The sequence below is a fragment of the Thermus sp. LT1-2-5 genome (genome assembly GCF_040363165.1).
Taxonomy (GTDB): Bacteria; Deinococcota; Deinococci; order Deinococcales; family Thermaceae; genus Thermus.
The window spans coordinates 1-40,963 of sequence record NZ_BSRG01000016.1; the positions used below are offsets into that span (position 1 = coordinate 1).

At 67.0% G+C, this 40,963-nt stretch carries 43 protein-coding genes and 1 rRNA gene; 26 read left to right on the forward strand and 18 right to left on the reverse strand.

The genetic code is table 11. The annotated features are described in order from the left end of the window. Positions 1 to 115 precede the first annotated feature (115 nt). Genes ABXG85_RS11015 through ABXG85_RS11025 form a run of 3 tightly spaced genes read left to right on the forward strand, consistent with a single transcriptional unit; the run spans position 116 to position 2,728 of the window. Entirely contained in the window at positions 116 to 1,078 is a 963-nt protein-coding gene (locus ABXG85_RS11015; RefSeq protein WP_353513680.1) for a M28 family metallopeptidase, read from the forward strand. A gap of 5 nt (positions 1,079 to 1,083) precedes the next feature. Next, positions 1,084 to 1,578 (forward strand): MogA/MoaB family molybdenum cofactor biosynthesis protein, encoded by a 495-nt coding sequence (locus tag ABXG85_RS11020; protein ID WP_353513681.1) that lies wholly within the window; start codon positions 1,084 to 1,086, stop codon positions 1,576 to 1,578. Beyond that, positions 1,571 to 2,728, forward strand: a complete 1,158-nt coding sequence (locus ABXG85_RS11025) for an aminotransferase class I/II-fold pyridoxal phosphate-dependent enzyme (protein WP_353513682.1) — start codon at positions 1,571 to 1,573, stop codon at positions 2,726 to 2,728. The genes ABXG85_RS11020 and ABXG85_RS11025 overlap by 8 nt, the downstream gene beginning before the upstream one ends. Here the strand turns inward: ABXG85_RS11025 and ABXG85_RS11030 are convergent. The 5 genes from ABXG85_RS11030 to aceE are packed head-to-tail and all read right to left on the reverse strand — an operon-like array spanning position 2,694 to position 9,293. Continuing rightward, positions 2,694 to 3,932: a bifunctional folylpolyglutamate synthase/dihydrofolate synthase gene (locus tag ABXG85_RS11030; protein ID WP_353513683.1), complete on the reverse strand. Its 1,239-nt coding sequence runs from the start codon at positions 3,930 to 3,932 to the stop codon at positions 2,694 to 2,696. The two genes, ABXG85_RS11025 and ABXG85_RS11030, sit on opposite strands and share 35 nt — an antisense overlap. Next, complete coding sequence (gene perR, locus ABXG85_RS11035; RefSeq protein ID WP_353513684.1) at positions 3,933 to 4,328, reverse strand: manganese-dependent transcriptional regulator PerR; 396 nt, start codon at positions 4,326 to 4,328, stop codon at positions 3,933 to 3,935. Between the two features lie 25 nt (positions 4,329 to 4,353). Then, positions 4,354 to 5,265 carry a hydroxymethylbilane synthase gene (hemC, locus tag ABXG85_RS11040; RefSeq protein ID WP_353513685.1) on the reverse strand — a complete coding sequence of 304 codons (912 nt, stop codon included), beginning with the start codon at positions 5,263 to 5,265 and terminating at the stop codon, positions 4,354 to 4,356. A gap of 25 nt (positions 5,266 to 5,290) precedes the next feature. Further along, positions 5,291 to 6,565: a 2-oxo acid dehydrogenase subunit E2 gene (locus tag ABXG85_RS11045; protein ID WP_353513686.1), complete on the reverse strand. Its 1,275-nt coding sequence runs from the start codon at positions 6,563 to 6,565 to the stop codon at positions 5,291 to 5,293. Positions 6,566 to 6,575: 10 nt separating this feature from the next. Next, complete coding sequence (gene aceE / locus ABXG85_RS11050) at positions 6,576 to 9,293, reverse strand: pyruvate dehydrogenase (acetyl-transferring), homodimeric type (RefSeq protein WP_353513687.1); 2,718 nt, start codon at positions 9,291 to 9,293, stop codon at positions 6,576 to 6,578. Between the two features lie 113 nt (positions 9,294 to 9,406). On the opposite strand from aceE, the gene ABXG85_RS11055 reads away from it, so the two are divergent. After that, positions 9,407 to 10,264, forward strand: coding sequence for a LysR family transcriptional regulator (locus tag ABXG85_RS11055; protein ID WP_353513688.1), 858 nt, complete (start codon positions 9,407 to 9,409; stop codon positions 10,262 to 10,264). Here ABXG85_RS11055 and ABXG85_RS11060 read toward each other — a convergent pair. Together ABXG85_RS11060 and ABXG85_RS11065 are read right to left on the reverse strand one after the other, a co-directional pair. Next, entirely contained in the window at positions 10,261 to 10,518 is a 258-nt protein-coding gene (locus tag ABXG85_RS11060) for a hypothetical protein (RefSeq protein WP_353513689.1), read from the reverse strand. The genes ABXG85_RS11055 and ABXG85_RS11060 overlap by 4 nt on opposite strands. Beyond that, a complete protein-coding gene (locus ABXG85_RS11065) occupies positions 10,515 to 10,778 on the reverse strand; it encodes a septum formation initiator family protein (RefSeq protein ID WP_353513690.1) in 264 nt (87 codons plus the stop codon). The genes ABXG85_RS11060 and ABXG85_RS11065 overlap by 4 nt, the downstream gene beginning before the upstream one ends. A gap of 192 nt (positions 10,779 to 10,970) precedes the next feature. Here ABXG85_RS11065 and ABXG85_RS11070 point away from each other — a divergent pair, with 192 nt between their 5' ends. After that, the gene (locus ABXG85_RS11070; protein WP_353513691.1) at positions 10,971 to 11,414 is read left to right on the forward strand and encodes a Fur family transcriptional regulator; all 444 of its coding nucleotides are present in this window, start codon (positions 10,971 to 10,973) and stop codon (positions 11,412 to 11,414) included. 42 nt (positions 11,415 to 11,456) lie between these two features. Here the strand turns inward: ABXG85_RS11070 and ABXG85_RS11075 are convergent, their stop codons facing one another. Then, positions 11,457 to 12,857 (reverse strand): leucyl aminopeptidase, encoded by a 1,401-nt coding sequence (locus tag ABXG85_RS11075; RefSeq protein WP_353513692.1) that lies wholly within the window; start codon positions 12,855 to 12,857, stop codon positions 11,457 to 11,459. A 41-nt stretch (positions 12,858 to 12,898) separates the two neighbouring features. Between ABXG85_RS11075 and ABXG85_RS11080 the strand changes: the two genes are divergently transcribed. Genes ABXG85_RS11080 through ABXG85_RS11120 form a run of 9 tightly spaced genes read left to right on the forward strand, consistent with a single transcriptional unit; the run spans position 12,899 to position 21,813 of the window. Then, a complete protein-coding gene (locus ABXG85_RS11080; protein WP_353513693.1) occupies positions 12,899 to 13,780 on the forward strand; it encodes a DUF1385 domain-containing protein in 882 nt (293 codons plus the stop codon). Further along, entirely contained in the window at positions 13,777 to 14,883 is a 1,107-nt protein-coding gene (gene mnmA, locus ABXG85_RS11085) for a tRNA 2-thiouridine(34) synthase MnmA (RefSeq protein ID WP_353513694.1), read from the forward strand. The genes ABXG85_RS11080 and mnmA overlap by 4 nt, the downstream gene beginning before the upstream one ends. A 34-nt stretch (positions 14,884 to 14,917) precedes the next feature. Next, entirely contained in the window at positions 14,918 to 15,889 is a 972-nt protein-coding gene (locus ABXG85_RS11090) for a PstS family phosphate ABC transporter substrate-binding protein (protein ID WP_353513695.1), read from the forward strand. A gap of 57 nt (positions 15,890 to 15,946) precedes the next feature. Then, positions 15,947 to 16,849, forward strand: coding sequence for a phosphate ABC transporter permease subunit PstC (gene pstC / locus ABXG85_RS11095; RefSeq protein WP_353513696.1), 903 nt, complete (start codon positions 15,947 to 15,949; stop codon positions 16,847 to 16,849). Beyond that, positions 16,842 to 18,044 carry a phosphate ABC transporter permease PstA gene (gene pstA, locus ABXG85_RS11100; protein ID WP_353513697.1) on the forward strand — a complete coding sequence of 401 codons (1,203 nt, stop codon included), beginning with the start codon at positions 16,842 to 16,844 and terminating at the stop codon, positions 18,042 to 18,044. The genes pstC and pstA overlap by 8 nt, the downstream gene beginning before the upstream one ends. After that, complete coding sequence (gene pstB / locus ABXG85_RS11105; protein ID WP_353513698.1) at positions 18,044 to 18,859, forward strand: phosphate ABC transporter ATP-binding protein PstB; 816 nt, start codon at positions 18,044 to 18,046, stop codon at positions 18,857 to 18,859. Before pstA ends, pstB begins: the two co-directional genes overlap by 1 nt. 10 nt (positions 18,860 to 18,869) lie before the next feature. Beyond that, entirely contained in the window at positions 18,870 to 20,042 is a 1,173-nt protein-coding gene (locus tag ABXG85_RS11110; protein WP_353513699.1) for an MFS transporter, read from the forward strand. Next, entirely contained in the window at positions 20,042 to 21,073 is a 1,032-nt protein-coding gene (gene recF / locus ABXG85_RS11115; RefSeq protein ID WP_353513700.1) for a DNA replication/repair protein RecF, read from the forward strand. The genes ABXG85_RS11110 and recF overlap by 1 nt, the downstream gene beginning before the upstream one ends. Next, positions 21,058 to 21,813, forward strand: a complete 756-nt coding sequence (locus ABXG85_RS11120) for a DciA family protein (RefSeq protein ID WP_353513701.1) — start codon at positions 21,058 to 21,060, stop codon at positions 21,811 to 21,813. Before recF ends, ABXG85_RS11120 begins: the two co-directional genes overlap by 16 nt. On the opposite strand, the gene ABXG85_RS11125 is transcribed toward ABXG85_RS11120, so the two are convergent. Then, positions 21,799 to 22,779, reverse strand: a complete 981-nt coding sequence (locus ABXG85_RS11125) for an asparaginase (RefSeq protein ID WP_353513702.1) — start codon at positions 22,777 to 22,779, stop codon at positions 21,799 to 21,801. The genes ABXG85_RS11120 and ABXG85_RS11125 overlap by 15 nt on opposite strands. Next, positions 22,776 to 23,057 carry a DUF309 domain-containing protein gene (locus ABXG85_RS11130; protein ID WP_353513703.1) on the reverse strand — a complete coding sequence of 94 codons (282 nt, stop codon included), beginning with the start codon at positions 23,055 to 23,057 and terminating at the stop codon, positions 22,776 to 22,778. Before ABXG85_RS11130 ends, ABXG85_RS11125 begins: the two co-directional genes overlap by 4 nt. Before the next feature lie 23 nt (positions 23,058 to 23,080). On the opposite strand from ABXG85_RS11130, the gene ABXG85_RS11135 reads away from it, so the two are divergent. The 3 genes from ABXG85_RS11135 to ABXG85_RS11145 are packed head-to-tail and all read left to right on the forward strand — an operon-like array spanning position 23,081 to position 25,174. Continuing rightward, positions 23,081 to 23,878, forward strand: coding sequence for an ABC transporter substrate-binding protein (locus ABXG85_RS11135; RefSeq protein ID WP_353513704.1), 798 nt, complete (start codon positions 23,081 to 23,083; stop codon positions 23,876 to 23,878). Continuing rightward, the gene (locus ABXG85_RS11140; protein ID WP_353513705.1) at positions 23,865 to 24,500 is read left to right on the forward strand and encodes an ABC transporter permease; all 636 of its coding nucleotides are present in this window, start codon (positions 23,865 to 23,867) and stop codon (positions 24,498 to 24,500) included. Before ABXG85_RS11135 ends, ABXG85_RS11140 begins: the two co-directional genes overlap by 14 nt. Next, on the forward strand, positions 24,497 to 25,174 hold the full coding sequence (locus ABXG85_RS11145; RefSeq protein ID WP_353513706.1) for an ATP-binding cassette domain-containing protein: 678 nt from the start codon (positions 24,497 to 24,499) through the stop codon (positions 25,172 to 25,174). The genes ABXG85_RS11140 and ABXG85_RS11145 overlap by 4 nt, the downstream gene beginning before the upstream one ends. Here ABXG85_RS11145 and ABXG85_RS11150 read toward each other — a convergent pair. After that, complete coding sequence (locus ABXG85_RS11150) at positions 25,171 to 25,620, reverse strand: tRNA (cytidine(34)-2'-O)-methyltransferase (protein WP_353513707.1); 450 nt, start codon at positions 25,618 to 25,620, stop codon at positions 25,171 to 25,173. The two genes, ABXG85_RS11145 and ABXG85_RS11150, sit on opposite strands and share 4 nt — an antisense overlap. Further along, a complete protein-coding gene (locus ABXG85_RS11155; RefSeq protein WP_353513708.1) occupies positions 25,620 to 27,155 on the reverse strand; it encodes an ATP-binding protein in 1,536 nt (511 codons plus the stop codon). Before ABXG85_RS11155 ends, ABXG85_RS11150 begins: the two co-directional genes overlap by 1 nt. 210 nt (positions 27,156 to 27,365) lie before the next feature. Between ABXG85_RS11155 and ABXG85_RS11160 the strand changes: the two genes are divergently transcribed. The 7 genes from ABXG85_RS11160 to rlmN are packed head-to-tail and all read left to right on the forward strand — an operon-like array spanning position 27,366 to position 32,438. Further along, entirely contained in the window at positions 27,366 to 28,703 is a 1,338-nt protein-coding gene (locus ABXG85_RS11160) for an ammonium transporter (protein ID WP_353513709.1), read from the forward strand. Continuing rightward, positions 28,700 to 29,050 (forward strand): P-II family nitrogen regulator, encoded by a 351-nt coding sequence (locus ABXG85_RS11165; protein WP_353513710.1) that lies wholly within the window; start codon positions 28,700 to 28,702, stop codon positions 29,048 to 29,050. The genes ABXG85_RS11160 and ABXG85_RS11165 overlap by 4 nt, the downstream gene beginning before the upstream one ends. 4 nt (positions 29,051 to 29,054) lie before the next feature. Next, on the forward strand, positions 29,055 to 29,957 hold the full coding sequence (locus tag ABXG85_RS11170; RefSeq protein WP_353513711.1) for an HrcA family transcriptional regulator: 903 nt from the start codon (positions 29,055 to 29,057) through the stop codon (positions 29,955 to 29,957). Continuing rightward, positions 29,947 to 30,618, forward strand: coding sequence for a molybdenum cofactor biosynthesis protein (locus ABXG85_RS11175; protein WP_353513712.1), 672 nt, complete (start codon positions 29,947 to 29,949; stop codon positions 30,616 to 30,618). The genes ABXG85_RS11170 and ABXG85_RS11175 overlap by 11 nt, the downstream gene beginning before the upstream one ends. Further along, positions 30,615 to 30,839: a hypothetical protein gene (locus tag ABXG85_RS11180; RefSeq protein WP_353513713.1), complete on the forward strand. Its 225-nt coding sequence runs from the start codon at positions 30,615 to 30,617 to the stop codon at positions 30,837 to 30,839. Before ABXG85_RS11175 ends, ABXG85_RS11180 begins: the two co-directional genes overlap by 4 nt. Before the next feature lie 13 nt (positions 30,840 to 30,852). Next, positions 30,853 to 31,392: a Uma2 family endonuclease gene (locus tag ABXG85_RS11185; protein ID WP_353513714.1), complete on the forward strand. Its 540-nt coding sequence runs from the start codon at positions 30,853 to 30,855 to the stop codon at positions 31,390 to 31,392. Further along, a complete protein-coding gene (gene rlmN, locus ABXG85_RS11190; RefSeq protein WP_353513715.1) occupies positions 31,389 to 32,438 on the forward strand; it encodes a dual-specificity RNA methyltransferase RlmN in 1,050 nt (349 codons plus the stop codon). Before ABXG85_RS11185 ends, rlmN begins: the two co-directional genes overlap by 4 nt. Here rlmN and ABXG85_RS11195 read toward each other — a convergent pair. After that, positions 32,407 to 33,570, reverse strand: a complete 1,164-nt coding sequence (locus ABXG85_RS11195) for an acyl-CoA dehydrogenase family protein (protein WP_353513716.1) — start codon at positions 33,568 to 33,570, stop codon at positions 32,407 to 32,409. The two genes, rlmN and ABXG85_RS11195, sit on opposite strands and share 32 nt — an antisense overlap. Before the next feature lie 76 nt (positions 33,571 to 33,646). Between ABXG85_RS11195 and ABXG85_RS11200 the strand changes: the two genes are divergently transcribed. After that, positions 33,647 to 34,348, forward strand: a complete 702-nt coding sequence (locus ABXG85_RS11200) for a Clp1/GlmU family protein (RefSeq protein ID WP_353513717.1) — start codon at positions 33,647 to 33,649, stop codon at positions 34,346 to 34,348. Here ABXG85_RS11200 and leuS read toward each other — a convergent pair. From leuS to ABXG85_RS11225, 5 genes are all read right to left on the reverse strand, one after another. Further along, positions 34,329 to 36,962, reverse strand: coding sequence for a leucine--tRNA ligase (gene leuS / locus ABXG85_RS11205; protein ID WP_353513718.1), 2,634 nt, complete (start codon positions 36,960 to 36,962; stop codon positions 34,329 to 34,331). The two genes, ABXG85_RS11200 and leuS, sit on opposite strands and share 20 nt — an antisense overlap. Before the next feature lie 129 nt (positions 36,963 to 37,091). Then, on the reverse strand, positions 37,092 to 37,874 hold the full coding sequence (locus ABXG85_RS11210) for a YhjD/YihY/BrkB family envelope integrity protein (protein ID WP_353513719.1): 783 nt from the start codon (positions 37,872 to 37,874) through the stop codon (positions 37,092 to 37,094). Between the two features lie 6 nt (positions 37,875 to 37,880). Further along, on the reverse strand, positions 37,881 to 39,122 hold the full coding sequence (locus ABXG85_RS11215; protein WP_353513720.1) for a glutamate-5-semialdehyde dehydrogenase: 1,242 nt from the start codon (positions 39,120 to 39,122) through the stop codon (positions 37,881 to 37,883). After that, the gene (gene proB / locus ABXG85_RS11220) at positions 39,119 to 40,222 is read right to left on the reverse strand and encodes a glutamate 5-kinase (RefSeq protein ID WP_353513721.1); all 1,104 of its coding nucleotides are present in this window, start codon (positions 40,220 to 40,222) and stop codon (positions 39,119 to 39,121) included. Before proB ends, ABXG85_RS11215 begins: the two co-directional genes overlap by 4 nt. A 59-nt stretch (positions 40,223 to 40,281) precedes the next feature. After that, positions 40,282 to 40,476, reverse strand: coding sequence for a hypothetical protein (locus tag ABXG85_RS11225; protein WP_353513722.1), 195 nt, complete (start codon positions 40,474 to 40,476; stop codon positions 40,282 to 40,284). Positions 40,477 to 40,844: 368 nt separating this feature from the next. Here ABXG85_RS11225 and ABXG85_RS11230 point away from each other — a divergent pair. Next, positions 40,845 to 40,963 (forward strand): 16S ribosomal RNA (locus tag ABXG85_RS11230); the annotation flags it as partial.

Genomic DNA, 40,963 nt, shown 5'->3' on the forward strand with positions numbered 1-40,963 from the left:
AGTCCTATCTGATCCAGGATGCTGGCCACCAGGCCCAGGTGGCCCAGGTCGTACACCTGTAGGTTGGGTGTGGTTTCCATCCCAAAATCCTAAGGCCAAGGGAGAGGGGTGCGGAATGTCGGTAAAGGCCTTCTTGGCGGAGAAGGGCATCCCTGCGGAAACCCTCCCCTTCCGCGGGGTGAGGAGCTATGGCCCGGAACTCCTCACCCTCAGCCTCCTCCTTGCCCTAAGCCCCCTCTCCCCCATCCTCCCCCTCCTGGGAGCCCTGGGTTTTTTCCTCTACTTCAGCGGCCAACGCCCCTGGGGCTTCCTCCTGGACCGCTATCCCTCGCAGAACCTTTTGGCCTGGAAGGGACAAGGGGAAAAGGCCCTGGTCCTCATGGCCCACGTGGACACCGCCAAGACCTTTTTCCTCTACCACCCGAGGCGGGTGCGGGCCTTTCGGGCAAACTTCCTCCTCAACGCCGCCTTGGCCTTCCTAAGCCCCCTCCTCGCCCTTACCCCTTTGAAGTGGCCCCTGGGCCTTTACTTCCTGGTCCAGGCGGGGCTTCTCCTGTACCGGGAGCTCGAGGCCCCTTACGTGGAGGGCGCCAACGACAACGCCAGCGGCGTGGCGGTGGCCACGGCCCTCTTCCTCACCACCGACCCCCCCAAAGGGTGGCGGCTTGGCCTTGCCCTCACCGGGTGCGAGGAGGTGGGGGCCTTGGGGGCCAAGGCCCTGGCCCGCCACCTGCCCCACGGGGCCCTTGTCCTCAACCTGGACAACGTGGGCCGGGGAGCGCTCTTCTACGTGGAGGGTGAGGGCATGCTCCGCTACGTTCCCTACCGGGGGCCCCTGCTAGAGGCCGCCCGCAACACCCCAGGGGCCCAACCCCTCCGCTACCGCCTGGCCTACTTCGACGCCTTGCCCCTGGCCCAGAAAGGCTTTCCCACCCTCACCCTCATCCGGTTGGAGGGGGGCGTACCCCCCGACTGGCACTGGCCCACGGACACCTTCGCCCGCCTGGACGAAAGGGCCCTAGAGGAAACCCTTGCCTACGCACGGGCCCTCCTCCAGGAGGCCTTTAGGGTAGGATAGGCCTAATGTTCCGCGTGGGCATCCTCACGGTTTCCGACAAGGGCTTCCGGGGCGAGCGGGAGGACACCACCCATCTGGCCCTGCGGGAAGCCCTAAAGGGAGGGCCCTACGAGGTGGTGGCCTACGAGGTGGTGCCCGACGAACCCCCCATGATCAAGAAGGTGCTCCGGCTTTGGGCGGACCGGGAAAGCGTGGACCTTATCCTCACCAATGGGGGCACGGGCCTTTCCCCCCGGGACAGGACCCCCGAGGCCACCCGGGAGGTCTTGGAAAGGGAGGTGCCGGGCCTACCCGAGCTCATGCGCCTCAAGGGCCTGGAGAAGACCCCCATGGCCGCCCTCTCCCGGGGGGTGGCGGGGGTGAGGGGAAAAACCCTCATCCTCAACCTCCCCGGAAGCCCCAAAGGGGCCAGGGAGTCCTTGGAGGCCGTCCTCCCCGTGCTTCCCCACGCCCTAAGCCTGGTCACGGGCAAGGCCTGGAAGGAGGGGCACCATGAGTAGGGTGCCGGAGCCTTCCGTCTTCCTGGTGGTGGACGAGGCCAAGCGAAGGGCCCGGGAAAGGGGCCTTGAACTTATAGACCTCTCCATCGGCTCCACGGACCTCTTGCCCCCCGAGGCCCCCCTAAAGGCCCTCCGGGAGGCCCTCTCGGACCCCAAAACCTACGGCTACTGCCTTAAAAGCTGCACCCTGCCCTTTTTGGAGGCCGCCACCGCCTGGTACCAAGGGCGCTATGGGGTCGCCCTAGACCCCAAGCGGGAGGCCCTTGCCCTCATCGGGAGCCAAGAGGGCCTCGCCCACCACCTTTTCGCCCTCACAGAGCCGGGCGACCTCCTCCTCCTCCCCGAGGTGGCCTATCCCAGCTACTTCGGCGCAGCCCAGGTGGCCTCCTTGCAGACTTTCCTCATCCCCTTGCGCCAAGACGGCCTGGCGGATCTCGCCAAGGTGCCGGAGGAGGTATGGCAGAAGGCCAAAATCCTCCTCCTCAACTACCCCAACAACCCCACGGGGGCGGTGGCGGGCTGGGATTACTTTGAAGAAGCCCTAGCCTTGGCGCGAAAACACGGCCTCTGGCTCATCCACGACAACCCCTACGTGGACCAGGTCTACGAGGGGGAGGCCCCTTCCCCCCTGGCCCTCCCCGGGGCCAAGGAGCGGGTAGTGGAGCTCTTCTCCCTCTCCAAGAGCTACAACCTGGCGGGCTTCCGCTTGGGCTTCGCCCTGGGAAGCGAGGAGGCCATGGCAAGGCTAGAGCGGGTGAAGGGGGTCATAGACTTCAACCCCTACGCCGGCATCCTGCGCATGGGGGTGGAGGCCCTCAAGACCCCCAGGGAACTGACCCAAGGCTTCGCCCAGGTGTACCGGGAAAGGGCCTTGGGGATGGCCAGGGCCCTAGGGGGCGTCCTGGAGCTCCTCCCGCCCAAGGCCACCATGTACCTTTGGGGGAGGCTCCCGGAAGGGCAGGACGACCTGGACTTCGCCCTCCGTCTGGTGGAGCAGGGCGTGGCCGTGGCCCCGGGCCGAGGCTTCGGCCCTGGGGGGAGGGGTTTTATCCGCATCGCCCTGGTGCGGCCCCTACCGGAGCTCCTCCGGGCGGCGGAGAGGATCCGGGAGTTCGTCACTGAAGGCGCTCCTCGGGGGGCAGGCCGCTAAGGCGCCGCTTTACCTCCCCCACCAGGTAGAGGCTTCCCGCCACCACCACCCGGCCCTCCCAGGCCCAGGCCCGCTCCAAGGCCCGCAAGGGGTCCTCCTCCACCACCGCTTCGGGGAAGAGGGGGAGGAGGGCCTTGGGGTCCTCCGCGCGGGGGGAGGCGTAGCGGGTGAGGACCACGGGGCCCAGGCCCCTAAGGGCCTCCGCCATGGGGGCGTGGGCCTTGCCCCTGGTGAAGGCGAGGACGAAGGCGGCGGGCAGGAGGCCGTGGAAGCGGAGGGCCTCCCGCAAGGCCAGGGCGCCCTCGGGGTTGTGGGCCCCGTCTAGAACGAGCTCTTTCCCCCCCAGGAAAAGCCTCTCCAGGCGGCCCGGGTTTTCCGTGCGGGCAAGGCCCCTCCCTATGGCCTCCCATCCCGCCCCCAAAAGCTTCCCCGCCACCGCTGCCAGGGCCAGGTTCTCCGCCTGGTGAGGGCCCAGGAGGGGGGCCTGGAGGGGATGCGCCTCCCCCCTCAGGACCACGGTGAAGGCGAGGCCCGTGGGGGTGGGGGCCACCCCTTCCAGGTGAAAGTCCTCCCCCAGGACCCAAAGGGGCGTGCCCCGGGCCTGCGCCTGGGCCTTGAGCTCCTCCAGGCCCTCCCCCCGGGCGGCGGTGAGGGCGGGGATGCCCGGGCGGAAAATCCCCGCCTTCTCCCGGGCCACGTCCTTTAAGGTGGGGCCCAGGACCTCCAGGTGGTCGTGCCCGATGTTGGTGACGAGGGAGAGGACGGGCTCGGCGGCGTTGGTGGCGTCCAGGCGCCCCCCAAGGCCCACCTCGAGGACGGCGAACCCCACCCCCTCCCGGGCGAAGTGGAGGAGGGCCAAGGCGGTGGCCGCCTCGAAGAAGCTCGCCCCCACGGCCTCGGCGTGGGGGCGGACCTCCTCCAGGAGGGCGTGGAGGCGGTCTTGGGCAATGGGCTTTCCCTGGAGGGCGATGCGCTCCCGGAAGTCCACCAGGTGGGGGCTGGTGTAAAGCCCCACCCTAAAGCCCGCCTCCTCCAGGATGGCCGCCAGAGCCCGGGCTGCGGTGCCCTTCCCGTTCGTTCCCCCCACCAGGGCCACGGGGTAGGCCTCCTGGGGGTGGCCCAGGCGGGCGAGGAGGGCCCGGATCCGCTCCAGGCCCAGGGTCACCACCCCCTGGCGGGCGTAGAGCCAGGCCAAAGGGTCCATCTAGCCCTTGGGGGCCGCCTTGCAGGTGGGGCAAAGCCCTCTGAAGGTGACCTCGGCCTCCCGCACCTCCACCCCGGGGTGGGCCTCCCGGGCCAAGGCCACCAGGTCGGGAAGGTCCACCTCCAGGTCCACGATGGCCCCGCAGGCCTCGCAGATGAGGTGCAGGTGGGGGTGGAGGTTGGCGTCGTACCGGGTGGCCTCCCCCGCCTTGGTGATGGGCACCAGGTAGCCCTCCGCCACCAGGGCCTCGAGGGTGCGGTAAATGGTGCCCAAGCTCACCTTGGGCACCACCTTACGCACCTCCTGGTAGATCCAGGCGGCGTCGGGGTGGTGGTGGGCTTGCCGCACCACCTCCAGAATGGCCTTGCGCTGGCGGGTCAAACGCTTCAGCGCCATCAGCCCCACTATACCCCAAACCCCACTAAACCGCTCGGGTTTGGGCGAGGATCTCCCGGCCCCCCTGCTCCAAAACGTCCTGGGCTAGCTCCAGGCCGAGCTCCTCCGCCTCGGAGGCATCCCCCTCGATCTCCGCCCGGATGAAGCTCTTGCCGTCGGGGGAGAAAAGCCCCCCCTCGAGGACCAAGGTGCCGTCCTCCGCTACCTGGGCCAAGGCCCCCACAGGGGCCAGGCAACCCGCCCCCAGGCCCCGCAAAAAGGCCCGCTCCGCCCGCACCCGGTCGTGGGAGGGGTGGTGGTGGAGGGCGTAGCAAAGCTCCTCCGCCAAATCGTCCCCCTGCCGCACCTCTAGGGCCAAGGCCCCTTGGCCGGGGGCGGGGAGCATCACCTCGGGCTCCAGAAACTGGTCGATGCGGTTCCTAAGGTCCAGGCGCAAAAGCCCCGCCGCCGCCAGGATGATGCCGTCATACTCCCCGTTACCCAAGGCGGCCAGGCGGGTGTCCACGTTGCCCCTTAGGTCCTTCACCACCAAATCGGGCCGATGGGCCAAAAGCTGGGCCTTGCGGCGCACGGAGCTGGTGCCCACCACCGCCCCCTTGGGCAGGTCCTCCAGGCGCTTGTAGGTCTTGCCCAAAAAGACGTCCCGGGGGTCCTGCCGCCGAGGGATGGCGGCGAGCTTGAGGCCGGGGGGTTCCTCCGTGGGCAGGTCCTTGAGCGAGTGCACGGCGATGTCGATCTCCCGGGAGAGCAGGGCCTCCTGGAGCTCCTTGACGAAGATGGCCTGCTCCTTGGGGTCCGCCCCCTGGTCCCCCCGGGTCTTCACCGTCTTGACCTTAAACTCCGCCTCGGGCCAGCTCTCCTTGAGGCGCTCCACCACCCACCGGGTCTGGGCCAGGGCGAGGGCGCTGCCCCGGGTTCCCACCACGATGACGCGCATACTTTCCCATACTACACGAGAACCCTCACTCCAGGGCCAGGCCCAAGGGGTCCTCCAAAAGCCCCGCCAGGTGGCGGCAGAAACGGGCGGCCTCCGCCCCGTCGATAAGACGGTGGTCGTAGGTTAGGCCGTAGGGCATGACGAGCCGCGGCACAAAGGCCTCTTGTTCCGCATCCCAAACCGGCTTCATCTGGGAGCGGGAAACCCCAAGGATGGCCACCTCGGGCCAGTTGACGATGGGGGTGAAGCCCACCCCGCCAATCCCCCCCAGGTTGGAGAGGCTGAAGGTCCCCCCCTGCATCTCCTCGGGGGCAAGCTTCCGTTCCCTCGCCCGTTCGGAAACCTCCTGGAGCTCCTGGGCCAGGCGCAGGACCCCCTTCTGGTCCACGTTCCGGATCACCGGGACCAGAAGCCCGTGGGGCGTGTCCACCGCCACGCCGATGTGGACGTAGTCCTTGTAGATGATCTCGGCCTTTTCCGCATCTATGGAGGCGTTGAACTTGGGGAAGGCCTTGAGGGTGAGGGCCAGGGCCTTGAGGAGGAAGGCGGTGAGGGTGAGGCGGAAGCCCCTTTCCTCCGCCTTCTTGGCGTAGCGCTTGCGCAAGGCCTCCAGCTCGGTGATGTCCGCCTCGTCGAAGTGGGTGACCATGGGCACCTGGGCCCAGGCCTGGGCCATGGCCCGTAAGGTGGCCTTGCGCACCCCGCTCATGGGCTCGGTGCGCACCGGGCCCCACTTGGCGAAGTCGGGGAGCCTGGGGGCAGGGACGGCCACCTCCTTGGGCCCCTCCAGAAGCCCCGCCGCCCGGCGCACGTCCTCCTCGGTGATGCGCCCGGCGAGGCCCGTGCCCCGCACCCCCGTGAGGTCCACCCCGAGCTCCCGGGCAAGCCGCCGGATGGAGGGGGCGGCGGGGATGAGGCGGCGCTCCTCGGGAGGAGAAGCCTTTTGCGGCTCGGGCCTCGGCGCCCCTGGGGAAGGGGCCTCGAGGGCTTGCGGCTCCGCCTTCGCAGAAGGGGCGGGCGGCGCCGCCTCGGAGAGCGCCTCCGCCGCCCTGGCGGGGGCCTCCCCCGTTTCCTTCGCCAGCTCCAAGAAGGGCTGGCCCGGGCGCACCTCGTCCCCCACCTTCACCAGCACCCGCTGCACCACCCCGCCCGCCTCCGCGGGCACCTCCATCACCGCCTTGTCCGTTTCCAACTCCAAAACCGGCTGGCCGGGGGTTATGCGGTCGCCCTCCTTGACCAGAACCCCCACCACCGTGGCTGCGCTCACGTTGTCGCCCAGTTCGGGAAGCTTGAGTTCCATGCCTGGCCTCCTAGCGCCGGTGGGGCGGCACTTCCTCTAGCTTAAGGCCGAGCTCCGCCCGCGCCTTCGCCAAGACCTCAGCCCCCACCTTGCCCTCCTCGTGGAGCAGGGCCAAGGCGGCGTAGGCGATGTGCCGGGCGTCCACCTCAAAGAAGTCCCGGAGGGCCTCCCGGGTATCCGAGCGGCCAAAGCCGTCGGTGCCCAGGGCGCAGAAGGGGCGGCCCACGTAGTCCCGCACCAGGTTGGGCAGGGCCTTGAGGTAGTCCGTGGCCGCCACCACCGGACCCTCGTGCCCTTCCAAGGCCGCCTGCACGTAGGGCTTCCGCGCCTGGCCCAGAAGCCTCCTTTCCCGTTCCGCCTCGATGGCGTCGTAGTAAAGGGCCTTGTAGCTGGTGGCGCTCCAGACATCCGCCACCACGCCATAGCGGGCCAAAAGCTCTTGGGCCTGGATGGCCTGGGGCAGGATGGGCCCTGCGCCCCACAGCTGCACCCTGGGGCCTTTCCCCTCCCCCTTTTGGAAGAGGTAGAGCCCCTTGAGGATGCCCTCCTTTACCCTATCCCGGGGCTCGGGCATGGGGGGGTGGACGTAGTTCTCGTTTTCTATGGTGATGTAGTAGAAGACGTCCTCCCCCTTCCCGTACATGCGCCTTAGGCCGTCCTCCAGGATCACGGCGAACTCGTAGGCGAAGGCGGGGTCGTAGGCCAGGAGGTTGGGGGCGGCCAGGGCATAGAGGTGGCTTTGGCCGTCTTGGTGCTGCAGCCCTTCGCCCAGAAGCGTGGTGCGCCCGGCGGTGGCCCCAAGGAGGAAGCCCCGCGTGCGCTGGTCGGCGGCGGCCCAGACCAGGTCCCCCACCCGTTGCAGGCCGAACATGGAGTAGGTGATGAGGAAGGGGATGGTGGGGATGCCCCAGTGGGCGTAGGCGGTGCCGGCGGCGATGAAGTCCGCCATGGCCCCGGCCTCAGTGATCCCCTCCTCCAGGATCTGCCCCTCCCGGCTCTCCTTGTAGGCGGTGAGGGTGCCGGCGTCCACGGGGATGTAGAGCTGCCCCTGGGGGGAGTAGACGCCCACCTGGGCGATCAGGGCCTCCATGCCGAAGGTGCGGGCCTCGTCGGGGACGATGGGCACGATGAGCTTGCCGATGGAAGGGTGGCGGAGGAGCTTGGCCAGGATGCGCACGAAGGCCATGGTGGTGGAGATCTCCCGCCCGCCCGAGCCCTCGTAGAACTCCTGGAAGAAGTCCTCCCCCGGCACCTCGAGGCCCCCCTTGAAGCGCACCCGACGCTCGGGGAGGAAGCCGCCCAAGGCCTTGCGCCTTTCCTTGAGGTAGCGCACCTCGGGGGCGTCCTCCCCGGGGTGGTAGTAGGGAAGGTCCTTGAGCTTCTCCTCGGGGATGGGGATGCCCAAAAAGGCCCGCGCCTCCTTGAGGTCCTCCTCCGTGAGCTTCTTCACCTGGTGGGCCACGTTCTTGGCCATGGCCGTGGGCCCCATGCCGTACCCCTTGATGGTGCGGGCCAGGATGACCACGGGGCTTCCCTTGTGCTCCACCGCCATCTTGTAAGCGGCGTGGATCTTCTTGAGGTCGTGCCCCCCCCGGCTCCGGGTAAGCTCGGTGAGCTCCTCGTCCGTCATCCCCTCGATGAGCCGCTTGAGCTCTGGGGTGTTGAAGAAGCGCTCCCTAAGCTCTTTCCCCCCAAAGGCGGCGTAGCGCTGGCTCTCCCCGTCCACCAAGGCCTCGAAGCGGCGGAGGAGGTGGCCTTCCTTATCCTTGGCGATGAGCTCGTCCCAGGCGGAGCCCCAGACGATCTTGATCACCCGCCAGCCCGCCCCCCGGTACAGCCTTTCCAGCTCCTGGATGATCTTGGAGTTGCCCCGCACGGGCCCGTCCAAGCGCTGGAGGTTGCAGTTCACCACGAAGACCAGGTTGTCCAGGTTCTCCCGGGCAGCGAGGTGCAAGGCCCCCACGGTTTCGGGCTCGTCGTGCTCCCCGTCCCCCAGGAAAGCCCAGACCTTGGCGGAGCTTTTGGGCTTTAGGCCGCGGTCCTCCAGGTAGCGCATGAAGCGGGCTTGGTAGATGGCCTGGATGGGACCGAGACCCATGGAAACCGTGGGGAACTCCCAGAAATCCGGCATGAGCCAGGGGTGGGGGTAGCTGGAAAGCCCCCGCCCCTCCGGTACCGGAGGGTGTACCTCCCGGCGGAAGTTCTCCAGGTCCGCCTCTTTAAGCCGCCCTTCCAAGAAGGCCCGGGCGTAGATGCCGGGCGAGGCGTGCCCCTGGAAGAAAACCAAGTCCCGGTCCAGCCCCGCCTCCGGCCCCCGGAAGAAGTGGTTGAACCCCACCTCAAAAAGCTCGGCGATGGAGGCGTAGGTGGAGATGTGCCCCCCGATGCCGTCCGCCTTCTGGTTGGCCCGGGCCACCATCATGGCAGTATTCCAGCGCAGGATGTTGACGATGCGCCGTTCCAGCTCCAGATCCCCCGGGTAAGGCGGTTCCTTCTCCTTGGGGATGGTGTTCAGGTAGGGGGTGGAGAGGCGGTTTTGCGGGAAGTACCCCTGCAGGTAAAGGTACTCGTCCAAAAGGCGCAAAAGCTCCTCCACCCGCTCAAAGCCCTCCACCCGGAGGACGTACTCCAAGGACTCCAGCCACTCCCGGTTTTCCACCTCCAGGAAGCGGGCCCGTTCCTCCTCGGATAGGGCCATCCAGGCTTCCCTCAGCGCGCGCTCCGTCATGCTTCCCCCTTTTGGCGGCCAACTACACTACACCGACTCATTCCCCAGTCTGGGGCAAAGGAGGCGGCTTGTCCAATAGAAAGGCGGGATATGAGTGATAGGATTTTCTTATCATGAACCTGCGCCGGTTACGGCTCTTCCTCGTGCTGGCGGAGGAGGGAAACTTCCACCGGGCGGCGGAGCGGGCTTACCTCTCCCAGCCTGCCCTTTCTCAGCAGATAAAAGCCCTGGAACAGGAGCTTGGGGTGCGGCTATTGGACAGGAAGCCCTTCCGCCTCACCCCGGCGGGGGAGGTGCTCAAGGAGGAGGGAAGCCGCCTCCTCCAAGAGGTGGAGGCGCTCAAGGAACGGGTGCGCCGGGCGGGCTGGCAGGCCCTCCGCTTCGGGGTACCGGAAAACCTGCTTCCCGACCTCATGCCCCTTTTGGACCACCTGCGCCGGGGGCTAGGCCAGGCGGTGGAGGTCCTGGAGATGCACACCCCGGAGCAGGTGAAGGCCCTGCGGGAAGGAAGGCTGGACTACGGCCTCGCTGGGCTCAGGGTGGCCGACCCTGCCATCGGAGAGGAGCCCCTCCTCAAGGTGCCCTTGGTGGTCCTCCTCCCGGAAAGCCACCCCCTGGCCCGGGAAGAGCGGGTGCCCCTCGCCGCCCTGAGGGACGAGCCCTTCCTGCTCCTGCCCAAAGAGGCCCTGCCCCCTTTGCACGAGGCCTTCATGGAGGTCTTCCGCCGGGCGGGGTTTACCCCCAAGGTGGCCCGGGAGGTGGTCCGCTTCCCCCAGGCGGTGAGCTTGGTGGCCGCCGGGGTGGGGGTCCACCTCACCCTGGCCCCCTATCGGGTCTTCCCCCACCCGGGCACGGTGCTCAAGCCCCTGGCCGAGGAGGCGGCCTTGCAGGTGTCCCTCATCTACCGCCAAAGCCCGCCCCCGCCCCGCCTCGAGGAGGTGCGGGAGCTCCTCAAAGCCCTGGTCCTTTAGGCCTGGAGGCCCGGAGGTTCCGCCTCCCCCCAGCTCAGTTCCACCAGGCCGATGAGCTCCTCCACGGGCACGCCGTAGTCCCGGGAAAGGCGAGTGATCTCGTGGCCCAGCCGCCTCAGGTGGGCGAGCTGGGCAGGACTCGCCTCGTGGGCCAGGTCCAAAAGCCAAGAGAGGAGGGTTTCCGCCTCCTCGTCGGTGAGGCCGTCGGTCAGGGCCTCGTCTTCCAAGAGCAGGTGGGCCGGGTCTTCCCTCATCGCCGTTTCAGCGTCTCCTCGGGGCGCACCAGGCCGAGCCTGCGGGCCAGGGCCTCGAGGTGGGCGGGGTCCTGGGTTGCGGTAAGCTCCGTCTTGAGCGCGGCCACCCGGGCCTCGGCCCGGGAAAGGGCCTCCTCTAGCCTAGCCCTTTCCTGGGCCAAGCGGTAGGCCCGCACCCCCTCCTGCCCCAAAAGGAACAGGGCATGGGCCACCCCCAGGGCAAAAACCAGGTGCAGAACGCGGTAGATGGGCCGCTCCACGGTAGCCCCATTATACCCCGGTTCGAGCTTGCGGCCGCAGCTCACCTTTCTCAAACTAATAGAAAAAGCCCCGGCTCGGCCCTCCAGCAGAAAGCTACGGGACATAAACGCCAAGTTTACACCCTTGACTTCTCTCAAGTGTTGCATTTGCACATGCCCTATGTATACTGGAATTGTGAGGAAGGAGGAGCCATGCCAAGGACCAAGGAAAAGGAAAACTACCGGGCGCGGCTAAAGGCGGTTGGACTACGACATACCCTCCCCAGGGAACGGATTCTGAGCTTTCTGGACCGCAAGAACGTCCACCCCACCCCAGAGGAACTGTACCAGGGCCTGAAGAAGCGGGGCTACGACATCGGCCTCTCCACGGTCTACCTAAACCTGAACATGTTGCGCAACCATGGCCTTATCCACGAGTTCAAGGACCCTAGGGGCTACACCCGCTACGACGGCTACAACGAGCCCCACGTGCACCTGGTCTGCACCTCTTGCGGTAAGGTGGAAGACCTCCTTTTGAAGAATCTTCCCGAGCTGGACCTCGAGCCCGCCCTCAAGGCGGCGGCCGAACGCACGGGCTGGGCCCTGGAAGGCTTCCGCCTGGAATTTAGGGGGAAATGCCCCGACTGCCAGGGCTAAGGGGGATTACCTAAGGGCCCGGGGGTTCCCCCGGGCCCCTTTTTACCCTTGGGCCAAGGACTCGGCCAGGCGCAGAATGGTGCGCACGCCAAAACCTGTTCCCCCTTCCGGCCCCAGGGCGTGGGCCCTGCGGGCAAAGGCCGGCCCTGCGATGTCCAGGTGCACCAGGGGCACGGTGACGAACTCCGCCAGGAAGAGGGCGGCGGTGATGGCGCCCCCGTTGCGGTCCCCCACGTTCTTCAGGTCGGCCACGGCGCTTTTGAGCTTCTCGCGGTAGGACCGTTCCAAGGGCATGGGCCAGACCTTTTCCCCAGCCTCCTCCGCCGCCCGGCGCACCTTTTCCCCAAAGCCCTCCTCCGTGGCGAAAAACGCCGCCACCTCCTCCCCCAAAGCCACCACCGCCGAGCCCGTGAGGGTGGAAAGCTCCAGGATGCGCTCGGCCCCTTGGCGCTCGGCGAAGGCCAAGGCGTCCGCCAGGGTGAGGCGGCCCTCGGCGTCGGTGTTCATCACCTCCACGGTCTTGCCGGAAAGGGTCTTGAGCACGTCCCCCACCCGGTAAGCCCGGCCCGAGATCAGGTTCTCGCAGGCGGCGATGTAGCCCCGAAGCTCCAGGGGAAGACCCAAAAGAGCGGCCCCCTTAAAGGCCCCGAGCACCGCCGCCGCCCCCGCCATGTCCGACTTCATGGTGGCCATGCTCTCCGTGGGCTTTAAGGAGTAGCCCCCGGAGTCGAAGGTGAGGCCCTTCCCCACCAGGTCCAGCCTCTCCTTGGCCCCTTCCGGGCGGTAGCGGAGGTGGAGGAAGCGGGGCGGGTTCTCCGAACCCTGCGCCACCGCCAAGAAGGCCCCCATACCCAAGGCCCGGATGGCCTCTTCCTCCAACACCTCCACCTCCACCCCGAGCGCCTTCAGGGAAAGGGCCGCCTCCGCCAGGGCCTCGGGGGTGAGGAGGTTCGGGGGCTCGTTCACCAGGTCGCGGGCGAAGTAGACCCCCTCCGCCACCTTCCTCGCCCGCTCCAAATCCTCAGGCCGGGCACCGGAAAGCTCTAGGGTAAGGGGCTTTTCCTCTTTTTGCGTCTTGTGGCGGGTGTAGCGGTAGGCCCCCAGGTAAAGCCCCTCCGCCAAGGGGTAGGCCTCCCCCACCCCCTCCACCAAAACAAGGGGGAAGGAAAGCCGGGCCAGGGCCTGGGCCAGCCGGCCCCCGGTGGCCCTACGGTCCTCCTCCAGGGCGAAGAGGAGGACGTGCCCTTCGGGCGTGGCCAGGAGGAGGTGGTCCCCCGCCTCCCCCTTAAGCCCCGCCCCCTCCCAGGCCCGGCGCAAAAGCCCGCCCAAGCGGGCGTCCAGGGCTTCCCCCTGGGGCAGGAGGGCTCCTTTTTGCACGAAAGCCACCTTCAAGGGAGCTGCCGCTTCCGAAAGCGTAGCCTGGCTAGCGCTTAGGGTAATCACGCCTAGGGTTATACCACGCCGCCCGTGGCAGAATGGGAAGGATGCGCTTCTTGCTTTTGGCCAAGCAGGCGGCTTTGGGGGGGGCTGCGGCCCTCGAGGGCGTGATGATGAAGGCCCCGTGGGCCTGGGCCCTGGCGGTGCGGCTCAAGAACGGAGAAATCCACGTGGAGCGGCACGAGGAGCCCGCCCTCACCGAGCGCTACCCCTTCGCCCGCCTCCCCCTCCTCCGGGGGGTGGTGGCCCTCTTCGACGCCCTTTCCGTGAGCTACCGCGCCCTGGCCCGGAGCGCCGAGCTCGCCGGGGAGGAGGAGGTGCCCAAGGGGGCCCTTTGGGGCACCGTGGCCTTCAGCCTCCTTTTGGGCATCGCCCTGTTCATCGTCCTGCCCGGCTTCCTTGCGGGGCTTTTCCTGGACCCAAGCCGCCACCCCGTGCTCTACAACGGCCTGGCGGGCCTCCTCAAGGTGGGGATCCTTCTGGGCTACCTCCGCCTCATCGGCCGCATGCCGGAAATCCAGCGCTTCTTCATGTACCACGGGGCGGAGCACAAGGCCATCCACGCCTACGAGAAGGGCCTTCCCCTCACGGTGGAAAACGTCCTGGCCCAGCCCCGCTTCCATCCCCGGTGCGGCACCACGTTTATCGCCTTTGTGATCGTGGTGTCGGTCCTGGTTTACAGCTTCATTCCAGCCCCAGAGGTCCTCTGGTGGCGGCTTTTGGCCCGGGTCCTCTTCCTGCCGGTGGTGGCGGCCTTGGCCTTTGAGCTCCTTTACTTTTCCGCCCGGCACAACGATCCCCTTTCCCGCCTTCTGAGGGAGCTTGGCTTCCGCTTCCAGGCCCTCACCGTGGCGGAGCCCACCCCGGAGATGGTGGAGGTGGCCATCCGGAGCACCGAGGCGGCCCTAGGGGAAAAGGTGGTGGCATGAAGCGGGTCCTGGTGGCCATGTCCGGGGGGGTGGACTCCTCCGTGGCCGCCCTTCTCCTGAAGGAGGCGGGCTACGAGGTGGTGGGGGCCATGATGCGCTTCTGGCCCGACCTGCCCCCCGTGCGCCTGGAGGGGGGAACGCCCAGGGCCTGGGAGAGCTGCTGCACCCCCGACGCCGCCTACGAGGCCAGGCGGGTGGCGGAGCTCCTTGGCATCCCCTTCTACCTCCTGGACTACCGCGAGGTCTTTGAGGAGGAAATCATCCAGCCCTTCCTCCAGGACTACGCCCAGGGGCGCACCCCCAACCCCTGCGCCCGCTGCAACACCCACGTGAAGTTCGGGGCCCTCCTCCAACAGGCAAGGAGGCTCGGCCTGGACTACGTGGCCACGGGGCACTACGTGCGCAAGGAGGGGGAAGCCGTCCTCCGGGGCCTGGACCCCAGGAAGGACCAGACCTACTTCCTCTGGGGCACCCCCAAGGAGGCCATTCCCCACCTTCTCTTCCCCGTGGGGCACCTCACCAAGCCCGAGGTGCGGGCCTTGGCGGAACGGGCGGGCCTGCCCACAGCCAAGAAGCCGGAAAGCCAGAACCTTTGCTTCGTGGCGGGGGACCTAAGGGAGTTCCTGCAAAGCCGGCTCAAGACCCGCCCCGGACCCGTGGTGGACGCCCTCACGGGGGAGGTGGTGGGGGAGCACCAGGGGGCAAGCCTCTACACCCTGGGGCAGCGGAAGGGGCTCGGCCTCTTCAAGCCCCACCTGGAGCGGTACGTGGTGGGGCTGGATCCCCAGGCTAACCTCGTCTACGTGGGGCCTAAGGAGGCCACCTTGTGGCAGGGCCTGGAAGGGGAAAGCCTGAACCTCCTGGCCGAGCTTCCCGAGGAGGTGGAGGTGCAGGTGCGCTACCGCACGCCCCCCGTGCGGGCCCGGGTGGAGTCCCTAAACCCCTTGCGCCTCCGCTTCCAGGAACCCGTCTTCGCCGTCACCCCGGGGCAAAGCGCTGTCTTCTATCAGGGGGAAAGGCTTCTGGGCGGGGCGGTGATCCGCCGGGGGCTTTACAACCTGGCGGGGCTTGACCTGGAAGCCCCCGCCCTGACCTTCTCCTGACAAAGGCCTGGCAGAGTGCGGGAGGGAGGTTAGGATGCGGAAAGCAATCGGTCTTGTGGTGTTGGCCCTGGCGAGTGCGGCCCTAGCGCAGCAGGTGGTGCGGTCGGACGGCTCCTCCACCGTATACCCCATCACCCAGGCAGTGGCGGAGGAGTTCACCGCCCGAAACCCCGGGGTGAAGGTGGTGGTGGCCTTCTCCGGTACCGGGGGTGGGTTCAAGAAGTTCTGCCGGGGGGAAACGGACATCCAAAACGCCAGCCGCCCCATCACGCCCGAGGAGCTTAAGGTCTGCCAGGAAAACGGCATCGCCTTCATCGAAATCCCCGTGGCCTACGACGCCCTCACCGTGATCGTGAACCCCAAGAACACCTGGGCCACCTGCCTGAAGACCTCCGAGCTCAAGGCCATCTGGGAGCCGGGCTCCAAGATCACCCGCTGGAACCAGATCCGGCCCAACTGGCCCAACCAACCCCTAAGGCTCTTCGGGGCGGGGGCAGACTCCGGCACCTTCGACTACTTCACCGAGGCCATCGTCGGCAAGGCCAAGGCCATCCGCACGGACTACCAACCCACGGAGGACGACAACGTCACCATCCGGGGCGTGGCTGGGGACCCCTACGCCATGGGCTTCCTGGGGGTAGCCTACTACGAGGAGAACAAGGACAAGGTGAAGGCGGTGGCGATAGACCACGGCAAGGGGTGCGTGGAACCTGGCCGTGAAAGCGTCCTCAACGGCACCTACCAACCCCTGGCCCGGCCCCTCTTCATCTACGTGAACGTCAAGAGCCTGGACCGGAAGGAGGTGCGCGACTTTGTGGACTTCTACCTCTCCCCGGCTGCCCGGAGGGCTATCCGCTCCACGGGGTACATCGAGCTTCCCACCGAGGCTTACCAGATCGGCCAGGAGCTGGTGAAGCGGAAGAAGACGGGTACCTTCTTCATGGACTTGCCCGCGGGCACGCCCCTTTCCAAGTTCGTGGAGGACCTGAAGAAGGAGCTCAAGTAGAACCCTAGGAAAACCGGGGGTGGGGCTAGCCCCCACCCCCTTTAGAATGGGGAAGGCATGGAGATCCTGAAGCAGAGGCCCTCGAGGCACCCCGCAGAGGTACTTACCTTCGTCCTTCTCCTCCTCCTTTCCTCCGTGACCCTCCTCACCACCTTGGGGGTCATCCTGAGCCTCCTCGGCGACGTGGTGGAGTTTTTCCGCCGGGTGCCCCTTACGGAGTTCCTCCTCGCCCCCGAGTGGACCCCCCTCTTCGCTAACCCCCGCTACGGCATCGCCCCGCTTTTGGCGGGCACCTTCCTCGTCACCACCATCGCCCTCCTGGTGGCGGTGCCCCTGGGGCTCATGCTCGCCATCTACCTCTCGGAATACGCAGAGTCGGCAACCCGGGCCCGGGTCAAGGGCGTCCTGGAGCTCTTCGAAGGCATCCCCACCGTGGTCTTCGGCTACTTCGCCCTTTTGGTGGTCACACCCCTCCTGCAACGGGTGATCCCCGGGCTGAGCATCTTCAATCCCCTCTCCGCCGGCCTGGTTATGGGCTTCGCCATCATCCCCTACATTTCTAATGTGGCTTCAGACGCCATGGAGTCGGTGCCCCGTTCCATCCGCGAAGCGGCCTACGCCCTGGGCGCAAGACCCTACGAGGTGGCCCTAAGGGTGGTCTTCCCCGCCGCCATCTCCGGCATCATCGCCGCCATCATCCTGGCCACCAGCCGGGCTGTGGGCGAGACCATGATCGTGGCCATCGCCGCCGGACAACGCCCCGCCCTCACCCTAGACCCCCGGGAAACCATCGCCACCATGACCAGCTACATCGTCCAGGCGGCCACCGGCGACCAGCCCACGGGCTCCACCGCCTACTACGCCCTCTTCGCCGTGGGCTTTACCCTCTTTGCCCTCACCCTGGCCCTCAACATCCTGGCCCAGTGGGTGGTGGAGCGGTACCGGGAGCGGTATGAATAAGGCGCATACGGAAGCTTTCGGCGTGGACCCCTGGAAAGCCCGCATCGACCGGGTCTTCGCCCGCGCCCTCGTCCTTCCCCTCCTCCTGGCCTTAGGCCTTTTGGCCCTCCTCTTGGGCGACACCCTCTACCGGAGCTTCTCCGTCCAAGTGGTGCGGGCGGACGAGGGCCCGGGCAAGACCTACCCCTTTGGCCTTTCCGCCACGGAAACCCTGCGGCAAGACCTCCTGGCCCGGGGCTATACCGAGGAGGAGGTGGCGTTTTCCCTGCAAGACCCCAAGGAGCGGCAGGTTCTCTTCCTGCAAAACCGGGTAGAGCTCATGTGGAACACCCAGGACGGGCCCTTCCGCTACGTGGTCACCGGGGTCTACGATGAGCGGGTGGCGGACTTTTCCTTGGCCGAGGGCCTAAGGCGTTGGAACGAGCTCAAGGCCAACCTAAAGGAGGGGGAACGCCTAGTCCTTAACCCTTGGCTGGACCAGACCTTCCTTACCCGCACCCCTTCCCGCTCCCCCCTCACAGCGGGGATCGGGGTGGCCATCTGGGGCACGGTCTGGGTCCTTTCCTTGGCCCTGCTCCTTGCCATCCCCGTAGGCATCGGCACCGCCATCCTCCTGGAGGAGTACCTAAGGGAAGGAAGGTTTTCCCGGGTGCTGGAGGTGAACCTGCGCAACCTGGCGGGGGTGCCCTCCATCGTCTACGGGCTTTTGGGCCTGGCCCTCTTCGTGCGGGGCATGGGGCTTGGCCCCACCATCTTGGCCGCCGCCCTCACCCTGGGGCTTTTGGGCGTTCCCGTGATCGTGGTCACCGCCCGGGAAGCGCTGAGGGCGGTGCCCGAGTCCCTGCGCCTGGCCGCCTTCGCCCTAGGGGCCACGAAGCGGCAGGTGGTCTTCCGGGTGGTGGTGCCTGCAGCCTTGCCGGGCATGGTCACCGGGGTGATCCTCTCCGCCGCCCGCCTCATCGGCGAGGCCGCTCCCCTCCTCCTGGTGGGGGCAGCGGCCTACGTGCCCTTCATGCCCACAAGCCCCCTATCCCAGTACACGGTCATCCCGGTGCAGATCTACCTTTGGATCAGCCAGAACCAGCCGGAGTTCGCCCGGGTGGCGGCGGCGGGAATTTTGGTAATGCTCATGGTCCTCTCCGTCCTCTATCTCCTGGCGCTCTACCTGCGCAACCACTTTAGGAGGGAATGGTAATGGCAAGCCTCGAGATGCTCAAGGGCCACGAGACGGTGCGCACGGACCCCGTCCCCGAAAGCGAGGCGTTGGTGGACGTGCGCCACCTTAGCCTTTGGTACGGGCCCAAACAGGCCCTCTTCGATATCTCCGTCCGCTTCCCCAAAAACCGGGTCACGGCCATCATCGGACCCTCGGGGTGCGGCAAGAGCACCCTTTTGCGCTCCTTGAACCGCATGAACGACCTGGTGCCGGGGGTGCGGGTGGAGGGGGAGGTGCGCTACGAGGGGGTGAACATCTACGACCCCCGGGTGGACCCGGTGGCGGTGCGGCGCCACATCGGCATGGTCTTCCAAAAGCCCAACCCCTTCCCCAAGACCATCTTTGAGAACGTGGCCTTCGGCCTAAGGCTCATGGGGGTAAGGGGAAGCGAGCTGGAGGACCGGGTGGTGGAGGCCCTCAAACGCGCCGCCCTTTGGAACGAGGTGCAAGACCGCTTCAAGAAGGAAAGCGGCCTCCGGCTTTCCGGGGGGCAACAGCAACGGCTGTGCATCGCCCGGGCCATCGCCGTGGAGCCCCCTCTCCTCCTCATGGACGAGCCCACCAGCGCCCTAGACCCCATCGCCACCCAGGCCATCGAGGACCTGATCCTGGAGCTGAAGGAGCGCTACACCGTGGTCATCGTCACCCACAATATGCAGCAGGCAGCGCGGGTTTCCGACCGCACCCTCTTCATGCACCTCGGGGTCTTGGTGGAGGAGGGCCCCACGGAACTCCTCTTCACCAAGCCCAAGCACCCCTACACCGAGGCCTACATCACCGGCCGCTTCGGCTAAACTTTAGGCCATGTCCGCCCTCGGTCTCCTCTTCCTCACCCTCTTCAATAGCGTCCTAGGGCTATCCCTCCTGTTCCCTATCCTGGGGCCCCTGGGCCGGGAACTGGGGCTAAGCGAGGTCCAGGTGGGCCTCTTCTCCACGGGCTACGCCCTCATGCAGTTCCTCCTTTCCCCCTACTGGGGCAGGCGAAGCGAGCGGGGTAGAAAGCCGGTGCTCCTTTTGGGGATCCTAGGCTTTGCCCTAAGCTTTCTCCTCTTCGGCCTCTTCGCCCTCTTAGGGCAGAGGGGCCTCCTCTCTCCAGGCCTCCTCTTTCCCCTTCTCCTCCTGGCCAGACTTTTTGGCGGAGCCTTTAGCTCCGCTACCTTGCCCACGGCCCAAGCCTACGTGGCGGACGTGACGGGGCGGGAAAGCCGCACCTCCGGCATGGCCCTTTTGGGAGCGGCCTTCGGCCTGGCGGTGATCCTGGGGCCGGCCCTGGGGGCGGGGCTCGCCGCGGTCTTTGGCCTCTTGGCCCCGGTCTTCTTCGCCAGCGGGCTGGCGCTTCTCAACGCCCTCTTTGTGGCCCTGGTCCTGCCCGAATCCCGCCCCCAAGGGGAGGCGCCCAAAGGCCAGCTTTCCCCTTGGGACGGGAGGGTTTTCCCCCTTTTGCTCCTGGGCTTTGCCCTAAACCTGTCCAGCGTGGCCCTGGAGCAGACCATCGCTTTTTACTTCCAAGACCGCTTGGGCTTAAGCGGGGTGGAAACCGCCCGCACGGTGGGGACGGCCTTGGTGCTCTACGGGCTCGTGGCGGTCTTCATCCAGGGGGTGCTGGTGCGGAAGCTCGCCTGGCCCCCCAGGACCCTCCTCCTTTTAGGGCTTCCCGTGGGAATTTTAGGGTTTTCCCTCCTGACGGTGGCCCACACCTTTCCCCTCCTCGCCCTGGGGCTTGCCCTGCAGGGGGCGGGGGCAGCCTTGGCAGGACCAGGGGTGACGGCGGCCCTTTCCCTGGCGGTGGGGGAGGGGGAGCAAGGGCTCGTGGCGGGGCTCAACAGCGCCGCCCAGGCCCTGGGGCGGATGCTCGGGCCCCTTTTGGGCACAGGCCTCTACCGCCTCCTGCCCGAGGGGCCCTACCTCTTGGGCGCAAGCCTCCTGGCGCTTTCCTTCCTCCTCCTCCCGGCCCTTTTCCGGCGGGTGCGGCTCTGATGCGCCTTCTCCTCCTCCGGCAGAGGAACTTCCGCAACCTGGCCTTTTCCGCCTTCCGGCCGCCCCAGGGCCTTTTCGCCCTGGTGGGGGGAAACGCCCAGGGGAAGACGGGGCTCCTTTGGAGCATCCACCTCGTGCTCGGGGGGGAGGTGCGGGCCACCATGGGCGATTTGGTGCGCTTTGGGGAAAAGGAGGCTTGGCTTTTTGCCGAGGTGGAAACCGAGCTAGGGGTCTTCCGGGTGGAACAGCGCCTCACCCCCGAAGGAAGGGGGATTTTCTTGAACGAGAAAGCCGTGAGCCTGAAGGCGCTTTGGGAGCTTCCCGGCTCGGTGCTGGTTTCCCCCGAGGACGTGGAGGTGGTGCTGGGGGCCAAGGAGGAGCGTCGGGGCTTCCTGGACCGGCTCATCGGGCGGTTTTCCCGCCGCTACACCGCCCTCCTCTCCGCCTACGAGAAGGCCCTGAGGCAGCGGAACGCCCTGCTTAAGGTTGGGGGGGAGGGCCTCGAGGCCTGGGACCGGGAGCTCGCCCGCTACGGGGAGGAGATCATGGCCTTGCGGCGTCGCTTTTTAAAGCGTTTTCTGCCCACTTTCCAGGAGGTGCACCGAAGCCTGGCTCCCCTCGAGGCGGGCCTTATCCTGGAGGAAACGGTGCGGGGGAACTTCCTGGAAGCGTTGGCCGAGCGGCGGGAGGAGGAGCGGGAGCGGGGGCAGACCCTGGTGGGCCCCCACCGGGACGACCTGGTCTTCCTCCTGGCGGGCCGCCCCGCCCACCGCTTCGCCAGCCGGGGGGAGGCCAAGGCCCTGGCCCTAGCCCTGCGGCTAGCGGAGCACCGCCTCCTTTGGGAGCACCACGGGGAAGCTCCCCTCCTCCTGGTGGACGAGTGGAGCGAGGAGCTGGACGAGGCGCGAAGGCAGGCGGTCTTGGCCTACGCCCAAGGGCTTCCCCAGGCGGTTTTGGCGGGGCTATGGGCCCCGGAAGGCATCCCCGTGTGCACCATGGAAGGAGGGGTGGTGCTATGCCCTGGCGGGTAAAGGACCTGGTGCCCGAGGCCCTAAAGAAAGCGGGGGGGAAGGAAAAGCTTTGGCGCGGGCTTGTGCTCGCCGCCTGGAAGGAGGTGGTGGGCAAAGAGCTCGCCCGGCTCACCGAGGCGGTGGGCCTGGAGGGAAACACCCTGTTGGTGCGGGTGGCCGACCCCCTCACCGCCCACCACCTCGCCTATAGCCGCCTCGCCCTCCTCCGCCGCTACCAGGAGCGCTTTCCCGGGGCGGTGGAGGAGATCCGCTTCCTGGTGGGGCCTCTGGAAACCCCGCCCCCGCCTCCCCCTAAGCCGCCGGAAAACCCCGAGGCGGCGCGCCAGGCCCTCAAGCTGGCCCAAGAAGCCCCGCCCGAGCTCCGGGAGCGGGTGGCCCGGGCCGCCTTGGCCCTCTTCGCCCGCCAGACGGGAAGCCCCTGCCCCATCTGCGGCGCCCCCAGCGAACACCACCCCTGCCCCACCTGCCGCCGCCTCCTGGAAAGCCCCGCCGTGCGGAAGGAGGCGGAAAGGCTACGAAGGGGGCAGACCGCCCGGCTGGAAGGGGAAGCGCTCCTTGTGGCGCGGCACCTGGCCCGGGAACGCCTCCTGGCCGAGATGCGGGAGCTTTACCCCGAGGCCCTGCGGGAAAGAAATCTTATCCCCTTGCTCCAAGACTTAGCCCAGCGCTACAAGGCCCTTTTCCCGGAAGAGCCCTTACCCGAAGGCGTACAAAGCCTCCTACGGCTAGAACCAGGTTAAGGTCAGGTGGGCCTCGAGGTGGCCTACCCCCAGGCCCCGGTGGTTCCGGATCTCGGGCCGGTCCCAAGGGGTTGGGCCGGGGTCCAGGCCCAAGGCCCGGAGGAGGGCCACCACCAACACCTCCCGGGCCTGGGTAGCCCCGTCCTCCACCTTGAGGGCCACGCCCAAGGGTCCCTTGGGGCTTTCCAAGAGGGCTAGGCCGTAATAGCCATCCGCTCCCCGTTTGGCTACCACCGGGAGCCGCTCCATGAGCCAGGTATCGATGCTCCCCGGCCCCGCCACCAGGTGGGGGTGGCGGCGCATGGCCTCCCGCACCCTTCTTAAAGGCTCCGCATACGCCTCGGGAGCCTCCTCCGGGGCCGCCAAAAGGTAAAAAGCCCGGGCCGCCCGGGCCAGGGGCAGGGCGAAGGTGGGCACGCTGCAGCCGTCGATGGCGTAAAGGGGCTCGGTCCCCGAAAGCTCCCTCAGGGTCCTGCGGTTCAGGAGTTGCACCGGGTGGTCGGGCAGGTGGTACCCCTCCACGGAAGCCCCCAAGGCCAAGGCGGCGGCCAGCATGCCGGCGTGCTTACCCGAGCAGTTGTGGTGGAGGGGGGTAGGGGAAAGCCCCGCCCGCTCCAGGGCCTGCTTCGCCTCCTTGGAAAAGGGGGGGTGAACCCCGCAGACCAAGTGCTCAGGCCCCAGGCCCAGCTTGGCCAAAAAGCGGGCGGCCACGGCCACGTGGGCCTCGGTGCCGTCGTGGCTGGCGGTGGCCAGGGCCACCTCCTCTTCCCCCAGACCAAAGCGCTCCACAGCCCCCGTTAGGTAAAGGGCCAGGGCCTGGAAGGGCTTGGCGGAGGAGCGCAGGTAAGCCACCAGGCCCGGCTCCCCGGCGTAGGCCAAAACCCCTTCCCGGCCAAAGACGGCCAGGGAAACCCGGTGTCGGTTTTCCACCAGCCCGCCGCGGTAGGCGTACACCCAAGCGTTCACGCCCCAAGTCTACGCCGGGCCTCCGCCAAAAGCGCCTCCCAGTCCACGCCCGCATAGGGGTTGGAAAGGCCCCTTAGCCGGGCTTCCGCCTTCCTCAGGTTCCTTAGGCCGCTTTGGCCCAAGGCCCTTTGGTGCAGGGCGGCGGCGAGGAGAATGAGGCCCTGAAGAAAGCGCCGCTCCTCCCCTTGGGCCCCAAGCCAGGCCCCTTCCAAGACCTCGTGCACCTCAAAGTAGCGCCCCTCCCGCCACAGGGCCAGGGCTTCCTCCAACACCCCCATCCCCTTAAGCCTAAGATGGGCTCATGCGCTTGGGAGCCTTTCTCCTCCCTTTCTTCCTCCTGGCGGAGGCCCTGCGCCTGGCCACCACCACCAGCGTCTACGATTCCGGGCTTTTAGACCAGCTTCTCCCCCCCTTTCAGAAGGCCACGGGGATACGAGGGGAGGTCTTGGCGGTGGGCACGGGCCAGGCCCTAACCTTGGCGGCCCGCGGGGATGTGGACGCCGTCTTGGTCCACGCCCCGGACCTCGAGGCCGAAGCCGTGCGGCAAGGCCATCTGGCCGAAGGGTTCTGCCTGGCGCAAAACCGCTACCTCCTGGTGGGGCCCCCAAAAGACCCCGCCCGGGTGCGGGAAACCCCAACCCTCCTGGAGGCCCTGCGGCGGATCGCCAAGACCCAAGCCCCCTTCGTTTCCCGGGGGGACCGCTCGGGCACCCACCTTAAGGAACTCGCCCTCTGGAAGGAAGCGGGCGTCACCCCGGCCCCGCCTTGGTACCTGGAGTCGGGGGCAGGCATGGGCCAGACCCTGGTCCTGGCGGCGGAAAAAGGGGCCTACACCCTTTCCGACCTCGCCACCTACCTCACCGTGGGGAAGAAACGGGGGCTTGTCCCCCTCTACGACCGGGACGACCCCTTGGTCCTCAACCAGTACAGCTACTACGTGGCCCCCAAATCCCCCCGGCTGGGGGAGGCAAGAAGGCTTAGGGCCTTCCTTGCTTCCCCCGGGGCCACCCAAATCGTGGCGGGGCTGAAGGTGGAGGGGCAAAGCCTCTTCCAACCCCTGAGGGGTCGGTGTATCCTCCCTGTGGGTGGAAGCCGCTGAGCTCAGGGAGATTGCGCTAAGAAGCCTGCTGGTGGCGGGGGCGGCCACCCTCTTGGCCGCTCTTCCCGCCGTACCCTTGGGGCTTTGGCTCGCCCTCCGGGGTGGGGGTGGAGCCTGGGGCAGGATGCTCCTCTATGCGGGCATGGCCCTCCCTTCCGTGGTGGTGGGGCTTTTCCTTTACCTCCTCCTTTCCCGCTCAGGGCCTTTGGGCTTCCTCGGGCTCCTCTATACCCCCTTGGCCATGGTTCTGGCAGAGGCCATTCTGGCCTTTCCCCTCATCGCCGCCTTCGTCCTTTCCGGGACCCGGGCACGGGTGGAGGAGGTGCGCCTATTGGTGCGGAGCCTGGGCGGTAAGGAAGCCCAGGTCCTCCCTACCCTCTTTTGGGAAAGCCGCCGCACCCTGGCCGCCGCCTTGGCCGCAGGCTTTGGCGGGGCCATCAGCGAGGTGGGGGCCGCCACCCTGGTGGGCGGGGACATCCGCCACCATACGCGGGTCCTCACCACGGCCATCGTGGTGGAAACCCGCAAGGGGGAGCTGGAGGCGGCCTTGGCCTTGGGAATGGTCCTTTTGGGCATCGCCCTTGTGGTCACCGGGCTTCTCGTTATCCTGGAGCGGGAATGAGGCCGGTGCTATGGGCCGAAGGGCTTGTCCACCGCCAGGGGGCGTTTTGCCTCGAGGTGGAGCGCCTCCAGGTCCACCCCGGGGAGATCCTGGCGGTCTTGGGGCCTTCGGGTAGCGGCAAGACCACCCTGCTCCGCCTTCTTTCGGGCCTCCTTCGGCCCGAGCGCGGGCGGGTGGAAGGGGGGCGTTCCGCCTACTTGCCCCAGACCCCACCCCTACTGCGGCGGAGCGTCCTGGAAAACGCCGCCTTTGGTCTCCGTCTCCGGGGCGTGGCCAAGCGGGAGGCTCGAGAGCGGGCACGAGCGCTTCTGGCGCGGGTGGGCTTGGCGGAAAAGGCGCATCAGCCCGCCCACCTCCTCTCGGGTGGGGAAGCGGTGCGCCTAGCCCTGGCCCGCACCCTTGTGGTGGAGCCCGAGGTCCTGCTCCTGGACGAACCCACCGCCAGCCTGGACCCCGCCAACGCCGCCCAAGTGGAAGCCCTCCTCCTGGAGGCAGCGGAGGGGCGAGGGGTGATCCTCGCCACCCATGACCTCTTCCAGGCCAAGCGGCTGGCGAAACGGGTGGTCTTCCTCTACCTGGGCCAGGTGGTGGAGGAAGGGGAGGCCAGCGCCTTCTTCCAAAGCCCTAAGGACCCTAGGACCCAGGCCTTTTTGCAGGGCCGCCTCCTCCCCTAAAGGCCCCGGAGCTGGCGGTAGGCCTCGTAGGCCGCCACCCCCACGGCCACCGCCAGGTTGAGGGAACGCACCGGCCCCGGCATGGGGATGTTCAGGGAGGGAAAGCGGGCCAGCACCCCCTCGGGTAGCCCCCGGGTTTCCGGGCCGAAAAGAAGGTAGTCCCCTTCCTGGAAGCGGGCCTGGTAGAAGCTTTCCTGCCCCCGGGCGCTAAAGGCCCACACCCGGGCCGAGGGGGGGAGGGTGGCGAGGAAGGCCTCCCAATCGCCATGGACCCGGAGGTCCACGTGGGGCCAGTAGTCCAGCCCCGCCCGCCTGAGCTTGGGGCTGGAAAGGAGAAAGCCGAAAGGGCGGATGAGGTGTAAGGGCCACCCCAAGGCAGCGGCGGTGCGGGCAACGTTCCCCACGTTTTGGGGGATTTCTGGCTGGTAAAGGACCAGGTGGACCATCACCGCCTCCGGTACCGGGTGGCCGCACCCCGGCCTAACCGCTCCGCCCGCCCCTCGCGGAGAAGCCGGTTCAATAAGGCCAAGGCGGCCTTAGGGCGCAGGCCCAGGTAGGCCTCCACCTCCCGCCTTGACCGAGGGGTTTCCAAAAGCGCCAGGGCCCGCTCCGCCAAGGGGTCCCGCCGGGCCAGGTGGTACCGCCCCCCTTCCCTGCGCAAAAGGCCCATGCGCTCCATGCGGGCAAGCACCTTCTTGCTCGCCTCCTCGGAAAGCTGCAGGGCCCGGGCAAGCTCCCCTAAGGTGGCCTCCCCCACCCGCCTCAGGTGGCCCACGGCGATGAGGTGGTCCAGGCTGAAGGCACCAAAGCGCTCCTGGGCCTCGGCCAGCTCCCGCACGAAGGCTTCGTCCAGCTCGGGGTTATAGAGGATGAGGATCAGGGCCTCCGGGTAAAGCCGGTACTCCGGGGGCTCCTTGCCGTGCTTGAGGAGGAGGCGGTACATCTTGTCCACCCCGCTGCCCGCCCGCTCCACGTACCCCAGGCGGTAGAGGGCCTCAGCCAGGCGGGGGTTGCGCCGCTTGGGGGGGTGGCGCAGGACGTTTTCCGGGGTGATGCCGGGGGGGAAGCCCCCAGGGTTGGAAACCTCCAAGCGGTCGGGGTGGTGGTGGACCTGAATGGCGTCCTTGCTCTGCCAATCCCGGTGGACCAGGGCGTTTAGAAGGGCTTCCCGGTAGACCTCCTGGTCGAAGTCCCAGACCTCTATGCGGAATAGGCCCACGGTGAGGTAGCGCACCCGGTTCCGGGCCTGGATCAGGTCCCTTAGGCGCTCCAAAAGGGCGGGGATGGGCCTGAGGAGGTCTTCCCGGAAGCTATACCCCTCCTCCTCCTCGTGGAAATAGTAGCTCACCTCCGCCTGGGGCAAAAAGCGCCTTAGGGCAAGGCCCGTGCCCGCCAAGAGAAGCCCCGCCACCGTGGGCTTAGGCTCCCCATCCACCCGCTCCAGAAGCCCCAGGGCGAACAGGAGTTCCAGATCCGGCAAGGCGGCCAAGGCGCTTCCCCGTTCCTCCAGGATGCGCCGTAGGCGCAAGACCTCTACCGGGTCCAGATCGGAAAGGCTGGCCGCAGGCAGGACCTGGGCGGTGAAGTCGGGCTCGGGCAGGGCCTGGCCCCTGCGGAGCTCGGTGAGGCGCTGCCCGTTCCAAAAGGGCACCCGCCCCGCCCCCACGGCAATGGCCGCCGGGCTTTGCGGCACGTGCAGGGCCAAAACCCTTCCCAAAGGCCCCTCCACCGCCTCCACGTAAGGCAAAAGAAGGCCCTGGGTGAGCTCAAAGAGGGCGTGGGTGACCTGAAGAGGATGGATGTCCGAGGCTCCCAAGACGCTCCCATCCCGGGTTACCCCCAGGAAGAGGGTGCCGCCCTTGTGGTTGGCCAGGCCCGCGGCGTAGCGGGCGAGCTCCTCCGGGGACAGGTCTGGGGGCAAGAACACCGTGCGCTCGTCCTGCCCCTGGGCTAGACGCTCGAGCAGCTCTTCCCAACTCACGGGCCCAGTTTAGCGGGAGGGGAACCGGGCGCAGACACACAGAGCTACATGGCGCAACATTTGTTATTGGCAACTGCGCGCTTTTTACTTGACATTATGCACATCTTTTCCCTTTTTATCGTTTCTTGTACTAAAAGTATTGGCTTATCGTACAACTTTAGCTTGACAATATGCATTCTGGGTGCTAGGCTTGCCCTCGAGGGGGTGGCCATGCAAAAGCACAGCAGCTTTTGGGGATTGGCGGTGATCGGGCTTTCAGGTTTGGCTTGGGCGGAAGGCGTAGACGGAGCGGCCACAGCGTGGGTGCTGGTGTCCACGGCCCTGGTCCTCCTCATGACCCCAGCTTTGGCCTTCTTCTACGGGGGGCTGGTGCGCTCCAAGAACGCCTTGAACACCATGATGATGAGCTTCGCCGCCTTGGGCTTCGTGGGGGTGGGCTGGGCCCTTTTGGGCTACAGCCTGGCCTTCGCCGAGGGAAGCCCATGGCTTGGGGGCTTGGGCCACGCCCTGCTGCGGGGCGTGGACCTGGCGGCCAAGGGGGAGATCCCCCACCTCCTCTTCATGGCCTTCCAGGGCACCTTCGCCATCATCACCGCCGCCCTTCTAACGGGGGGCTTGGTGGAGAGGATGCGCTTTCCCGCCCTCCTCCTCTTCCTCACCCTCTGGGGGCTTCTCGTTTACGCCCCCTTGGCCCACTGGGTCTGGGGCGGGGGGTTTTTGGGGGCCTTAGGGGCCCTGGACTTTGCCGGGGGCACCGTGGTCCACATCAACGCCGGGATCGCCGCCTTGGTGGGGGCCTTGGTCCTGGGGTCCCGCAAGGACTACGGGCGGCAGGCCATCCTGCCCCACAACGTGCCCTTTGTCCTCTTGGGGGCGGCGCTCCTTTGGTTTGGCTGGTTCGGCTTCAACGGGGGCAGCGCCCTGGCCTCGGGGGAGGTGGCGGCCTTGGCCTTTGTCAACACCCTCTTGGCCCCCGCGGCTACCTTGGCCGTCTGGATCCTTCTTGACCTCCTGCGCACGGGCAAGGCCACGGCGGTGGGCCTGGCCACGGCCATCGTGGTGGGGCTGGTGGCCATCACCCCGGCGGCGGGTTTCGTTTCGCCCCTTTCCGCCCTGGCCCTGGGGGCGGTTTCCGCCCTGCCCAGCTACTTCTTTCTCCTCTACCGGCCCAGAACCCGCCTGGACGACTCCCTGGACGTCTTTGGGGCCCACGGCCTGGCGGGCGTCACCGGGGCCCTCCTCACGGGGGTTCTGGCGGAAAAAGCCTGGAACGGGGTGGCGGACGGCCTCCTCTTCGGCAACCCGGCCCAGCTCGGCGTCCAGGCCCTGGCGGTCCTGGCCGCGGTGGGCTACTCCGCCTTGGGCACCTTCGTCCTCCTCAAGCTTGTGGCCTTCCTCACCCCCTTGCGGGCAAGCCCCAAGGAGGAGGGCCTGGGTCTGGACGTGACCCAGCACGGGGAAGAGGCCTACGCCAGCGGGGAAGGGGCCATTTTGGTCCTCTCCGAGGCCTCCCCGCCCGCCCTCAAACCCCTGGGAGGTAAGGCATGAAGCTCATCGTGGCCATCATCCGCCCGGAGAAGCTGGGAGAGGTTTTAGAAGCCCTCTTCCGGGCCGAGGTGCGGGGGCTTTCCCTAAGCCGGGTCCAGGGCCACGGCGGGGAAACGGAAAAGGTGGAAACCTACCGGGGCACCACGGTGAAGATGGAGCTCCACGAGAAGGTGCGCCTGGAGATCGGGGTTTCGGAACCCTTCGTCAAGCCCACGGTGGAGGCCATCCTCAAGGCCGCCCGCACCGGGGAGGTGGGGGACGGCAAGGTCTTCGTGATCCCCGTGGAGAAGGTCTACCGCATCCGCACCGGGGAAGAGGACGAGGCGGCGGTCACCCCGGTACAATGAGGGTGTGACGGCGCGGCAGCGGGCCATCCTTCACCTCTTGGTGGAGGAATACATCAAGACCCAAACCCCGGTGCCCTCGGCCAGGCTGGCTGAGGGGCTGGGGCTTTCCCCCGCCCTGGCCCGCTACGAGCTCATCGCCCTCGAGGAGATGGGCTACCTCACCAAGCCCCACGCCTCCGCCGGCCGCGTGCCCACCCGGCAAGGCTTCCGCCAGTACTCCCTCTCCCTCCTCCCCCCAAAACCCCTGCCCGAAAGCGTCCGGGAGCGCCTGGAGCGGGCCCTTTCCGGGGCCAAGGAACCTGAGGCCTTCTTGGTGAAGGTGGCGGTGGGGCTTTCCGGCTACCCCGCCCTCCTCCGCCTAAGGCCCCGCAAGACCCCCAAGGTGCTCCAGGTCCACCTCTCCTCCTTGGCCGAGGGCACCTTGGCCGTCTTCGTCCTGGAAGGGGGGCGGGTGAAGGAGGCGCGGCTTCCCTTGGCCCTTCCTCCCGAGCGGCTTCGGCAGGCGGAGGCGGTCTTGGCGGGGCCCCTTTCCGAGCTCCCCCCGCCGCCTCGAGGCTTGGAGGACCTCTTCTCCCACCTGACCCGGGCCCTTTCCGCCGGGCTTTCCCTCTCCTACCGGGAAGGGCTCGCCGAGGCCCTCAAAGAGCCCGAGGCCAAGGACCCAGGCTTTTTGGAGCGCCTGGTGAAGCTTTACGAGGCGGGAAGCGAGGAGGTCCTCACCCCCCCGGGCCGGGTGGACGTGCGGGTGGGGGAGGTGGAGGGGCTGGCCCAGGTGCAGGCAGGCTTCCAAAAGGGGGAGTGGCTGGGGGAGCTCACCCTCATCGGCCCCATGCGCATGCGCTACCCCGAGGCCCTCTCCGTGGCCTCGGGCCTCTCCCAGGTCTATACTGGGGGCCATGCGGGTTGAGGTGAGGCTCTTCGCCCTGTACCGGGAACGGGCGGGAACGGACCGCCTTCCCTTGGACCTGCCGGAGGGGGCCCGGGTCCGGGAGGCGAAGGAGGCCGTAGAAAGGCTTTTCCCAGGTCTTTCCCTCTCCGGGGGCATGGCGGCGGTGAACCAGGCGCTGGCGGGGGCGGAAACCCCCTTGCAGGAAGGGGACGAGGTGGCCTTTTTGCCCCCCGTGTCCGGGGGCCAGGACTCCTTCGGCCTCACCCAGGACCCCTTGGACCTAAAGGCTCTGGTGGACTGGGCCAAGGCCCCCGAGTACGGGGCGGTGGTGAGCTTTCTGGGCACCACCCGGAGCCCCAACCGCGGGGAGGAGGTGGCCTACCTGGAGTACGAGGCCTACCCGGGAATGGCGGAAAAGGTCATGGCCCAGGTGATCGCCGAGATGCGGGAACGCTGGCCCCTAGGCCGGGTGGCCCTCTGGCACCGCCTGGGCCGGGTGGACCCCGGGGAAGCCTCCATCGCCATCGTGGTTTCGGCCCGGCACCGCAAGGAGGCCTTCGCCGCCTGCCAGTACGCCATCGACCGGGTGAAGGAAATCCTCCCCGTCTGGAAAAAGGAGTACCGCAAGGACGGGAGCTTCTGGGTGGAGGGCTTCGCCCCAGAGGAGCACCGCCTTTGACCTCCTTCACCCTCCTGGCGGGCTTCCTCCTCCTGGTCCTTTTCGCCCTTCCCCTCCTCTTGGGCTTTTCGGCGGGAAGGGCCTTCCGGGAAGGAAGGGGCCGGGTGGCTTTGGGGCTTCTCCTCTTTGGGGGTTTTGTGGGCCTTCTGGCCAGGCCCAGGCCTTTGGGGCTTCTTCTTCTCCTTGTAGGGCTTTTGCTCGGCTATGGCCGCCTCCGCTAGCTATAATGGGGGGATGACCGAGCGGGCCTTGCGCCCCCTCACCGAGGAAGAGTACCTGGCCCTGGAGGAGGAAAGCCCCGTCCGGCATGAACTCCTGGGTGGCTACCCTTACGCCATGGCCGGGGCCAGCTTGGATCACAACCTCATCGTCACCAACCTGGTAGCCCTTCTGAAGCCCCTGGCCCGGGCTAAGGGCTGCAGGGTTTATAGCGAAACCGCCAGGCTCAAGCTCTCCGAAGACACCTTCTACTACCCGGACATCATGGTGGTGTGCGGTCCCAAAGCCCATCCCCTCTACGAAACCGCCCCCTGCCTGGTGGTGGAGGTGCTCTCCCGGGGCACAGAAGCGCAAGATAAAAGGGAAAAGCGCTCCCGCTACCTTAGCCTGCCAAGCCTCCAGGGCTACCTGATCCTGGAAAGCGAAGGGCAAGGAGGCCTCCTCTACCGGAGGACCCCGGAAGGTTTCCGGGAAGAGGCCCTGGGAGAGGTCCTGGCGCTCCCTTGCCTCGAGGGGACCCTAGAGCTCGCCGCCATCTACGAGGGACTTTCATGAAGCCCATCCTGGAGCTACCCCCAGAGGAACTTCCCGGCGAGGGCTACCGAAAGGCTCAAATCGCCCACTGGCTCTACGCCCGGGGCGTGCGGGACTTCGCCGAGATGACGGACCTGCCCAAGGCCCTGCGGGAAGCCCTGGCCAGGGAGTGGCGCATTGCGGAGTTCGCCCTGGTGGAGGCCTACCCGAGCCGCGACGGAAGCGTGAAGTACCTCTTCACGCTCCTGGACGGAAAGAAGACCGAAGCGGTCTACATGCCCTACCCAAACCGCAAGACCGTCTGCCTCTCCAGCATGGTGGGCTGCCCCGCCGGGTGCACCTTCTGCGCCACCGGGGCCTTGGGCTTCGGCCGCAACCTCACCGCAGCGGAGATCCTGGACCAGCTCCTGGCCATCGCCCACCACCAGGGCATCTCTCCCCGGGAGATCCGCAACGTGGTCCTCATGGGCATGGGGGAACCCCTTCTGAACCTCAGCAATGTCCTCAAGGCGGTACGGGTCATGCTCCACCCCAAGGGCCTGGCCATGAGCCCAAGGCGCATCACCCTCTCCACCGTGGGCATCCCCAAGGGGATTTACCGCCTGGCGGAGGAGGATTTGGGGGTGCGGCTCGCCCTCTCCCTCCACGCCCCCGACGACGAAACCCGGAAAAAGATCATCCCCACGGCCCACCGTTACCCCATGGCCGAGATCCTCGAGGCGGTGCGCCACTACTACGCCCAGACCAAGCGCCGGGTGACCTTTGAGTACACCCTCCTGAAGGGCATCAACGACCACCCCTGGCAGGCCAGGCTCCTCGCCAAGCTCCTGAAAGGGATCAGCGCCCACGTGAACCTCATCCCCTTCAACCCCTGGGAAGGGTCCCCGGTGGAGGGAACGCCCAAGGGGGGGATCTTGGCCTTCGCCGAGGAGCTGAAGCGGCTTGGGGTGCCCACCTCCATCCGCTTTAGCCGGGGGCAGGACGTGGGAGCGGCCTGCGGGCAGCTGGCCCTCAAGGCCCCCCAGGCCCTCTCCTTCACACCCCTTCTAGAAGACGCCGGGCGATGACCAGCTTGAGGATCTCGCTGGTCCCCTCGCCGATGCGGGTGAGGCGGGCGTCCCGCCAGTAGCGCTCCACGGGGTAGTCCTTGATGTAGCCGTACCCCCCCAGGACCTGGATGGCCTCGTCGCAGGCCCTCACCGCCACCTCGCTGGCGAAGAGCTTGGCCTGGGCGGCCTCGAGGGTAAAAGGCCGCCCGGCGTCCTTTAGGGCCGCCGCCTTCAGGTAAAGAAGCCTTGCCGCCTCTAGCTCCGTGGCCGCCTCCGCCAGCTTAAAGGAAACCCCCTGGTACTCGGCGATGGGCCGGCCAAAGGCTTCCCGCTCCTTGGCGTAGCGCAGGGCGTAGTCCAAGGCCGCCCGCCCCAGGCCCACCGCCATGGCGGCGATGCCGATCCGCCCCCCGTCCAACACCTGGAGCACGTGGTAAAAGCCCTTACCCCGCTCTCCCAAAAGCCCCTCCTCGGGCACGAAAAGGTCCTCCAAAAGGAGTTGCGCCGTGTCCGAGGCGTTTAGGCCCAGCTTCTCCTCCTTGCGCCCCACCTTTAGGCCCTTCTCCGGGCGGAAAAAGGCGAAGGCGGAGATGCCCAGGTGCTTCTTCTCTGGACTTGGGGCAGGGTCGGTGCGGGCCATGACCACGTAGACCCCGGCCACGCTCCCCTGGGTGATGAACTGCTTGGTGCCGTTTAGGACAAAGCCCCCCTCCACCTTCTCCGCCCGCGTCTTGAGCGCCGCCGCATCCGAGCCCGAGCCGGGCTCGGTGAGCCCCCAGGCCCCCAGGAGTTCCCCCGAGGCCAGCTTGGGCAGGAAGGTGGCTTTTTGCACCTCGTTTCCCGCCAGGAGGATGTGCCCCGTGGCCAAGGAGTTGTGGCTCGCCACGGTGAGGGCCAAGGAGCCATCGTAGTAGGCGATCTCCTCCACCATGCGGGCGAAAAGCCGGGTGGAAAGCCCCGCCCCCCCATAGGCCTCGGGCACCACCGCCCCAAAGACGCCAAAGGCCGCCAGCTGGCGCACCAGGTCCCAGGGGAAGGCCCCGGTGCGGTCCCTTTCCGCTGCTCCCGGGGCCACCTCCGCCTTCAAGAACTCCCGGAACGGCCCCAGGACCTGCCGCTCCTCCTTCGTCTCCTCAAACCAAAGCTCCATGGTGGGCCAAGTATATCACTTTCTTACCGGTTCGCAAAAAGACGTCAGGCCACGAAGGGGTGCTAGAGTTTTCCTCGTGCTCCTCCTCCTTGGCCCCACGGACGTGGGCAAGACCACCCTGGCCCTTAGGCTCCTGGAAAGGCTGGAAGAGGCCTACCTCCTGGACCTGGACCCGGGCCAAGGGGCCCTTCCCGGCACCTTCACCCTCTTCCGCTACCAGGAAGGCACCCTCACCCCGGTGCGCCGCTACCTCCTGGGGGCCACCTCCCCGGCCGGGGTCACCGCCCGGGCGGTGGTGGGGGCCTTGCGCCTGGCCCGCCTCATCCCCCGGGGAAGCCCGGCGGTGGCGGACACGGACGGCCTCTTGGACCCCGAGTTCCGCCTCCTGCAGGCGGAGGCCCTGAGCCCAGCGGAGATCCTCATCCTGGGTTCGGAAGCGCTCCACCGGGCCTTCGCCTGGCGCAAGGACCTGAAGGTGCGCCTCGTTCCCCCCTTGCCCGAAGCCCGCCGGAAAAGCCCGAAGGCCAGGCGGCAGAACCGCCTGGAGCGGCTTCTTTCCCACTTCCGCGAGGCGCAACCCCGGGTCTTGTCCCTGCCCGCCCCCCCGGAGCCAGAAAAGCTTTACGGCCTCATGGACGCCGAGGGCTTTTTCTTGGGTTACGGGCGGCTTTTGGCCTCTGCCCAAGGCGAGGGCCTCTTCCTCACCCCCGTCCAGGGCGAGGTGGCCCAGGTGGTGCCCACCCGCTTAAGCCTTTCCCTTAGCGCGCTACCAGGTTGAGGATCTTCCCCGGCACGTAGATTTCCTTCACCACCTCCTTGCCCTCCAGGTGGGCCTGGACGTTGGGCACCTTCTTGGCCTCCGCCAAGGCCACCTCCAAGGGCGCGTCCTTGGGAATCCGGATGGTACCCCGCACCCTGCCGTTCACCTGCACCGCCACCTCCACCACGTCCTTCTCCAGGGCGCTTTCGTCCAGCTCGGGCCAGCCCGCCTCGAAGAGGCTATCGGGCCAGAACTGGTGCCAAAGCTCCTCGGCGATATGGGGGGCGAAGGGGAAAAGCATCTGCAGGTAGTAGCGGAGGGCGGTGCGGTACACCGGGGTCACGGGCCGCTTGCGGCGGTACTCGTAAAGGGCGTTCAGGAGCTCCATGAGGGCGGCGATGGCGGTGTTGAAGCGGAGGGCCTCGAGGTCCTGCGTCACCTTCTTTAGGGTTTCATGGAGCTTCCCGTAAAGCGCCCGGTCCTCCCCCTCCAGGTCCTCCTTCCGGAACTGCCCCGTGGTGGCCAAAAGGGCCTCCTTGTCCTCCATCACCCGCCGCCACACCCGGTTCAGGAAGCGCCAGGCCCCTTGTACCCCCTCCTCCGTCCAGACCATCTCGTTCTCGGGCGGGGCGGCGAAGAGGATGGTGATGCGGGCGATGTCCGCCCCCTCCTCCCTCACGAAAGGCCCCACCATGACCCCATTGCCCTTGGACTTGCTCATCACTGCAGGCTTCCATAGGTGAAGGGTGCCGTCCTGGTGGGGCCTCAGCTCGGCCCCCATCTTCTTCACATCCTCCAGGGAGAGCTCGCTTTCGGCCATTTCCAGCTGGATGCGGGTGGGCTCGGGGAGGCGCACCCGATCCCCTATCACCTCCACCGGGCCGAAGTCCGTCCAGGCCATGACCATGCCCTGGGTGAACAGGCCCTTAAAGGGCTCCTCCACCCCCACCATGCCAAGGTCGTGGAGAAACTTGGTGAAGAAGCGGCTGTAGAGAAGGTGCAGCACGGCGTGCTCTACCCCGCCGATGTACTGGTCCACCGGCATCCAGAAGTCCGCCTTCTCCCGGGTGAAGGGAAGACGCTCGTTTTTGGGGTCGGTGTAGCGCAGGTAGTACCAGGAGCTGTCAAAGAAGGTGTCCATGGTGTCGGTGTCCCGCTTGGCGGGGCCGCCGCACCGGGGGCAGGTGGTCTCGTAGAACTCGGGGTGGGCCTCCAGAGGGCTTTTCCCCTTGGGGCGGATGTCCTCCACGTCCTTGAGGTCGGGAAGGAGGACGGGAAGCTCCTCCTCGGGCACGGGCACCACGCCGCAGGCGGGGCAGTGGACCATGGGGATGGGGGTGCCCCAGTAGCGCTGGCGGCTGATGAGCCAGTCCCGTAGGCGGTAGGTGATGCGGGCCTTGCCCAGGCCCCTTTCCTCCAGCCAGGCGATGACCTTCCGCTTGCCCTCCTCGCTCTCCGTGCCGTCAAAGGGGCCGGAGTTCACCATAAATCCCGGCTCCTCGTAGGCCCTTTCCAAGGGCTCGGGAAGGGGCTCGCCGGGGCGTTCGATCACCTTCTTGATGGGAAGGCCGTACTTCTTGGCAAACTCAAAGTCCCGTTGGTCGTGGGCGGGCACGGCCATGATGGCCCCGGTGCCGTAGCCGTAGAGCACGTAGTCGGCGGTCCAGATGGGGATCCTTTCCCCGGTGGCGGGGTTTAGGGCGTAGGCCCCCAGGAAAACCCCCGTCTTCTCCCGCCCCTCCGCCTGGCGCTCGATCTCCGTCTTGCGCTTGGCCGCCTCCACGTAGGCCAAGACCTCCTCCCGGCGCTCAGGGGCGGCGAGCTCCAGGGTCAAGGGGTGTTCGGGGGCCAGGACCATGAAGGTGGCCCCGAAGAGGGTGTCGGGACGGGTGGTGAAGACGGTGATCCTTTCCGGGCGGCCCTCCACGGGGAAGTGGATCTCCGCCCCCTCGGAGCGGCCGATCCAGGCCCGCTGCATGGCCTTCACCTTCTCGGGCCAGTTCAGGCCCTCGAGGTCCTCCAGAAGCCGGTCCGCATAAGCGGTGATGCGCAGGTACCACTGCTCCAGCTCCCGCTTCTCCACCAGGGTGTCCTCGTGCCGCCAGCAGCGGCCTTCCACCACCTGCTCGTTGGCGAGGACCGTCTGGCACTTGGGGCACCAGTTCACCAGGCCCTTGGCCCGGTAGGCCAGCCCCTTCTCCCACATCTTGATGAAGATCCACTGGTTCCAGCGGTAGTAGTCGGGCTCGCAGGTGGTGACCTCCCGGTCCCAGTCGTAGAGGATGCCCATGAGCTCGAGGCTCTCCTTGGCCTGGCGGATGTTCTGGTAGGTCCACTCCTTGGGATGAACCCCGAACTTCAAGGCGGCGTTTTCCGCCGGCAGGCCGAAGGCGTCCCAGCCCATGGGGTGGAGGACCTCGTAGCCCTGCACCTTGCGGAAGCGGGCCAAAACGTCCCCCATGGTGTAGTTCTTCAGGTGGCCCATGTGCAGGTCCCCGGAGGGGTAGGGGAACATGACCAGGACGTACTGCTTGCCCCGCTTCCCCGGCACCTCCTTGGCCTTCATGAAGCCCTTCTCTTTCCAAAAGCGTTGCCACTTGGGCTCTATGGCGTGGGGGTTGTACCTCTCCATGTTCGCCTCCTCAAAAAAAACCCTTCCCCGGAAGGGAAGGGACGGCCAGGCCCCTTCCCACCTCAGGGGGCTAGCCTGGCCCAACGCATGCCCCTATCTTACCCCTTTTTGCCATCTGGGGAAAAGGCGCTAGTCTTCCAGGACCCGGGCCACCAAGGCCCCAAGGAGGAGGGAAAGGAGGAGCAGGTATAGCCCAAAGAGGGCCAGGACAAACCCCGCTAGAGGCCCATAGAGGAGCTCGTACTGGGAGCGGGGAAGGAGCCTGGGAAGCCCAAGCCGCACCCCCTCAAAGAGGAGAGCCGCCACGCCGGCCCCCGCGCTAAGGGGAAGAAGGTCCTTGGGCCCCCTTACGCCGCGGAAAAAGGCGTAGGTGAGGAGGAAAAGCAAAAAGGTGGCGCTCAAAGGCAAAAACGCCTCCAAGGGGCCTAGGAAAGCCTGAACGCCCTCTGGGAGAAAGCGCAGGAGAAACCCCAAGGCCAGGCCCAAAAGGGCCAGGAGGAGAAGGGCAAGGCCCAAAAGGAAGGGCATGACCAAACCCAAAAGGCGGTGGCGGACCCCCGCAGGCCGCCCGAAGATGAGGCCCAAAACGTAGCTCAAGGCGGCGAAGAAGTTGCTCCCCGACCAAAGGAGCAAAAGGGCGCTTCCCAGGGTGAGGGGGAAGGCGCTTCGGGTGAGGAAGCGGAGAAGGTCTTGGGCAAGCTCCGGCCGGGCGGGGAAGAGGGCTAAAGTCAGCCCTTCTAAGGCCTCCAAAACCCGGGCTTGCAAGGAGGCGTTCCCAGAAAGGAGAAGCCCGAAGCCGCCCGCCAGGAGAAAGAGAAGGGGCGTGAGGGAAAGGAGGGCATAGTAGGCCAGACTCGCGGCGAAGAAAGGAACGTGAGCCTCCCCGTAAAGCCGGAGAAGGCGCTTAAGCAAAACCCCTCACCCCCGCTCCTGCCCCTCCCCCAGGGCCACCCACTTCAAGGTGGTGAGCTCCATGGGCCCCATGGGCCCGTAGGCGTGGAGCTTGGAGGTGCTGATGCCGATCTCCGCTCCCAGGCCCAGCTCAAAGCCATCGTTAAAGCGGGTGGAGGCGTTCCATAGGACCAAGGAGGCGTCCACCTCCTCCAAAAAGCGCCAGGCGGCCTTGGGGTCCTCGGTGCAGATGGCCTCCGTGTGCCGGGAACCGTGGCGGGCGATGTGGTCCAGGGCTTCCTCCAGCCCGGAAACCACCTTGACCCGGAGGATGAGGTCCAGGTACTCCTGGTCCCACTCCTCCCCCCTCGCCGGCACCGCCTCCTGGAGGAAGCGGAGCGCCTTGGGACAAGCGCGAAGCTCCACCCCCTTTTCCCGCATGGCCTCCTCCAAGCGGGGTAGGAAGGCCTCCGCCACCCCCTCGTGAACTAAAACGGCCTCCAAGGCGTTGCACACCGCCGGGCGCTGGGTCTTGCCGTTTATGGCGAGCCTGAGGGCCATAGCGAGGTCCGCCCCCTGGTCCACGTAGAGGTGGTTCACTCCCTTGGCGTGGGCTAGGACGGGCACCCGGGCCTCCTTCTGCACCAGGCGGATGAGCTCTTCCCCTCCCCGGGGAATGAGGAGGTCCAAAAGCTCCAGGCGGCACATCTCCAAGATGGCTTCCCGGTCCGTGGTGGGCACCAGGGAAACCGCCTCCTCGGGAAGCCCGGCCCCCTTCAGGGCCTCGTGCCAAAGGCCCACCAAGGCCTGGTTGGAGCGGAAGGCCTCCTTGCCGCCCCTTAGGAGCATGGCGTTTCCTGCCTTGAGCGCCACGGCCACCGCCTCCACCGTGGCCCCCGGGCGCGCCTCGTAGATGAAGCCGATGAGGCCCAAGGGTACCCGCATCCGGCCCACCCTAAGGCCGTTGGGCCGCTTGTTCAGGCCCTCGATCCGGCCCAGGGGGTCAGGGAGGGCGGCGATCTGCCGCAGGCCCTCGGTAAGGGTCTTCAGGTCCTTCTCCTTCAGGGCAAGCCGGTCCAGCTTGGCCTTGGGGAGCCCAGCCCTTTCCGCCTCTTCCAGGTCTATTTGGTTGGCCCGTAGCACCTCCGGCCAGCGCTCGGACAAAAGCGCCGCCATGCGCAAAAGGGCCTCGTCCCGCCTCCCCTTGGCGAGGAGGGGTAGCTTGGCCTTTGCCCTTTCCGCCAGCTCCCTCAAACCCAACGCCGTCATGCCTCCTCCTTCAGGGCCAGGTGGTCCCGGTGGACCACCTCCTCGGTGTAGCGGTAGCCTAGGATGGCCTCTATCTCTGCGCTCTTTCGCCCCTTGATGCGGGCGATCTCCTCGGCGGCGTAGTTGGCAAGCCCCACCCCCACCTCTTCCCCTCCTTCGGCCAGGAGCCGCACCGCCTCACCCCGGCCAAACCGCCCCCGCACCTCCTTGACCCCGGCCGGCAAAAGGCTCGCCCCCCGTTCCCGTAAGGCCCGTACCGCCCCTTGGTCCAAAACCAGCTCCCCCTTGGGGCGCAGAAGGCCATAAAGCCAGGCCCTTTGCCCCCGGTAGCGCCGCCGAGCGTGGAAGTAGGTGCCAAGCGCTTTCCCCCCCAAGGCCTCCACCACGACCCCGGGCCGCTTCCCGGGTAGAAGCAGGGTGGGGATGCCCACCTGCCCCGCAAGCCGGGCGGCGAGGAGCTTGGAGCGCATGCCTCCGCTTCCCAAGGGGTTTCCCTCCCCGGCGTGCCGCAGGACGGAAGCGGGGTCGTCCACCTCGAGGATGGGCTTGGCCCCCGGGTTTTTCTTCGGGTCTTCCTCGTAGAGGGCATCCACATCGGAAAGGAGGACGAGAAGCCCCGCCCCCACCAAGGCCGCCACCCGGGCGGAAAGCTGGTCGTTGTCGCCAAAGCGGATCTCTTGGAAGGCCACGGTGTCGTTTTCGTTGATGATGGGGATGGCCCCCAAGCCCAAAAGGGCCTCGAGGGTGGCCTTGGCGTTCAGGTAGCGTTCCCGAGAGGCCAGGTCTTCCGCCGTGAGGAGGACCTGGGCCACGGGCACCCCCCCAAAGGCCTCCCGCCAGGCAGCCATAAGGAGGGGTTGGCCAAGGGCGGCGAGGGCCTGCTTCAGGGGCATGTCCTGGGGGCGGGGAAGCCCTGTGGCCGCCATGCCCGCCGCCACCGCCCCGGAGGAAACCAAGACCACCTCCCGCCCCGCCGCCCTCAGGGCTAGGACCTGGCGGGCGATCTCGGCCATGGTGCCCGGGTCCAACCCCTCAGGCCCAGCCAGGACCGCGCTCCCCACCTTCACCACCAGCCTCTTTGCGGAAAGCCCAGGCCGCATTAAGGACCAGGATAGCACCCCCTTATCCCCTGTCTCGCCGTGTTTCAGGAATCTTTGCTCTAATTCTTGCTTGCCAGAAAGCGGCCATACCGATAGACCACCCGCCCCTCTCGCTTAAGCCGGACCAAGAAGCCAAAAAGGGTGGCCTTGCGCAAACTCGGGTAAACCGCCTTCAAAGCAACGTATAACTCATCCAAGGAACGGGGCTCCTGGAGCCAGGCGAGAAGATAAGCTTCCAAACGTTCCTTACGCACCAGGTCTATTATGGTATTTTCTGACCCCTGAAGCGGGTAACCCCACCTTTTGATCCCAGCAACCTTCCCTCTCACCTAAGTGCGATAGAACCCCTCACTAGGAAGGCTTGGCGTATGCCCTGTAGGGACAGGGAGTTTGCGCCCCAAGTCGATGCCATACAGACCTTTCCAAAGCACCTTGTACAAGGGCTTAACGCCCTTCTTCGCCCTTTGCCCTGTGAAGTCGGTCCCAGGGGTACTTGACAAAGTCAAAAGGGGGTTGATAGGATAACTGTTGCTGCGCGGGCGGAAGCCCAAGCAGGGGGATCTTGAAAAGGGGAGAACAGAGGCCAAAGCAAATACGCACCCAACGCCCTAGTGGCGTTTTTTTTGTGGAGAGTTTGATCCTGGCTCAGGGTGAACGCTGGCGGCGTGCCTAAGACATGCAAGTCGGGCGGGCCACGGGGTTTACTTCGTGGTCAGCGGCGGACGGGTGAGTAACGCGTGG

Coding starts and splice junctions, on each gene's coding strand:
- ABXG85_RS11015 (WP_353513680.1), top strand. CDS start 116: ATGTCGGTAAAGGCCTTCTTGGCGGAGAAGGGCATCCCTGCGGAAACC.
- ABXG85_RS11020 (WP_353513681.1), top strand. CDS start 1,084: ATGTTCCGCGTGGGCATCCTCACGGTTTCCGACAAGGGCTTCCGGGGC.
- ABXG85_RS11025 (WP_353513682.1), top strand. CDS start 1,571: ATGAGTAGGGTGCCGGAGCCTTCCGTCTTCCTGGTGGTGGACGAGGCC.
- ABXG85_RS11030 (WP_353513683.1), bottom strand. CDS start 3,932: ATGGACCCTTTGGCCTGGCTCTACGCCCGCCAGGGGGTGGTGACCCTG.
- perR (WP_353513684.1), bottom strand. CDS start 4,328: ATGGCGCTGAAGCGTTTGACCCGCCAGCGCAAGGCCATTCTGGAGGTG.
- hemC (WP_353513685.1), bottom strand. CDS start 5,265: ATGCGCGTCATCGTGGTGGGAACCCGGGGCAGCGCCCTCGCCCTGGCC.
- ABXG85_RS11045 (WP_353513686.1), bottom strand. CDS start 6,565: ATGGAACTCAAGCTTCCCGAACTGGGCGACAACGTGAGCGCAGCCACG.
- aceE (WP_353513687.1), bottom strand. CDS start 9,293: ATGACGGAGCGCGCGCTGAGGGAAGCCTGGATGGCCCTATCCGAGGAG.
- ABXG85_RS11055 (WP_353513688.1), top strand. CDS start 9,407: ATGAACCTGCGCCGGTTACGGCTCTTCCTCGTGCTGGCGGAGGAGGGA.
- ABXG85_RS11060 (WP_353513689.1), bottom strand. CDS start 10,518: ATGAGGGAAGACCCGGCCCACCTGCTCTTGGAAGACGAGGCCCTGACC.
- ABXG85_RS11070 (WP_353513691.1), top strand. CDS start 10,971: ATGCCAAGGACCAAGGAAAAGGAAAACTACCGGGCGCGGCTAAAGGCG.
- ABXG85_RS11080 (WP_353513693.1), top strand. CDS start 12,899: ATGCGCTTCTTGCTTTTGGCCAAGCAGGCGGCTTTGGGGGGGGCTGCG.
- mnmA (WP_353513694.1), top strand. CDS start 13,777: ATGAAGCGGGTCCTGGTGGCCATGTCCGGGGGGGTGGACTCCTCCGTG.
- ABXG85_RS11090 (WP_353513695.1), top strand. CDS start 14,918: ATGCGGAAAGCAATCGGTCTTGTGGTGTTGGCCCTGGCGAGTGCGGCC.
- pstC (WP_353513696.1), top strand. CDS start 15,947: ATGGAGATCCTGAAGCAGAGGCCCTCGAGGCACCCCGCAGAGGTACTT.
- pstA (WP_353513697.1), top strand. CDS start 16,842: ATGAATAAGGCGCATACGGAAGCTTTCGGCGTGGACCCCTGGAAAGCC.
- pstB (WP_353513698.1), top strand. CDS start 18,044: ATGGCAAGCCTCGAGATGCTCAAGGGCCACGAGACGGTGCGCACGGAC.
- ABXG85_RS11110 (WP_353513699.1), top strand. CDS start 18,870: ATGTCCGCCCTCGGTCTCCTCTTCCTCACCCTCTTCAATAGCGTCCTA.
- recF (WP_353513700.1), top strand. CDS start 20,042: ATGCGCCTTCTCCTCCTCCGGCAGAGGAACTTCCGCAACCTGGCCTTT.
- ABXG85_RS11120 (WP_353513701.1), top strand. CDS start 21,058: ATGCCCTGGCGGGTAAAGGACCTGGTGCCCGAGGCCCTAAAGAAAGCG.
- ABXG85_RS11130 (WP_353513703.1), bottom strand. CDS start 23,057: ATGGGGGTGTTGGAGGAAGCCCTGGCCCTGTGGCGGGAGGGGCGCTAC.
- ABXG85_RS11135 (WP_353513704.1), top strand. CDS start 23,081: ATGCGCTTGGGAGCCTTTCTCCTCCCTTTCTTCCTCCTGGCGGAGGCC.
- ABXG85_RS11145 (WP_353513706.1), top strand. CDS start 24,497: ATGAGGCCGGTGCTATGGGCCGAAGGGCTTGTCCACCGCCAGGGGGCG.
- ABXG85_RS11150 (WP_353513707.1), bottom strand. CDS start 25,620: ATGGTCCACCTGGTCCTTTACCAGCCAGAAATCCCCCAAAACGTGGGG.
- ABXG85_RS11160 (WP_353513709.1), top strand. CDS start 27,366: ATGCAAAAGCACAGCAGCTTTTGGGGATTGGCGGTGATCGGGCTTTCA.
- ABXG85_RS11165 (WP_353513710.1), top strand. CDS start 28,700: ATGAAGCTCATCGTGGCCATCATCCGCCCGGAGAAGCTGGGAGAGGTT.
- ABXG85_RS11175 (WP_353513712.1), top strand. CDS start 29,947: ATGCGGGTTGAGGTGAGGCTCTTCGCCCTGTACCGGGAACGGGCGGGA.
- ABXG85_RS11185 (WP_353513714.1), top strand. CDS start 30,853: ATGACCGAGCGGGCCTTGCGCCCCCTCACCGAGGAAGAGTACCTGGCC.
- rlmN (WP_353513715.1), top strand. CDS start 31,389: ATGAAGCCCATCCTGGAGCTACCCCCAGAGGAACTTCCCGGCGAGGGC.
- ABXG85_RS11195 (WP_353513716.1), bottom strand. CDS start 33,570: ATGGAGCTTTGGTTTGAGGAGACGAAGGAGGAGCGGCAGGTCCTGGGG.
- leuS (WP_353513718.1), bottom strand. CDS start 36,962: ATGGAGAGGTACAACCCCCACGCCATAGAGCCCAAGTGGCAACGCTTT.
- ABXG85_RS11215 (WP_353513720.1), bottom strand. CDS start 39,122: ATGACGGCGTTGGGTTTGAGGGAGCTGGCGGAAAGGGCAAAGGCCAAG.
- proB (WP_353513721.1), bottom strand. CDS start 40,222: ATGCGGCCTGGGCTTTCCGCAAAGAGGCTGGTGGTGAAGGTGGGGAGC.